Source organism: Mesobacterium hydrothermale, from assembly GCF_035818635.1.
GTDB classification, from domain to species: Bacteria; Pseudomonadota; Alphaproteobacteria; order Rhodobacterales; family Rhodobacteraceae; genus Mesobacterium_A; species Mesobacterium_A hydrothermale.
Window position 1 is genome coordinate 57672 of record NZ_JAYLLH010000006.1, and the last position, 56129, is coordinate 113800.

Genomic DNA, 56129 nt, shown 5'->3' on the forward strand with positions numbered 1-56129 from the left:
AGGCCCAGACATGGCCCGATTGCTTGCGGCACTGGGTGCAGTGGCAGGCAGCGGGTTGGCCGATCTCTCCGTCGGCGGTGTAGGTGACGGCGCCGCACAGGCAGCTTCCTTTCAGCATCAGGTCCCCCGTGGCAGGATGGTGGCGCCCAGCAAGACACCATAGAGGATGAAACAGGCGGCCATGATCCGGCGCACAATGATGTTGCCGATGGCCCCCAGCGCTGCACGACCCAGCGCGGCGCCCATCGCGGTATAGGTTATGTAGCTGAGGCTGGTGATGGTGAGCGCGGTGGGCACGATCACCCACATCTGCTGACCGATGGGCACGTCAGGCTGCACGAATTGCGAAAACGCGGCAAGGTAGCCCGCGACGGATTTCGGGTTGATCGTGGCGATCAGGAAGGCCCGGCGGTAGATGTGGCCGCGCTTCGGGGCTTCGGCCTTGATGGGGCGGGTGGCGCGGATCCAGTTGCGCGCCCCGGTCCAGATCAGTAACCCGGCCCCCGCGACCTTGGCGATCAGAAACCCGGTGGGGCTGGCCACGATCAGGGCGGTGATGCCGATGGCCGACAGGGTCAGAAACAGCAACGCCTGGGTCAAGATACCCAGGACGCCCCACAAAGACCGGGCGAAACCAAAGGTCATGCCGTTCAGGATACAGTTGACCGCGTTGGGCCCGGGCGAGGTGACGAACACCACCCAGAACAGCGCGAAAACGGTCCAGGCCTGAAAGGTCATCAATACACCGGCGGGGCAATGACCCAGATTGCAACGGCAGGGTCGTCATGGGGATTTTCCCAGCGGAACGGCACGCCGCGGATGCGGAAGCTGTCACCGGGGGTGAGATGAAAGGTTTGCCCGTTGATCCAGATGTCGAGCTTGCCGGACACGATATAGCCCACCTCTTGCGTGGGCCGGGTGCAGGTTTCGCCGATTTGCGCGCGAGGTTCGAATACACAATGCACCACTTCGAAATCGTCGGTCAGGTCGGGGGACAGCAGTTCTTCGACCAACCCCGACACCCGGCTGCCGATGGGGCGGCGGTTTCTGGCACGGACGATAAAGCCCGCTTCCTCTGCCGGGCCTTCCGACCGGAACAGGCTGGAAACCGACACGTCGAGCAATGCCGCGATGTGGCGCAGGTCGGTGATCGAGGGTTCCGAGATGTTGCGTTCGACCTGGCTGAGCCAGCCGACCGAACGACCCAGCCGGTCCGACAGGTCGTTCAGCGTCAGCCCGCGCGCCTTGCGCAGCGCCCGAAGATCGGCGCCCAGAGAGCTGGCATTGTCGGGCTGTTCGTGCCGCATCGGCGCGTTCCGGTCTGAGTCTGTCTCGGGCCAGCGTCGAACTGTTTTGTGAAAAAGTAAATGAAAATTTCACGAACGTGGAATTTTACGCGATAGCCTCAGCGAAAACCTGATCGAGGATCGTGCCCAATTCCTGCGCGTCGGATTCGGTGAAGGCATCGGGCCGGTCGCTGTCGATGTCGAACACGCCCAGCAATACGCCCGCTGCATTGCGCACCGGCAGCACCAGTTCAGAGCGGGTCGAAGAGGCACAGGCGATATGGCCGGGGAAGGCATCGACATCGGGCACAAGCTGTACCTGTCCGGTCCGGGCACAGGCGCCGCAAACGCCACGGTCGAACGGGATGACAAGACAGCCATGCCCGCCCTGGTAGGGCCCGATCTTGAGCAGGTTCGGCGCGACCACGCGGTAAAACCCAGTCCAGTCGAAGCGGTCGTCGGCGTGATGCACCTCGCAGGCGACGGTGGCCATCAGCGCAACCGTATCGGTTTCGCCGGTGGTAAGCGCGGTAAGGGTCTTGGCCAGGGTCAGGTAGTCGAGGGTCATCGAAGCGCCTTTGCAACGTGCGGGAGCGAGGGGTCAACCCCTCGCGCTCCCCGGGATATTTTCGGCAAGATGATGATCAGAGCCGTTCGATGGCAATGGCCGTGCCTTCGCCGCCGCCGATGCAGATCGCCGCGATGCCGCGTTTCAGCCCGCGCTTTTCCAGTGCGTTCAGCAGGGTGACAATGATCCGCGTTCCGGATGCCCCGATCGGGTGGCCCAGGGCACAGGCGCCGCCGTTGACGTTCATCACGTCGCGTGACAGGCCCATTTCATGCATGAAGGCCATGGGCACGACCGCGAAGGCTTCGTTCACCTCCCACAGATCGACATCGGATTTGGACCAGCCGATCCGGTCGAGCAGTTTTTGCGCGGCAGGGATCGGCGCGGTCGGAAACAGGGCCGGGGCCTGGGCGTGGCTGGCGTGGCCGAGGATACGGGCGCGCGGCGTGGCGCCAGCGGTATCGGCGGCGGCCATGGTCGACAGGATCAGCGCGGCAGCCCCGTCGGAGATCGACGAGGAATTGGCGGCGGTCACGGTACCGTCCTTGCGGAAGGCGGGCTTCAGCATCGGGATCTTTTCCGGCCGAGCCTTGCCGGGCTGTTCGTCGCGGGTGATGATTTCCTCGCCGGTGCGGGCATGCACCGTGACGGCAGTGATTTCGCCGTCGAAAGCGCCGGTGCGTTCGGCGTCCAGCGCGTTGGACAGCGACGCCAGCGCGTAGTGGTCCTGGGCTTCGCGGGTGAACTGGAACGCTTCGGCGCAGTCTTCGGCGAAGGTGCCCATCAGGCGGCCCTTGTCATAGGCGTCTTCCAGACCGTCGAGGAACATGTGGTCCACGACCTGCTGATGGCCGATGCGGGCGCCGTTGCGCATCTTGGGCAGCAGGTACGGGGCGTTGGTCATCGATTCCATACCGCCGGCTGCGATGGCTTCGGCGTGGCCAAGGGCCAGCCGGTCGAAGGCCATCATCGTGGTTTTCATGCCCGAGCCGCACATCTTGTTCAGCGTGGTGGCGGGCACCTCTTCGCCCAGACCGGCGGCAAAACCCGCCTGGCGTGCTGGAGCCTGACCCTGACCGGCGGGCAGAACGCAGCCCATCAGGAGCTCGTCCACGGTCTTCAGCCGGGCTTCTGCCAGTGCGGCGCGGATCGCCGCCCCGCCAAGGTCGGCTGCGCTCACGTCGCTGAAGACGCCCTGAAATCCCCCCATCGCGGTGCGCGCCGCACCGGTGATGACCACTTCCTGCATATTCGTTTCCTCCGGGTTTTCCCGCCTGACACATACCGAATGATAAGGATTGGCGTCTAGCGTGACGCTGGGTTTGTCAGAAGGAAGGGACCTGCCATGAATCTCTCGGGACGCCGCGTCGGGTCGGCATATGTGATTTCAGTGGACGAGCCGCGGATCGACGCCGCCGTTGCCATCCAGTTCAAGGACCAGATGCGGGCGTTGACCGCGACGGCCACGGGACGCGTGGTGCTGGACCTGTCGGGTGTGACGTTCGTCGACTCCAGCGGGTTGGGGGCGATCGTCGCGTCGATGAAGCAGATGGACAAGGGGCAGACGCTGGAACTGGCGGGGCTGATGCCCAACGTGCACAAGGTGTTTGAACTGACCAGGATGAACACGGTGTTCCGAATCCACGGCGATCTTGATGCGGCCTTGGGGCGGCACGCAGGCTGACACGGGCAAGGGGCAGGCGGCTGCGCACCGTGGAAATCATGCACCAGACAGCCGAAAACCAGGTGCTTTTCGCGCATCGCTTCGACGCGACGGCGGACAGCGTTCGCCAGACCGTGCAACTGGCCTGCGCCGCACTGGTGGCGGTCGGCGTGGGCGATGACGCCCGTGGAACCATCGAACTGGTGTTGGCGGAAGCGTTGAACAATGTAGTTGAGCATGCCTATGCCGGATGTGCGCAGGGACGTATCGATACCGAGCTGCGTCGGGCCCCCGGGCAGGTGCGGATCGAGATCCGGGATCAAGGTGCGCCGCTGCCCGGTGGCGCGTTGCCCTGGTGCCCTAGGGATGGCTTGGCCGATGTGCGGCAGAGCTTGCCGGAGGGCGGCTTTGGCTGGCAGTTGCTGGTGCGGTTGACGCGGCACATCTGCTATGTCCGCATCGACGGGGAAAACCGGTTGACCCTGGTGATCGACCACGACTGGTGGAACGCGCCGAAACCTAGCCCCAGCTGACATCCCCGAGGAAGATATAGCCCGCGCCATAAATCGTCTTGATCAGGCGCGGGTTTTTCGGGTCTTCACCCAGCTTGGTGCGCAGCCGCGAAATCCGCACGTCCATCGCGCGGTCAAAGGTTTCGCCGGCACCACCGCCCAGCGACTCCTGCATCTGTGCGCGCGTGATCAGACGTTTGGGCGCCTGCAGGAACAGGCGCAGGACCTCGCCCTCGGCATGCGAAAACGGGGTTTCGCGGCCTGTCGTGTTTTCCAGTGCGTAGCGGTCGAAATGCACGGTCCAGCCGTTGAAGCGCGCGGTGTCGCTTTGCGGGGCGCTGGTCCGGGTGCTGCGCAGGCGGGCGCGGACCCGGGCCACGACCTCTGCCGGGTCGAACGGCTTGATGATGTAGTCATCGGCGCCCAGTTCCAGCCCGGTCACCCGGTCCTGCACCTGCGCCCGGCCGGAAATGATGATGACCGTCGCGCCCTGTTCCAGCGCCAGCCGGTGCACCAAGGTCAGCCCGTCGCGGTCCGGCAGTCCCAGATCGACAAGACAGACATCCGGGGTGGTTCGGCGCAAGGCGGCTTCGAATTCCGTGGCGCGGGCAAAGGCGAGGGTGCGGAACCCGGCCTCTTCCAGCGCGTCGGTCAGCATCGACCGGATCGCCGGCTCGTCGTCAAGAATGGTTACAAGCGGTTGTGTCATGCGGCCTGCCTTGCCTGCCCCAGAAAGCCAGCAAGCTGGGCGGCGGAAAAGGGTTTCGTCAACAGCGACGTGCGGTCACGCGCGGTGCGATGCAGCGGGTGGTCGGCGGGCAACGATGTCATCAACAGCACCCGCCGTTCGGGCAACCTGTCCAACAGATCGACACCGGTCAGCGTGCCCTCCAGCCGGATGTCGGACAGGATCGTCTTGATTTCGGGCAGGCCGTTGGCCAGCGAAACGGCCTCATCCACGGTGGTTGCCTCGATCACCGAATGGCCCAGTTCCGTCAGCATGTCCCGGATCGAGGCGCGCAGGTCGGGGTTGTCTTCGACCAGCAGGACAAGGCCGGGTTCTGGCAGGCTGGCCACGCGGCGTAACGGCAAGCGCAGCGACACGACGGCGCCGGTGTCGGTATTGTCCAGCCGGACCTCACCCCCCGCGAGCTTGGTCATGTCATACACCATCGCAAGCCCCAGCCCTGATCCGTCGGACCCTTTGGTGGTAAAGAACGGGTCAAGCCCGTGGCGCAGCGCTTCGGGCGAAAAGCCGGGTCCGGTGTCGGTCACACGGAATTCGATCCAGGTGTCCATCACCTCGGACGCGGTCAGGGTTATGGTGCCACCCCCCTTGCACGCGTCGCGGGCGTTCAGGATCAGGTTCAGCAGGCTGTCCTGCAACATCCCCGGGTCCAGCAGAACGTCGGCTTCGGTCTGGTCGATCACCTGCAAGGTCACGTCATCGGGCAGGGACGGGTTGGCCAGCGTTTGCAGGTCTGACAGGAACGGTCCAGGGTGCATCGGTTCGGGGCGGTAGCTTCGCGGGCCGGTCATGTCAGCGATCTTGTGCAGCAGGGTTCCGCCGCGCTGCGCCGCCTGCTGCGTGGCGCGAACAAGGGCCATCGCCTCTGGCTCCAGGCCCATCCGGCTGAGTCGAGACTGCATGCCAAGTATGATCGTCAGCAGGTTGGAAAAGTCATGTGCCAGTCCACTGGTCAACTGCGCCGCGATTTCGCGCCGCTTGGTCTGTTGCAGGGCTGCACGGGCCTGGGTTTCCTCGGTCACGTCCATCGACAGGATATAGACGCCCCGCTCGTCCTGATCGGGTGTGAACACCGCGCGGATCCGGCGGAAACTTTCGCGGTGGGTGAACTCGAAGGTGCTGGCATTGCCGCCATAGGCGGTTTCCAGGTGCGGTCGTACCTTGGCATAGGCATCTGGCCCCAACGCATCGGATATGTGCAGGCCAAGGATGTTCGACGGACGACCCGGCATCACCGAGCTCAGCCGCCGGTTGGAATAGGTATAGCGGCCATCGGCATCGACATGGGCGATATGCGCCGGCATCATTTCGGTGGTCAGGCGGGTTCGTGCCTCCGATTCCGTTAATTGGCGGCGGGTTTCCTGCAATGCCGTGATGGTTGCGGCCAATTCACGGTTGGTTGCGGCCAATTCTTCGGATCTTGCCAGCACTTCTTCTGACAACAGGGCAGACCGGGTGCGCAGCAGTTTCTCTTGCTCTTTCACCTGACTGATATCGGTATAGACGGTGACCCAGCCACCTTCGGGCAGCGGCGCGCCTTCGACGCTGATCGTCTGACCGTTGGCCCGCGTGCGTTCCATGTAGTGGGATTCGAAAGCCAGCGCGGTTTCCACCCGGTCACGCACGAATCGCTCAAGATCGTCGATCGGCCCGTATTCACCGCGGGTCGCGAGGTGGCAGATGGTCTCCTCGAACCCGGCGCCGGGGGTTGTCAGCCTGTCGGGCAGGTCAAACATCTCGGCGAAACGGCGGTTGCAGACCGCCAGCCGCAGATCGTTGTCATAGATCGTCAGGGCTTGCTGGATCAGGTTCAGCCCGGCCTGCGTCAACGCATCCTTACGTGTCATGACACGTTCCTCCCGGTTCTTCGCTACCACCCGTGGGGTCGACAGCAAACCCCGATGCGTGGCCTGTTACAATTCGTAAGATTTGAGAAATGATCAGGAAAAAGTTGACCGCCACCGTGCACCTTGTCCAAATGGACGCTGAGCCGTGGGGAGAAACGGCTGGCCTGTGCAAACGGGCATTTGGGAGGACGACTTTTGGCACACATGACAGAGGGCGCAGCCGGTCTGCGCTCGATCCCTGCGCTGTTGCACCGCAATGCCACGCAATATGCCAACGCACCGGCGTATCGCGAAAAGGAATTCGGCATCTGGCAGACCTGGAGCTGGGCCGAAACCGAGAAAGAGATCGAAGCACTGGCGCTTGGGCTGCTGAACCTGGGCGTCAACAAGGGCGACTATATCGCCATCATCGGACGCAACCGTCCCTATCTGTACTGGTCGATGGTTGCCGCGCAGTCCGTGGGCGCGGTTCCCGTGCCGCTGTATCAGGACGCTGTCGCGGAAGAGATGGAATATGTGCTGGCCCATTGCGGGGCCCGGTTCGTGATCGCCGCCGATCAAGAACAGGTCGACAAGGTGATCGAGATCCAGGACGACCTGCACCAGTTCGAACACATGATCTATCTCGATGCGCGCGGGATGCGGAAATACGACCACCGCCGCCTGCATCAGTATTCGCATGTGCAAGATCAGGGCCGTGCCGCTTATGACGAGTTCATCGAGGAACTGAAGGCGCGGCGCGATTCGCTGGATTACGACGACACCTGCGTGATGCTGTATACCTCGGGCACCACCGGCAAGCCCAAGGGCGTGGTGCTGTCGAACCGGAACATCATCGAAACCGCTCGAGCGTCTTCGGAATTTGATCACCTCAAAGCCAATGACGAGGTGCTGGCCTATCTGCCGATGGCCTGGGTGGGTGATTTCATCTTCTCCATTGGTCAGGCGTACTGGACCGGGTTCTGCGTGAACTGCCCGGAATCTCCTGAAACCATGATGACCGATCTGAAAGAGATCGCGCCGACCTATTTCTTTGCACCGCCGCGGGTGTTCGAGACCCAGCTGACCAACATCATGATCCGGATGGAAGATGCGGGGTCGTTCAAGCGCAAACTGTTCAAGAATTTCATGGACCACGCCCGAAAGGTCGGCCCGAAGATCCTGGATGGTGAGCCGGTCAGCGGCATGGACAAGCTGAAATATGCGCTGGGCAACCTGATGGTCTATGGCCCGCTGAAGAATGCCCTGGGTTTTTCCAAGGTCCGCGTCGGCTATACTGCGGGTGAAGCGATCGGGCCGGAAATCTTCGACTTCTACCGCTCGCTGGGCATCAACCTGAAACAGCTTTACGGCCAGACCGAGGCTACGGTGTTCATCACCCAGCAGCCTGATGGGCAGGTGCGGTCGGACACCGTGGGTGTGCCGTCGCCAGGTGTGGAACTTCGCATCGCCGAAAATGGCGAAGTCTTCTATCGCTCGCCCGGTGTGTTCGTCGAGTACTACAAGAACGCCGAAAGCACCGCCGATACCAAGGATGCCGAAGGCTGGGTGGCCACCGGCGATGCGGGTTTCATCGAGGAAGCGACGGGGCATCTGCGGATCATCGACCGTGCCAAGGACGTGGGCCAAATGGCCGACGGCCGCATGTTCGCGCCCAAGTATGTTGAGAACAAGCTGAAGTTCTTCCCGAACATCCTCGAAGCGGTGGTGTTCGGCGCGGGGCGCGACCGTTGCACCGCCTTCATCAACATCGACCTGACGGCGGTGGGCAACTGGGCGGAACGCAACAACATCGCCTATGCGTCTTACCAGGAACTGGCCGGTCACCCGCAGGTGCTGGACACGATCCAGAACCATATCGAAGAGGTGAACCAGTCGGTTGCGCAAGACGAGATGCTGTCGGGCTGCCAGATCCATCGCTTTCTTGTGCTGCACAAGGAACTGGATGCTGATGATGGCGAACTGACCCGGACCCGCAAAGTGCGCCGCAAGATCATCGCCGAGAAGTTCCAGGACCTCGTTACCGCGCTCTATGACGGATCGACCAGTGTCTATACCGAGACCGAGGTGACCTATGAGGATGGCCGCAAAGGCGCAATCAAGGCGACACTGGAAATCCGCGATGCCAAGGTGATGCCGATCGCAACGAAGATGGCGGCGGAATGATGGGCCGCTCGCGCTGCGCGCATCGCCCCGGCCCTCATCCCGCAGGATCTGTTGCAAACTTTTTCAAAGCGCCGGTCAGCGCCGAGCGGAGAACCTAGATGAAAGACACCGAAGGCTATATTACGGCAGACGGTCGCAAGATTGGCGGCGTGCTGATGGAAATGAAGAACATCACCCTGCGGTTTGGCGGCGTGGTGGCGATCAAGGACATCAGTTTCGACATCCGTGAAGGCGAGATTCGCGCGATTATCGGCCCGAACGGGGCCGGCAAATCGTCGATGCTGAACGTCATTTCAGGCTTCTACATCCCGACCGAAGGCGAGGTCTGGTATCAGGGCAGCAAACGCCCGCAGATGAAGCCCTACAAGGTTGCGCAACAGGGTATCGCCCGGACCTTTCAGAACATCGCGCTGTTCGAGGGGATGACCGTTCTAGACAACATCATGACGGGTCGCCTGACCCACATGAAGGCCAACCTGGTTCAGCAGGCACTGTGGTGGGGCAAGGCGCGCGAGGAAGAGATGGCCAACCGCGAGAAGGTCGAGAAGGTGATCGACTTCCTTGAAATTCAGAACATCCGCAAGACGCCGGTGGGCCGTTTGCCCTATGGTCTGAAGAAGCGGGTGGAACTGGCGCGCGCGCTGGCGGCCGATCCGTCGCTGTTGTTGCTGGATGAACCGATGGCGGGGATGAACGTCGAGGAGAAAGAGGACATGAGCCGCTTTATCTTGGATGTGAACGACGAATTCGGCACCACCATCGCGCTGATCGAACACGACATGGGGGTGGTCATGGACCTGTCCGACCGCGTTGTCGTTATGGACTATGGCAAGAAGATCGGGGACGGCACGCCCGATGAGGTGCGCAACAACCAGGATGTGATCGACGCCTATCTTGGCGTGTCGCACGACTGACGGGGGACGGAAATGCCTGATCAACTGATTTTCGCGATGGAAGTCACCCTGAACGGCCTGATGGCCGGGGTGCTGTATTCGCTTGTGGCGCTGGGCTTTGTACTGATCTTCAAGGCCTCTGGGATTTTCAACTATGCTCAGGGGGTGATGGCGCTGTTCGCGGCGTTGACCCTGGTGGGGATCCAGCAGGGTCAGGTGCCGTTTTCACACCTGATCAATGCGATTTTCGGAACGGACCTGCACCATTTCGGCTGGCACGTTCCGGCGGTGATCGCGATCATTCTCACCGCCTGTGTCATGGTGCTGTTTGCCTGGATCGTCGAACGCTACATCCTGAAACATCTGGTCAACCAGCCCGACATCATCCTGTTCATGGCGACCATTGGCTTGGCCTATTTCATGGAAGGCTTTGGTGACCTGATGTGGGGGGCCGATATCAAGAAACTGGACGTGGGTCTGCCGCAAGGCATCAACGATACCATCGACCAGGTCACCTATGGCTGGTTTGGCTACGGGTTCTTTATCGACAACCTGGATATCGTGGCGACGGTGATCGCGGTGCTGCTGGTGGTGTCGTTGACGCTGTTCAGCCAGTATTCCAAGCAGGGTCGTGCGTTGCGCGCGGTGGCCGATGACCACCAGGCGGCGCTGTCTGTGGGCATTTCGCTGCGGTTCATCTGGGTGCTGGTCTGGTCGATCGCGGGGTTCGTCGCGCTGGTCGCGGGGATCATGTGGGGCGCAAAGTCCGGCGTGCAGTTCAGCCTGTCGCTGATCGCGCTCAAGGCGCTGCCGGTGCTGATGCTGGGTGGATTCACCTCGATCCCGGGGGCGATCGTCGGTGGTTTGATCATCGGCGTGGGCGAAAAACTGTTCGAATTTTCCATCGGTCCAATGATCGGCGGCGCTACGGAAAACTGGTTCGCCTATGTTCTGGCGCTGATTTTCCTGGTGTTCCGTCCGCAGGGCTTGTTCGGCGAAAAGATCATCGAAAGGGTTTGATCGGTGTTCGTTCCGCAGGTTTTCATACGCCGATCAGGCCGATTTGCCGCGGCCACGGGTGCTGACAGCGCTAACGAAATCCTTGCTCGAAACGATGTTCCTTTGTTCTACTGCCATGGTCTGGGCGCGGCTGGAACCGCAGCCTCCAAAGACGAGGGAGAGAGACTATGAACAAACTGATCGCAATCGTGAACGTGATTGCCTGGGCGGGATTCTGGGCATTCGGATACCTGGCGTTGACCGCCGACCCTGAAAACGGCAGCCAGATTCTGACCGCGCTGATCCTTGCCGCCATCGGCGGAGGCGTGGGTATGCTGGCGTACCTGAAACTGGTCTGCCACTGCGAAGATACCGGCTATGCCGAGCGCCCGAAGCGCGCGGTGCCGGAACAATACCGAACCGACGATTGAGGGAGTGAGCCCAAATGATCTACCGCGAGGCCGGTGATTTCAAAACGTCCTATGTCGAGGACAGCCAGACCTTCCCGATCCGGTTCGACCGTATCGCGTTCTACGTCACTATGGCGGTGGCGTTCCTGGTGATCCCGTTTTTCATCAACGACTACTGGGCGAACGCCGTCTTCGTGCCGTTCCTGATCTATGCGATCGCGGCGCTGGGGCTGAACATCCTGACCGGCTTTGGCGGCCAGGTCAGCCTTGGCACCGGCGGGTTCATGGCTGTGGGGGCCTATGCCTGCTACAAGCTGATGACTACTTTCCCCGAGATCAGCATGTTTGTGCATATCCTGATTTCCGGCGGGATCACGGCGTTGGTCGGCGTGCTGTTCGGCCTGCCGTCGCTGCGGATCAAGGGGTTCTACCTGGCAGTTGCAACGCTTGCGGCGCAGTTCTTTCTTGTGTGGCTCTTCAACAAGGTGCCGTGGTTTTATAACTATTCAGCCTCGGGGCAGATTTCCGCGCCCGAACGCTCGGTTTTTGGCATCATCGTCACCGGCCCGCAGACCGAGGCCTGGGCGAAGTACCTGTTCTGTCTGATCTTCGTGGTGCTGCTGGCCTGGATCGCCCGCAACCTGACCCGCGGGTCGGTGGGGCGCAAATGGATGGCGATCCGCGACATGGATATCGCAGCGGAAATCATCGGGGTGAACCCGCTGATGGCCAAGCTGACCGCATTTGCCGTTTCGTCCTTTTTCGTGGGCGTGGCCGGGGCGCTGTTCTTCTCGGTCTATCTTGGCGCGGTCGAGGTCGGCGAGGCGTTCGGCATCCAGAAATCGTTCCTGGTGCTGTTCATGATCATCATCGGCGGGCTGGGGTCGATCTTTGGCTCTTTTGCGGGCGCGGCCTTCATGGTGCTCTTGCCGGTTTTGTTGAAAAACGTGCTGGTGGGGGGGCTTGGCTGGCCCACCGATCTGGCCGCCCATCTGGAATTCATGATCGTTGGAGGATTGATCGTGGTGTTCCTGATCCTTGAACCGCATGGCCTGGCGCAGCTTTGGCGCCTGACCAAGGAGAAACTGCGGCTCTGGCCGTTCCCGCACTAAGGGGCCGGCAGACAAGACGACGACCGGGGGAAACCCCGCGACAGAAACCATCGGATGAAATCAAGGGAGGAATAACCCGATGAAAATGAAACTGGCAACTCTGGCGCTTGGCGCTGCGATGGCCGCCGGACCGGCACTGGCTGACCTGACCTTTACCGCCCTCAGCTACCGTACCGGGCCCTATGCTGCAAACGGGATCCCGTTCGCTGACGGCTATCAGGACTATTTCACCCTGCTGAACGAGCGCGATGGCGGCATCGGTGGTGAAAAGGTCAACCTGATCGAATGTGAAACCGGCTATAACACCGAAAAGGGTGTGGAATGCTATGAATCCACCAAGGGCACTGGCGCGCTGGTGTATCAGCCGCTGTCGACCGGCATCACCTATCAGCTGATCCCCAAGGTCACTGCTGACGGCATCGCGCTGCACTCGATGGGCTATGGCCGGACCTCGGCCAAGAACGGCGAAGTGTTCCGCAACATCTTCAACTACCCGGCCAACTACTGGGACGGTGCCTCGGTCGCGATCAAGTATCTGCTCGGCGAAAACGGCGGTGACCTGTCCGGTAAGAAGGTTGCCCTGGTCTATCACAACTCGGCCTACGGCAAGGAACCGATCCGCACGCTGGAAGAACTGGCCAAGAAGCACGGTTACGAACTGTCGCTGCTGCCGGTCGACCACCCCGGGCAGGAACAGAAGTCGCAGTGGCTGCAGATCCGCCGCGAGCGTCCCGATTATGTCATCATGTGGGGCTGGGGCGTGATGAACCAGGTCGCCATCCAGGAAGCCGTGAACATCCGTTTCCCGATGGAAAACTTCATCGGTGTCTGGTGGTCGGGATCTGAAAACGACGTGCTGCCCGCAGGGGCCGGTGCCGATGGCTACAAGGCGCTGACCTTCCACAACCTGGGCGACGATTATCCGCTGTATGATGACATGCGCAAGTATGTGCTCGATGCGGGCAAGGCCGCAGGTGCAGGCGACAACCTGGGCACTGCTCTGTATAACCGTGGCATGTATGCCGCCATGCTGGCCGCCGAAGCCGCAAAGACCGCTCAGGCCCTGGCAGGCACCAGTGCAATCAACCAGGCGCAGATGCGCGATGGCATGGAAGCACTGGAAATCACCCAAGAGAAGATGGAAGCGATCGGTCTGCCGAACTTCGGTCCGACCTTCTCGGTCAGCTGCCAGAACCACGGTGGTGAAGGCTATGTGGCGGTTTCCCAGTGGGATGCCGGCGCCGGTGAGTGGAAGATGATCACCGACTACATCCAGTCGGATCAAGAGGTTCTGAACGCTCTGATTGCCGAAGATTCGGCAGCCTTCGCGGCAGAAAACAACATCACCCCGGGCTGCAACTAAGCCTGAACGAACTGTCCGGTCCGCCATTCCGGCGGGCCGGGCCCACCGCCCGCCAAAGTCAGGGAGCCGCCATGCTGGACGCCGCACCGACACAACAAGAGACTGTTCTTGAGGTCAACAATATCGAGGTGATCTATAATCACGTGATCCTCGTGCTGAAAGGGGTCAGCCTGAAGGTGCCCAAGGGCGGTATTACCGCGCTTCTGGGCGGCAACGGGGCTGGCAAGACGACGACGCTCAAGGCGATCTCGAACTTGCTGCATTCCGAACGTGGTGAAGTGACCAAAGGCAACATCAAGTACCGCGGCCGCCCGGTGCAGGATCTGGACCCGGCCGAAATGGTCAAGGCAGGCGTTATCCAGGTTATGGAAGGCCGCCACTGTTTCGAACACCTTACGGTCGAGGAAAACCTTATGACCGGCGCCTATACGCGCAAGGCCAGCAAGGCGGAAATCGCGCAGGACCTGGAAATGGTCTATTCCTATTTTCCGCGCCTGAAGGAACGCCGAAAGTCGCAGGCGGGCTATACCTCTGGCGGAGAGCAACAGATGGTTGCCATCGGTCGTGCGCTGATGAGTCGACCGGAGACGATCTTGCTTGATGAGCCTTCGATGGGCCTGGCGCCGCAGTTGGTGGAGCAGATCTTCGAGATCGTGAAAGCGGTCAACGAAGGCGAAGGCGTGACCTTCCTTCTGGCCGAGCAGAATACCAACGTCGCGCTTCGCTATGCGCACTATGGCTATATCCTGGAATCCGGTCGTGTCGTGATGGATGGTCCGGCCAAGGACCTGCGCGAAAACCCGGACGTCAAGGAATTCTACCTGGGCATGTCGGACGACGGTCGCAAGTCCTTCCGCGAGGTGCGCAGCTATCGCCGCCGCAAGCGTTGGCTGGCCTGACGAAAGACCCGCGCCGCCGCGCCATTCTGCGCTGCGGTGCGACCCCCGAACCAAACACGCAACATCGGGCGCCCGGTCTGATCCCCGGCGCCATATGAGGACGATTTGGCATTTGCACGCCGCATATCCAAGGATGAGAGAGGGTCAGGCCCCGACCAGCACCTTCATCTCGGTGATCCGCGCCAGCGCCTCTTCGCGGGTGTTACGGATGTTGGGTCGGAAATCCTGTGTCTCGGCGCGCAAGCGGATGTCCGCCTCGGTCTCCGATCCGGTGGCATAGCGGACAGACCCAAGCGAGGCCGCGATGTTCAGCGACTTTCCGCGATGGGCAAAGCTGACCCAGGCCGCAGGCTCGATACGGCAGCCATTGTAGTTGATCAGGAAGAACCATTTGCGCCCGGTCTCGGTGATCCGCTCTTCGATGTGGTCGTAGAAATCGTTTACGTCTTTCGACGTGTAGAATGTGAAGTACGAGAAATCGACATCCATGATGCTTTCGGCGTCGTCGAAACTGATGCGACGCACGAAGTCGCCCAGGCTGTAGTTCGAGTCATGCTGGATGCGCATGCGGCGCTTGCTTGGCAGGCTTTCCAGCCGCGCAAGCGCCCCGTCGCGGTCAGAAAACAGGTTCGGATCGAAGGCTTCGGTATTGGCATCGCGTTCGATCTGCGCGCGGGTTGCATCAGACGCGTCGAACCGCACCGACCCCATGGAATGCGCAAGGTTCAACGCCTTGCCCCGGCGTGCATAAGCGAACCAGGCAGAGGTGTCGATCCGTGTGGCGTTCAGGTTCACCAAAAAGAACCAAAGCTCTTCACCGGTCGCGGCAATGCGTTCCTCGATCTGGTCGTAGAACCGGTTGACGGTCGCCGTGCTGTCAAACGTGAAGTTCGAGAAATCGGCCTCCATGATCTGGCGGTCCTCGTCAAAGGTGATGCGGGGATCGAATTCGGTAACAGACATGGCAGGCCCTTCTCATACACGCAGTTGGGGAAATCTAAGGTCTGGCCGCGCGTCAGACCTTGTCTCAGATCAAGGAATCGTGCCGCACTCTGGCGGCCAGAACGGAGGGGCGCATGAGCACCTATTTCGATACGTTGGAAACCCGCAGCGCCGACGAACGCGCCGCGGCGTTGGCCGTGGCGCTGCCTGAACAAATCGCCCGAGCCAAGGCTTTGCCCGGCTATGCCGCGTCGCTGGGCGATACGGATCCGGGCGTTGTGACGGATATGACGGCGCTTGCGGCCCTGCCGGTCCTGCGCAAGTCCACCTTGGGTGACGCACAGGCCAAGGCGGCCCCCTTTGGCGGATTCACCGTGAAACCGGCGCATGGCTTCGCCCATGTGTTCCAGTCACCCGGCCCGATCTACGAGCCGGGCGGGGTGGACCGTGACTGGTGGCGGGTGGGCCGGTTCCTGCATGCCTGTGGTATCGGGCAGGGTGACATCGTTCAGAATTGCTTTGGCTATCACCTGACCCCGGCCGGAATGATCTTTGAATCAGGGGCACGCGCCGTTGGGGCCGCGGTTCTGCCCGCGGGCACCGGTCAGACCGAGTTGCAGGTTAGAGCCGCCGCGGATGTCGGGACCACGGCCTATGCCGGAACGCCGGATTACCTGAAGGTGATCCTCGACAAGGCGGCAGAGATGGGGGTCGACCTGAAGATCACCAAGGCCGCCGTCGGGGGCGGCGCGCTGTTCCCGTCGCTGCGTCAGGAATACGCCGATCGTGGCATCACGTGCCTGCAATGCTATGCCACAGCCGACCTTGGGAACATTGCCTACGAAAGTCCGGCGATGGAGGGCATGATCATCGACGAAAACGTTATCGTCGAGATTGTCACCCCCGGCACCGGAAACCCCGTTGCGCCGGGGGAGGTGGGGGAAGTCGTGGTGACGACACTGAATCCTGACTATCCGCTGATCCGTTTCGCCACCGGCGACCTTTCGGCGGTTCTGCCGGGTGAAAGCCCTTGTGGCCGAACCAACACCCGGATCAAGGGCTGGATGGGCCGCGCCGACCAGACCACCAAGATCAAGGGCATGTTCGTTCGTCCCGAACAGGTGGCCGCGCTGGTCTCACGTCATGAAGAGGTGAGTCGCGCCCGCGTGATTGCAACCCGCGAGGGTGAGATGGACGTGATGACCATTCAGATCGAAACAGATGGAAACAATCCCGACACTTATTCGGGGACTGTTTCGGAAGTGTTGAAAATGAAGGGTCGAATTGAGCTTGTGGGCAAAGGCACCCTTCCCAACGACGGCAAAGTGATCGACGATCAACGGGTCTACGAGTGATTTTTCTCGGAGGGGGCCATGATCCGTATCCTTGTCGCCAGTGTGCTGGCGGCGATGGTCGCGTTGCCCGTCAGCGCGCGCGACCTCGCATTCTTGATTGGAAATGCCGATTATTCACGGCTTGAACCGGTGCCAGAGGCCCGGCAGATGGCCGGGCTTGCGGGGCAGTTCCGACAAGCAGGGTACGAGGTCGAGATTCTCGACAACCTTGATGCCGCGCGCAACGCAGCGTTCACCGACTTGTTGCGCACCCGTGCAAGGGATGCGGATCGTCTGGTTGTCGTTCTGTGTGGGCAGATCGTGTCGCATGGCTTCGACGGCTGGCTTCTTGGGACCGATGCCAAGGCCGAGGCCGTCGCTGATCTGGACAGCGAGGGTCTGTCGATCCGCACTTTGGCCGAGATTTCGAAATCCCATCCTGACAAAGCGTTGATCCTGGTGGCCGCAACAAATGCCGCGGCCCCGGTTCTGCCGGGGGCAGGTACGGATCTGGGGGGCATGTGGATGCCCAAGGGCGTGACCTTGCTGCAAACGCCGACGGATCGCTTGATGACCCTTGTGCAGGGGGGCTTGTTGCAGCCGGGCCAGTCGCTGCGCGACCTGGTCGTGGCCTCTGACGGGGTGCTGCGGCCTGCGGGCTATGTCACCGATGCGCCGCTGGTCGACGACCCGGCAGAAAAGGCGTGGATGGCGGCGATGGCGCGGGGCGGGCTCGTGGATTACCAATCCTTCCTGACCCGTTTCCCCGACAGTGCACAAGCCGCGCAGGCGCAACAGCGAATCGCGACCCTTCACGAACAGCGTCGTCAGCGCGCCGAAGGCGTCGAACGCCGGGTTGCAGCCAGCGAAACTGCCAGAAAATACATCCAGCGCGACCTGGACCGTTTGGGCTATGACACCCGCGGAATCGACGGAATATTCGGGCAGGGTACACGCGGCGCGATCGCCGCGTGGCAGACATCGCGCGGTCTGGGCGGGGTGCGTGGATATCTGACCGCCGACCAGGTTGCATTGCTGCACACCCAGGCGCGCCGCTTTGCCGAACGCACTCCGGCGCCGGCCCGCACAGTGCGGGTGTCCGCGCCAGAGGCGTCGTCCTTGTCCAGCCTGACCACCCGCCGCCGGGTCGAAGAACGGCTGGCCCAGATGGGCTATGGAACGGGTGCCGTGGACGGCCGGTTTGACATGGCCACCCGCAATGCAGTGCGGCGTTATCAGAGAGATCGCGGACTGGACGTGACCGGGTTTGTCACGCCGCATACGCTCGCGGTGCTGATGGCCGGGCGGCTGTAAGCCCCATCAATGGCTTGAAACGAAAGAAGCCACCCGATTGGGTGGCTTCTTTACCAGTGTTCATCCGAACGCTCAGCCCTGACGGGCTTTGAACCGGCGCTGCGTCTTGTTGATCACATAAACGCGGCCCTTGCGGCGCACAACGCGGCAGTCGCGGTGGCGGCTCTTGAGCGAGCGGAGCGAGTTTGCAACTTTCATGTCCAATCTCTCCTCTTGTCGCGGCGCGCGAGCGCCTCAGTTTCGGATACCTCGAGCCTTCCGGCCCAAGGCGGTGAATTCCATGGTGGGCGGTACTGGGATCGAACCAGTGGCCACTACGATGTCAACGTAGTGCTCTACCGCTGAGCTAACCGCCCGTATGGTCAGTCGCGTGTTCCCGGCCCCGTCAGAAAAACGGGGCGCGGTAATCCGCGCCTTGGACCGCTCCTATAAAAGGAGTCGGGACCGGGATCAAGGGCTTTTGGCAAGAGAAAAATTTGGTCTATTGTACCCCTGACGGAGGACCAATGCCCAAGGTAGCTTTTCACCTGCAAGAACCCGATGCGCTGACATCCTGCGTGGTGTTCGCGTCGCCCCACAGCGGGCGCGATTATCCCTGGTCCTTCCTGCGCCATACGGTGCTGGATGAACACAGCATCCGCACCTCTGAAGATGCGTATGTCGATCGCCTGTTCGATTGCGCCCCGCGATTTGGTGCGCCGTTGCTGCGGGCCGGGGCGCCGCGCGCCTTTGTCGATCTGAACCGCAGCGCGGACGAACTGGATCCCGCGCTGGTCGACGGGGTGCGCCGGATCGGGCACAACCCGCGAGTCGCGTCCGGCCTGGGCGTCGTGCCGCGTGTGGTGGCCAATGGCCGCGCGATCTATAGCGGCAAACTGCCGTTATCCGAAGCGTACCGCAGGCTGGATCGCTATTGGCACCCCTATCACCGTGAATTGCTGAACCTGCTGACCCGCGCGCGCCAGCAGTTCGGTCAGACCGTTTTGATCGACTGCCATTCCATGCCGCACGAAGCGTTGGACAATGCCGCGCATGTTGGTGGGCGGCGGCCAGACATCGTGATTGGTGACCGGTTCGGATCCTCGGCGCGCAGCGATATCGTCGAACAGGTCGAAGCGGCGTTTGCCAACGCAGGCTTTGCCGTTGCGCGCAACGCTCCTTTCGCAGGGGCCTACATCACCCAGAACTACGGTCGTCCTTCGCGCCATCAGCACGCCATCCAGATCGAGATCGACCGGGCGTTGTACATGGACGAAGCGGCGATTCGCCCGAACGCCAATTTCCATGCGATCCGTCGTATTCTGCGGGGTGTCGTGGCCGAACTGGCGGCCATCGGCAGCACCGACACTGCGCTGGCCGCGGAATAGCAGTCAGGCCAGCAGCCGTTGCAATGCCGCCTTCAGCGGGGCGGCGTCTTCGAACTGCAGGCGCACGGGCAGGGTCAGCACACGGGATCGAAATGCCTCGGGCAGGCGCACGGCGTCCTTTTCCGTGGTCACCAGTTGCGCGCCTGTCAGGTGCGCCTCATTCTCCAAACGGGCCATCAGCGCGGGTGTCAGTGGCTGGTGATCGTCCAGCGCTTCGGCCCGGCGCAAATCCGCGCCAAGCGCGCGGAGGGTGGCAAAAAACTTTTCTGGATGACCAATGCCCGCGAAGGCAAGAACCGGCTGATCGTGCCAGTCCATACCCATCTGCAACGGTTCCACCCGCGCGCGCAGGCGCGGCGGGTGCGGGCGGTTCTGCCAGTAGTCGGCGCTGAAGTGGTCCTGCGCGGTTTGTGGCCCGATTGACAGCACGAAATCCGCCCGTGCCAACCCCACCTCGACCGGCTCGCGCAGCGGACCTGCCGGAAGGCACAGCCTGTTGCCAAACCCCTTTTGCGCATCAACTACGACCAGCGTCAGATCCTTGCCGAGCGACGGGTTCTGCAACCCGTCGTCCATCACGATCGCCTGCGCCCCGTGTGCTACCGCCGTTCGCGCACCGGCCGCGCGGTCGCGTGCGACCCAGGCCGGGCAGAAGGCTGCGATCAACAGCGGTTCATCCCCCACTGCCGCAGCGGTGTGGCGGGTGGGATCAACTCGCAAGGGGCCGGTCTCCGTTCCGCCATATCCGCGAGAGACCACATGCACCGCCACATCCATGGCTTGCAGCATTTGCACCAATGCGATCACGGTCGGTGTCTTGCCGGTGCCACCGGCGTTGATGTTGCCGACGCAGATCACAGGCACACCCGGATCGAAAGGCTGGCCCTTGCGCAGCCGCCGCGCAGTTGCCGCGGCCGTCAGCGCGCCCAGCGGTCGCAGAAGGTGCGCCCAAAATGCCAGCCGGTCGGGTGACGTGAACCAGAACCCCGGCGCGCGCATCACACCACCCCCGCAAGGTCGATGGCATCAAGCGCCTGTTCCACAAGTGTGTCGGCCAGGGGAGCGCCCGATGTCGCCACGTCCCAAGCGGCGTGCGCCATCGCGGCGGATTTGTCCGGTGCCTGGATCGTCTGCACGGCCGATGCCAGCGTATCGGCATCGCGCACGATCCTGGCGCCCCCTGCTTCGGCCAGCAACGAGTACGCCCCAAGATGCCGGCCGACGTTCGGGCCATAGATGATCGCCGATCCCAGGGCGGCCGCTTCCATCGGGTCGGTTCCGCCCCGGCCATTGGACAACGATCCTCCAAGAAAGCAAACCGGGGACAGACGGTACCACAGGCCCAGCAGTTCCGGGTCTGGGGAAAGGATCACCTGCGTCGCTTCTTCGGGCATCTGGTGGCCGTTCCAGCGCATCCAGCGCAGACCGTGGTCGCGCAGCATATGCTCTACATCGCCAACCCGCACATCCGGCGCCGGGCTGAGCACCAGCAGCAACCGATGGGCCAGACGACCGGCACGTTGATGCGATTGCAGGACGATCTCGATTTCGTCGGCATCGACGCGCGCGGCCAGCCAGACAGGGCGGGCCGACAGGTGCGTTGCCATGTCCTCAAGCAAGTCTTCGTCGACCGGCAGCGGCATCGGGGTTTCGCGGAAGCTGCCGGACAGGTGCAACTTCTCGCCCGGAAGGCCCAGTTTCTGCAACCGCGCCAGGGCCGCTGCATCGGTGGCATGCAGCGTTTCGAACACATCAAGAATCGCGTGCGACGCATCCGGTCGCCAACCACGGGCAGAGGCACTAATCGCGCTGTCCCGAAGGTTGACCGCCACCAGGCGGCACCCCCGTTCCGCCGCGCGGTACAACAGCGCCGGGCGCATGTCGGTACCATTCCATACGCCGAAGACAGGGCGCCAGTGGGACAGGAAATGCATGATCTCGGCCTGGCTTTCGCCCGGGGCCTCGACGCAAGTCATCATGTTGTCGCTCAGGTTTGGCGCCACTCCGGTGACCACGGCTTGAATGTCGTCGCCCTGCGGCAGCAAACGACACAGGAATGACCGGATCGCGGCCACGTCCTGCGGCGCGGCGGCGTGCAGCCAGACCACCGGCCCTTGCCGCGCGGGATAGTCGGGCAGCGGGCGTTGTGCGGCGGACCGCGTCATCGCCAGATAGGCGGCAAGGCTGAGCGATTGCCGTTTCAACAGAGCACCTTTCGGTTCACGGGGCTCCCCTGGGGATAGGCAGATTGCCGCGCATCGGCAAGGCTTAGCGCAGCCTTTGCAGAAGCGCGGCGTGCAGCGCAGGGGCAGCAGCCAGCACACCGTTGCACTGCGGATGCGGGTTGTTGAAAATCAGGGGTCCGCCGGTCTTGTCGGTGGCCACGGCGCCCGCCTCTTGCAGGATCAGTGTCCCGGCGGCGATGTCCCATTCCCAGCTCGGCCGAAAGGTAAACATCGCGTCATAGCGTCCCTCGGCCACAAGGCTCAGGCGATAGGCCAGCGATGGACGATGGCTGCGGCGCAAGTCGGGCACCCCGCCGGGCCAATGCTGCGGATCCAGCGCGGGCCGCGCTGCCAAGACACGAGCGGTATCGGGGTTGGAGGCGTCAGACGCCTGGATCGGGGTGCCGTTAAGATGCGCACCACTGCCTTCGGCGGCGGTGTAAAGCCTGTTCAGCATCGGCAAGTAGATCGCCGCGGCGACGATCCGGCCGTTTTCCGCAAGCGCGATGGAATGCGCCCAGGTGTTTTCGCCGCTGATAAAGCTGCGGGTGCCATCCAGCGGATCAACGATAAAGACATGCTCCGTGTTCAGCCGGGCGGGATCGTCGGGCGATTCTTCGGACAGCCAGCCATAGCCGGGCCGCGCCCCGCGCAGCGTTTGTTCAAGCACGGCGTTCGCGGCCAGATCGGCGGCGGTCACTGGTCCTGCGCCATCGTCCTTGTGGCGCACGTCCAGTTCGCCGCCGACAAAGGACGTGGCGACTTGGCCCGCGGCGTGGGCGGCCGCGATCAGAAGGTCCAGATCATTCGCCGGCAAGAGTCAGCCCTTCGACCAGAAGCGATGGTACGACGCGCGACAGCCACGGGCGCGCGTCATTGGCCGGAACAAGGCTCCGGAGCATACTCTTGAGATTCCCGGCAATCGTCACCCCGGACACCGGATAGGCGATTTCGCCGTTTTCCACCCACATGCCCGCGGCCCCACGGGAATAGTCGCCGGTATTGGGGTTGATGGTTGAACCAATCATCGAGGTCACGATCAGCCCGGTTCCCATCTGCGCGATCAGGTCCGAACGGCTGGCATCGCCTTGGGTCAGTTCAAGGTTCCAGTTGGTCGGCGACGGCCCGCCGCTGGTCGATCGCGCGGCGTTGGCGGTGCTCTGCAACTCCAGTTTGCGCGCATTGGCAAGGTCCAGGGTCCAGCCTGTCAGGATACCGTTTTCAACCACGGCCCGGCGGCGCGTCGCCAGCCCTTCGGCGTCGAACGGGCGCGAGGACGGGATGCGCGGGCGGCGCGGATCCTCGATCAGCGACAGCGATGCGGGCAACACGGGCTGGCCAAGCAGGTCGCGCGCCCAGCTAGCGCCGCGCGCGATGGCCGCCCCGTTGATCGCCGCAAGCAGATGCCCGATCAGGGTCGAGGAAATCCGTTCGTCGAACAGAACCGGATAGGCACCGGTTTTCGGTTTCCGCGGGTTCAGCCGTTCAAGCGTGCGGTGGGCCGCCAGCGTCCCGATTTCCTCGGGGCTGCGCAGGTCGGTCTGGAAAATGCGCATGTCACCGTCATAGTCGCGTTCCATCCCTGTGCCGGTGCCCGCGATGGCGACAACCGAATTCGATCGCGAGGTCCGGGCGTAGCCACCGGAAAACCCGTTGCTTGCGGCCAGGTGCACCCGGTGCGCGCCATAGGCGGCGGACGCGCCAGACACCTGCGTAATGCCGGTGATGGCCAGCGCTGCGGCCTCTGCCCGACGGGCGTCGTCCTCCAGCGTGGCGGGGGCGGGTTCGGCGCTGGGATCGCACAGTTCCAGCGCGCTGGCGTCGGTCTGGTCCGTGATCTGCGACGGATCGGCCAGGCCGACGTAGGGGTCTTCAGGGGCTTCACGCGCCATGGCGACGGCGCGTTCGGCCATCATCGCCATGGTTTCGGCCCGTGTGTCCGAGGCAGACACGTTGGCCACCCGCTGCCCGACGAAGACGCGCAGGCCGATGTCGACAGACTCAGACCGTTCTGCCTGTTCCAGCGTGCCATTCCGCACGTCGATGGAAACAGAGGTCCCATCAATCGCGATGGCATCAGCGGCATCAGCACCGGCCTTGCGGGCGGCGTCCAGCAGCGCGTGGGTCAGGTTTTCAAGCGGTCGCGTCATGTCTTCCAAGCCTTTTTGGGTCCCGTTTGAGGTAGAGCCCCGCGCGCCCGGGCGCAAGGGCATGGGTTGACAGCGCGTGCCGCCACGGGAACCTATGCCGCCAAAGGAGACACCCAGATGACCGATTTTACCGCCACCCGCGCCCTGTTCCATCTGCCCGACGGGATTTGCTATCTCGACGGCAATTCCCTGGGCCCGCTGCCAAAGGCGGCCGAGGCACGAATGCGCGAGGCGATCACCTCTGAGTGGGGCGAGATGCTGATCACCGCCTGGAACCGGGCCGGCTGGATGGACCTGCCGCGCAAGGTGGGGGATCGGGTTGGCAGGCTGATCGGCGCGGCGCCGGGCACCGTCGTGATGGGGGATACGCTGTCCATCAAGGTGTTCCAGGCGCTTTCGGCGGCGCTGCAACTGGTTCCGGACCGCAAGGTGGTCCTGTCGGACAGCGGAAACTTCCCGACCGATCTTTACATGGCGCAGGGCCTGATCGGGGCGCTGGGGCAGGGCTATGAACTGCGCGTCGTCGCCCCCGACGAGGTCGAGGCAGCGCTGACCGACGAGGTTGCCGTGATGATGCTGACGCAGGTCGACTACCGCACCGGGCGGATGCACGACATGGCGCATCTGACGCGCGCGGCGCAGGCCAAGGGCATCGCTGTTGTCTGGGACCTGGCGCATTCGGCGGGCGCGGTGCCTGTGGACATGGCCGGATCGAACGCCGAATTCGCGGTGGGCTGCACCTACAAATACCTCAACGGTGGGCCCGGCGCGCCGGCTTTCATCTATGCCCGGCCCGACATATCCGAACGTGTTGCACCGATCCTGTCCGGTTGGCTGGGGCACGAGGCACCGTTTGCCTTCGATCCAGATTATCGCCCCGGCATGGGGATTGATCGGATGCGCGTCGGCACACCGCCGGTGCTGCAACTGGCGGCGCTGGATGCGGCGCTGGATGCCTGGGACGGGGTGGACATGGCCGACCTGCGAACGCGGTCGGTTGCCTTGTGTGAACGGTTCATCGCGGGGGTCGAGGCTTCCTGCCCGGATCTGACGCTGGTCAGCCCGCGTGACGCGGCACAGCGCGGCAGCCAGGTCAGCTTTGCCTTTGAAAACGGCTATGCTGCGATGCAGGCGCTGATCGCCGATGGGGTGATCGGCGATTTCCGTGCGCCGGATGTCATGCGCTTCGGGTTCACGCCGCTATACACTTCGGATGCCGATGTCGATCACGCGGTTGAGGTGCTGGCCCGCATCCTGCGTGATCGGCTTTGGGACAAGCCCGAGTACCATCAGCGCGCGGCGGTCACGTGATCCTGCGCCGATACCGGGCCGAGGATCGGGTCGGCTGCCAACAAGTTTTCTACGATGCCGTCCGGCAGGGTGCCGCGACGTTCTACACGGCTGAACAGCGCGCAGCCTGGGCGCCCACGCCGGATCCTGATCCAAACCTGCCCGACAAGCTGTTGCAGCAGGCTTGTTTCGTCGCTGTTCAGGATGACCGGATCGTCGGGCTGATGTCGCTGGCTGAAGGGGGCTATCTTGACATGGCCTTTGTCCGGCCAGAGGTCATGGGCAAAGGCGTGGCCACCGCCTTGCACGGCGCGGTCCTCGACGAAGCGCGGGCACAGGGCAAAACGCGCCTGACCACGCATGCCAGCCATCTGGCGCGACGTTTTTTCGGGCGCAATGGCTGGCAGGTCGATTTCGAAGAGGATGTAGCGCTGCGCGGCCAGGTGCTGCACCGCTTCGGGATGTCCTTGTCGCTGGACTGTCCCGGCGCTTGAGTGTGGAACTTGGCCGCGATCTCTGGCATCTGGGCCAGAGTTTCGAGGGAGGAGTTCCGAAATGACCCAGAAGGTGGCCATTGTCACCGGAGCGGCCCGCGGCATCGGGCTGGCAACGGCGGATGTGATGCGGGAAATGGGCTGGCGCGTGGCGCTGGTCGATCGCGATACCGAAGAATTGCAAAAGGTGGCGGGTGAACGTGACAACGTTTTGGCGGTGGATGCCGACGTGTCGAACCCGCAGGACGTGGGCCGGATGATCCGCGAAACCCTGGCCTGGGGCGGGCGGCTGGACGCGCTGGTGAACAATGCCGGCGTCGCCCGGTTCGGGCCGGTCGAAGATACGACGTTCGACACCTGGCGCGAGGTGATGGCAACCAACCTTGACGGCGTGTTCCTGTGTACCCAGGCAGCGATCCCGGCGCTGAAGGAAACCCGTGGCGCGGTGCTGAACATCGCCTCGATCAGTGGGCTTCGTGCCTCGACCCTGCGCGTCGCCTATGGCACGTCGAAGGCGGCGGTGATCCAGTTGACCAAGCAATATGCGGCGGAACTTGGAGAACACGGAATTCGGGTGAACTGTGTGGCACCCGGGCCGGTACGCACCAAGCTTGCAATGGCGGTGCACACGCAAGAGATCATCGATGCCTATCACGACGCGATCCCGCTGAATCGGTATGGCAGCGAACGCGAACTGGCCGAGGTGATTGCGTTTTTGTGTTCCGAAAAGGCGTCGTATGTCACCGGGCAGGTGGTTGCGGTGGACGGCGGGTTCGAGTCGACCGGTGTGGGGCTGCCGGCGCTGCGCCGCTGACGCGCGCCTTGGGTGCGGGCGCAAAGCGAGGGGGCTGTCTGCCCCCTCGCGCTCCCCCGAGGATATTTTTCGCAAGATGATGGGGCCCGGTCGGGGCTTGTCCGGAGCGCGGTGCCAGGTCTATGGTCGGCGCGTTCTCAGGGCGGGGCGCAATTCCCCACCGGCGGTATGGGACACCTGTCCCGAGCCCGCGAGCGCCCCGGCATGGCCGGGGGTCAGCAGACCAGGTGAGAGGCCTGGGCCGACGGTTACAGTCCGGATGGAAGAGAACGTGCAGCCTGTTCCCGGTGGTCGGGGGCGGGTCTGTTCGTGATCGCCTTGGGTGACGTGTCTGTTGCTGAAAGGAGATCATGTGATGACACACACCCGCTATGCCTTCATCAAGGCAAACTGGCACGCTGACATCGTTGACCAGGCGCTGGTCGGATTTTGCGAGGTCATTCCCCGTGCACAGTTCGATGTCTTTGACGTGCCCGGGGCGTTCGAGATGCCGTTGCTGGCGCGCGACTAGGCGGCCTCTGGCCGATATGGGGCGGTCGCGGCGGCGGCGCTGGTGGTGGATGGCGGTATCTATCGCCACGACTTCGTGGCGCAGGCCGTGGTCGATGGGCTGATGCGCGCCGCGATGGACAGCGGCGTACCTGTGCTGTCGGTCAGCCTGACGCCGCATCACTACCACGACACCGCCCATCACAACGCGATCTATCGCGCGCATTTCGTCGAGAAGGGGCGCGAGGCGGCCCGGGCGGCGTTGATAATCGGCAATACCCGCGCGACGCTTGCTGCCTGAGTCTGTTCCCGGGGGCGCCGCCGCGCGCCCCGTTTGTTGGCGCATGGACAGTCCTGTTGCCGCCGGTCAAGATCAGGACCAGAGGAAAGGGAGGATTGCATGAACCTTGCGAGACTGGCGGCAGAGGCCGCAGCCCGTGGCACGCCCGTGCGGGCGGGGCTGATCGGGGCGGGCAAGTTCGGCTCGATGTTTCTGAGCCAAGTGCCCACGATCGAGGGGCTGGAGGTAACGGCGATTGCCGATCTGGATCCGGATCGTGCGCGCACCGCCTGCGCGACCGTTGGCTGGGACGCGGACCGGATCGCGGCAACGGATTTCGTCAGCGACGGCAAGGCGCTGGCCACGCGCGACGATATCGACGTGATGATCGAGGCGACGGGCAACCCGCGTGCAGGCATTGCCCACGCGCTGGCCGCCATCGCGGGGGGAAAGCACATCGTCATGGTCAATGTCGAAGCCGACGTTCTGGTGGGGCCGGTTCTGGCGGCAAAGGCGGCCGAGGCGGGGGTGGTCTATTCCATGGCCTATGGCGACCAGCCCGCGCTGGTGTCGGAAATGGTCGACTGGGCGCGCGCCGCGGGTTTCCGGGTGGCGGCTGCTGGCAAAGGCACAAAGTATCTGCCGGACTATCACAACGTGACACCGGATGGGGTCTGGGCGCATTACGGGTTGACCTCGGAGGCGGCGAAGAAGGCGGGGATGAACCCGCAGATGTTCAATTCGTTCCTCGACGGGACCAAAAGCGCGATCGAGATGGTGGCAATTGCCAATGCGTGCGGGCTGAACGTGCCGGCGGACGGGTTGAAGTTTCCGCCCTGCGGTGTTGACGACCTGGCCCATATCCTGCGCCCGCAAGAGATCGGAGGGCAGTTGGACGGGCCTGGCATGGTCGAGGTGGTGTCGTCTGTCGAACGGGACGGGCGCCCCGTGTTCCGCGATCTGCGTTGGGGCGTATACGTCGTGCTTGAGGCCCCGAACGACTATGCCGCCGCGTGTTTCAAGCAATACGGGCTTCCCACCGACCGTACGGGCCGGTTCGCCGCGATGTACAAACCATTCCACATGATCGGGCTGGAACTGTCGGTCTCTGTCCTGTCCGCCGCCCTGCGGGGCGAGGCGACGGGCAGCGCACGGCAGATGCGCGGCACGGTGGCCTCCGTTGCCAAGAAAGACCTGAGAGCCGGCGAAATGCTGGATGGCGAGGGCGGGTATACCGTCTGGGGCAAGGCGCAGCCGGTTGTCGCCGGAGCGCAGCCGCTGCCGATCGGACTGGCGCACGGGGTGTCGGTCAAACGCGACATTCCCGCCGGTCAGGTGCTGATGCTGGACGATCTCGACCTGCCCGAAGACGACGTGCTGGCGATGTATCGGCAGTCGTTGCAAAGCGTGGCCTGAGAGTCAGCTTTCAAAGCGTCAAGACAAGAACCGTCCGGTCGATCCGACCGGACGGTTCCGTTTCAAAGCAGCGTACAGAGTTACTGGATGCGCATTCCATTGGCCAGGATGTGGCCCTGTTCGTTGATTTCCAGCTTGGACTTGAATGTATCCTCGCCGTCGCCGGGCACGGCGAACATGCTGATCATCATCCGTGCGCCCATCGCGTCGTCTTGCGACATCAGTCCCATCTGGATCAGCTTGTCCATCAGCCCGTTCGCACCGGACAGGTTCAGGTCAACCCCGCCAATCGGGCGCGGCATCCCGTCAAAAGTTTGCAGATCGGTGTTGTCAAAGGTGAAATCGCCGGTCCCGGTGAGCTTGGCGCCAACCGCGTCGACCACCAGGGTGGTGATGGTCAAAGCGTTCAGTTCGCCCGGCATTTCGTCGCTCATGCCGGCGTCCATCATCGCCTTTTCGTCCATCAGGTCGAGGAACAGCTTGGCTTTGCCGGTCAGGTCAAAGGACACGGTCGCCGGATCGCGCGGCAGTGCGTTTGCCGGGTCGACGATGTTCCAGAGCAGGTCGGCCATGGTGAATCCCCCCAGCGTCATGCCAAGCGCAAAGTCCTGTTCGTCAGGCGACGCGGAAACCGGCATCGTCAGGTTGAACCCAAGGCTTTGCAGGTCGAACGAGACCGGAAAGGGAATATCCGCGCCCATGATCTGGAAGCTGGAGCCACCGCCGGCGACAGCATAGGTCAGTTCATCCTCGCTCATGCGGATGTCGAAGCTGTTGGTCGCGGTCGCTGCCGTGCCGCTGACCGCGTCGCCACTTTCGGTGAACGAGAAATTCATCGAGCTGTCGGCATAGCCCATCTTGAAGGCAAAGGCGAAACCAGCCTTCATCGCCGCAGCCATGTCCTGCATGTCGATATTCATCGGGATCGTTGTCGTGCCCGAGCCGGTCAGTGCGCCGGTGCTGCCGGTGATCGTGGCGCCATCGCCGCTGTCCTTGTCGTTGATCATCACGTCATAAGTGACACCGGTCAACGCCATGTCCTGAACGATTTCGCGGATGTTGCCGACCTTCATGTCGGTCGTGCCGCTGTAGCCGTTCATCACGATCTCGGCGCGGGCCTGGTCAGGGCCGATCACTTCACCCTCGACGATCAGCTTGGCCAGCGCGATGCGCATCTGGTTGGCGACATAGGCATAGGTCATCTCCTCCGGCGTTCCGGACACGATCATCGAAAAGCCCTGCTGCGCAAGGTCGAGGCCGACCTCGACCGTTTCGCCCTCGGCCGCGACGACCATTATCATGGTCTGGGTTTCCGGCAGCAGCATTTCGACCCTGCCATCACCCATGTTCAGGAAGGTGATCTTGGGGATTGTCACGCTGACCGAACCGTCGGCTTCGTCCGGGATATCCATCTGCATGGTCAGGTTTTCAAGCGTGACGCCCTCGCCCGACGAGGTCTCCTGGGCGGACATCGCATAGCCAAAGCTCTGCATGTAGGACTGCATGTCCCCCCAGACTTGCGCAGCCGTGACATCGGCAAAGGATGGTGTGCTCAGCAGCAGTGACGACAGCGCCGTGGCGCCGAATAGGTGAATAGATTTCTTCATGACGAACCCTTCCTGAAGCAATTCTTTGATCAAAGCATCCGCCCGAACCCTCTGGCGGTCAAGGGGCTGGACCGGTTGCGCCACAGTGTTTACCAGTTAGCCAAGCTGGAAAAGTGGTGAATACATGGACTTGACAGGAAAAACCGTAATGATCACTGGCGCAAGCCGCGGCATCGGCGCGGCGGCGGCCCGGGAATTCGCCGCTGCGGGGGCGAATGTCGCGATGGTTGCGCGCGGGGCCGACGCGATAGCCGAACTGGCCGGAGAAATCGGGACGCAGGCCATCGCGATTCCCTGTGACATCAGCCGGTATTGGGAAATGCAAAAGGCGGTCGAAACCTGCGTGACGCATTTCGGCGGGCTGGATGTGCTGGTCAACAACGCCGGTGTGATCGAACCCATCGCGCATCTGTCGGATGCCGATCCGGATGCCTGGGGGCAGGTGATCGATATCAACCTCAAGGGCGTTTTCCACGGCATGCGCGCGGCGCTGCCGGTGATGCTGAAGGCCGGCGGCGGGACGATCCTGACCATCGGGTCGGGCGCGGCGCACAATCCGATCGAAGCGTGGTCGCATTATTGTGCGTCCAAGGCGGGTGCGTTGATGCTGACCCGCATGGTGCACAAGGAAAACGGCGATCAGGGCATCCGTGCGATTTCGCTGTCGCCCGGGACTGTCGCCACCCAGATGCAGCGCGAGATCAAGGCAAGTGGCGTCAACCCGGTGAGCCAGTTGGACTGGTCCGACCATGTGCCGCCGGAATGGCCCGCAAGAACGCTGGTCTGGATGTGCGGCCCAGGCGGCGACGACTTCCTGGGCGACGAAGTCTCGTTGCGGGACGAGGCGATCCGCAAGGCGATAGGTGTGGCATGATCGGGGTCACGGAAGACGGTGCGCTGAGCGTCATCACGCTGAACCGGCCCGACAAGGCCAACGCGCTGACCGAAGAGATGCTGGAGGCGCTGTGCGTCGCGGTCGAGGACTCGCGCGACCAGAAGGTGCTGGTGCTGACCGGAACCGGCAAGGTGTTCTGTGCCGGGGCCGACCTTGACGCCGCGCGGGCGGGGCTTGCGACCTCGCCGCTGTGGGAGCGGCTGTCGGGGGCGATCGCGCGCTTTGGCGGGCTGTCGATCGCCGCGCTGAACGGGACCTGCGCCGGGGGCGCGATGGGGATGGCGCTGGCCTGCGATCTGCGGGTCTGCGTGCCGGGCACGAAGTTCTTCTACCCGGTGATGAAACTGGGCTTTCTGCCGCAACCGTCCGACCCGAAACGGTTGGCGGCGCTGGTCGGGCCAAGCCGGGCGAAGATGATCCTGATGGCCGGACAGAAGATTGCCGCCGACGAGGCGCTGACCTGGGGCTTGGTCAACCGCATCGTCGAGGGGGACGTGGTCGAAGAGGCCCGCGCGCTGGCCGCCGACACGCTGGCCGCCGACTCGGCCCATGTGCGCGGGATCAACGGGCTGTTCTGATCGGCAGGTATCAAGCGGAGCGGGCCTTGCGGCCCGCACGGCATGAGCCTGCCTGCGGCAGGCGGTTCAGGGGGCGCTGCCCCCTCTTTTCCCGTGCCGGGAAAATTCACCTCCGAGGTATTTGGGAAACCAAAGAAGTGGAAGGTTTGGCGCTTTGGGGACGGGGTTTGCCCGATCCGACCCTTTACGGCGGGCGGGCTTGGCCCTATCACCACCGGCGACCTTGACCTTCCCGCGCCGCAAAGGAACGACCCCATGTCGCGCTATGACCCGTCCGTGATTGAACCGAAATGGCAAGAGGCCTGGGCCGAGGCCCAGACCTTCCGCGCGGTGCGCAGCCATGACAAGCCCAAGTATTACGTGCTGGAGATGTTCCCCTACCCGTCGGGGCGGATCCACATCGGCCACGTGCGCAACTATACCATGGGCGACGTGATCGCGCGCTACAAGCTGGCCAACGGGTTCAACGTGCTGCACCCGATGGGGTTCGACGCCTTCGGGATGCCGGCGGAAAACGCCGCGATGGCGATTGGCGGCCACCCCAAGGACTGGACCTATTCCAACATCGACACCATGGTGGCGCAGATGAAGCCGCTGGGCTTCGGACTGGACTGGAGCCGGATGTTCGCCACCTGCGACCCGGAGTATTACGGCCAACAGCAGGCGCTGTTCCTGGATTTCCTGAAGGCCGGCCTGGTCTATCGCAAGAACGCCGTGGTGAACTGGGACCCGGTTGACATGACCGTTCTGGCCAATGAGCAGGTGATCGATGGCAAGGGCTGGCGGTCGGGGGCCGAGGTCGAGCGGCGCGAACTGACCCAGTGGTTCTTCAAGATCTCCGACATGTCGGGTGAGCTGCTGGAGGCGCTTGACGGGCTGGACGACTGGCCCGCCAAGGTCAAGCTGATGCAGGCCAACTGGATCGGCAAGTCGCGGGGTCTGCAATTCGCCTGGTCGCTGATCGACGGGCCGGACGGGTTTGACCGGATCGAGGTCTATACCACCCGGCCCGATACGTTGCTGGGCGCGTCGTTCCTGGGGATTTCACCGGATCACCCGCTGGCCAGGCAGTTGGAGAAGGACAACCCCGAGGTTGCGGCCTTCTGTGCCGAGTGCCGCAAGGTCGGCACCAGCGAAGAGGCGCTGGAAAAGGCCGAGAAGCTGGGTTTCGACACCGGGCTGAAGGTGCGCCATCCGTTTGACACGGCCTGGGAACTGCCGGTCTATATCGCGAATTTCATCCTGATGGATTACGGCACCGGTGCCATCTTTGGCTGCCCGGGACACGATCAGCGCGACCACGATTTCTGTGTGAAATACGGCCTGCCGATCGTTGAGACCTTTTTGCCGTTGGACGGCGAGATCGATATCCAGGCGGCGCCGTTCGTGCCGCCCAAGGGCGACAAGGTACGTTTTACCCGTCTGCTCGCCGGACAAGAGGTGCAGACCGGGGACGAAGCCGTGGATGCCGCGATTGCGATCTGCGAAGAAAACGGCGTCGGCCATGGCGTGACCAAGTTCCGCCTGCGCGACTGGGGCCTGTCGCGTCAGCGCTATTGGGGGTGTCCGATCCCGGTGGTGCATTGCGATGCCTGCGGCGTGGTGCCGGAGAAAAAGGAAAACCTGCCCGTAGAACTGCCCTACGACGTATCGTTCGACACGCCGGGCAACCCGCTGGACCGGCACCCGACCTGGCGCGACTGTGCCTGCCCGTCCTGTGGCAAGCCGGCCAAGCGCGAAACCGACACGATGGACACGTTCGTGGACTCGTCATGGTATTTCGCGCGCTTTACCGCGCCGCGGGCCGAAACGCCGACCAATATGGCCGAGGCAGACTACTGGATGAACGTCGACCAGTATATCGGCGGCATCGAACACGCGATCCTGCACCTGCTGTATTCGCGGTTCTTCGCGCGCGCGATGCACATCTGCGGCCACCTGCCCGAGAAGTCGAAAGAGCCGTTCAACGCGCTGTTCACGCAGGGCATGGTCACGCACGCGATCTATCAGACCCGCAACGCCGAGGGGCGGCCGGTTTACCATTACCCGGAAACCGTGGACCTGCGTGACGGGAAGGGCTTCCTCAAGGACGGGACCGAGGTCGAGATCATCCCGTCGGCCAAGATGTCGAAGTCGAAGAACAACGTGGTCGATCCGGTGGCGATCATCGAACAGTACGGCGCCGATACCGCGCGCTGGTTCGTGCTGTCCGACAGCCCGCCGGAGCGCGACGTGGAATGGACCGCGTCGGGTGCTGAGGCGGCATCGAAACACCTGGGCCGGGTCTGGCGAATCGCGGCAGAAGTGGCGGCATCGGACGCCGGGGCATCTGACAACGATCAGGCCCTGCTGCGCGAGATGCACAAGACCATCGACGAGGTGACCAAGGGGGTTGAAAGCTTTGGCTTCAACGCCGCGATCGCCAAGCTCTATGCCTTTACCAACACGCTGTCGAAATCCAAGGCCGGCGCCGCGGCCAAGCGGCAGGCGACGCGCACACTGGCCCAGCTGATGTCGCCGATGACCCCGCACCTGGCCGAGGATATCTGGGCGATGCTGGGGGGCGAGGGCCTGATCGCCACGGCGCCCTGGCCGGTGGCCGATCCGGCGATGCTGGTCGAGGATACGGTCACCCTGCCGATCCAGGTCAATGGCAAGCGGCGCGGTGAAATCACCGTGCCCAAGGACATGGACAAGGCCGAGGTCGAAAAGCTGGCACTGGCCGAGGCATCCGTGCAAAGATCGCTGGACGGGGCAATCCCCAAGAAGGTGATCGTCGTACCGGGCCGGATCGTGAATGTCGTTATTTGACCGTCGCAAGCTGCTGACCTGCGGCCTCGCCTTTGCGGGGCTGTCAGGCTGTGGCTTTGCCCCGGCTTACGGGCCGCAGGGCGGCGCGCAGCGGTTGCAACGGCAGGTGGCGCTGAACGTGCCGACTGACCGGAACGGCTATTTGCTGAACCGGCGGCTGGAGGAACGGCTGGGCCGGGCAGAGGCTGCGGCCTATGACCTGACCGTGACGGTGACCACCGACCGGCAAGGCTTGGGCAGCACGCAGGATGGGCGCACCACGCGGTTTCACCTGCTGGGCAACGCCCGTATGGTGCTGCGCGCGGCGGGCGGTGACCAGGTTCTGTTCGAAGGCGCGACCAGCGCCTTTACCGCCTATTCCACCACCGGGTCCACCGTGGCGACGCTGGCCGCCGAACGCGATGCCAGCGAACGGCTGATGGTCATTCTGGCCGATCAGATCACCGACTGGCTGATCGGCATCGCCGCAAGCCTGCCGCAAGCATGAAGCTTTCCGCGCGCGACGCCCACGGCTATTTCGCCAAGCCCGATCCGCAGGCGGCCGGCCTGCTGATCTATGGCGAAGACGCGATGCGGGTCGCGCTGAAACGCCAGCAGGTGATTGCCGCGCTGGTTGGTCCCCAGGGCGAGGAAGAGATGCGCCTGACCCGGATGTCAGGCGGCGATCTGCGCAAGGACCCCGCGATGCTGATCGACGCGATCAAGGCCCAGGGATTTTTCCCCGGCCCGCGTGTCGCCTTTGTCGAGGAAGCGGGCGATGCGGCGGCCAAGGCGATTGGCGCGGCATTGGAAGACTGGCGTCCGGGGGATGCGCAGATCATCGTGTCGGCGGGTCAGCTCGCCGCCAAATCCGCCTTGCGCAAGCTGTTCGAAGGCCACCCCACCGCCTATGCGGCTGGCATCTACAACGATCCGCCCAGCCGGGCAGAGATCGAGTCCGATCTGGCCAAGGCGGGCCTGACCAATATCGACCGCTCTGGTATGGAGGCGCTGCTGGCGCTGGCCAAGGAACTGGACCCCGGCGATTTCCGCCAGACCATCGGCAAGGTTGCGCTTTACAAGCTGGACGACGACAGCGCGCTGACCGCCGCAGAGGTGGCGCTGTCGGCCCCGACCTCGACCGAGGCGGACGTGGACGAGGTGCTGCACATCGTGGCCGAAGGCCGGATGGACCTGATCGGCCCGGTGATGGCCCGGCTGCAGGCACAAGGGGCCGCGCCGGTGACGCTGGTGATCATGGCGACCCGTCATTTCCGCGCGCTGCACGCGGCGGCCAGCGATCCCGGCGGCGCCGCGCAGGGCATTGCCCGGATGCGCCCACCGATTTTTGGCCCGCGTCGTGACCGGATGCAGCGACAAGCGCAGCACTGGGGCATGTTCAAGCTGGAAACAGCGCTGGAGGCGATCCTGGATACGGATCTGGAACTGCGCTCTGCCGGGCAGCACGCCCCGGCGCTGGCGCTGGTGGAACGGCTGTTCATCCGGCTGGCGATGCTGGCCCGGGCGTGACCGGGCTACTCCCTAACGACCACAAACCCCCCGGTTTCCACCACACGCGTGCCGGACAGCCGCGGATCATCGCCGCTCAGGACAACGACTCCGACCGCCTCAAAGCCCGGCTCTTCATTGGTCATGACGCCGTGCATCGTCCCCTGCGATAGCGCGGTCCATCGTCCCTCAGGGGTCAGCACCCAGACATTTGCCGGGCCGTTGAATTCACCGTTCCTGTCAAACGTCTCTGGCCCCACGGCCGCCAAGACCTCGGGCAGGGTGGCAGTGCCGTTGGCATCGCGCAGACCGGGCAGGGCACCGTACTGCCCTTCCAACGCCTGGACGATGCTTGCGGTTACTTCGGTGCCATTGACGTCATAGGCGCGCCTGTTCGTTACCTGAAGGATCGGCCCGAAGCCGCCTTCATACGCATCCTCGAAGTCCACCAGTAACACGGCCCGACCTACGACATATTCCAATCCGTCGTGGCCCTCGAACACGCGTATCCCGGCATAGTCGCCCGCGAAATAGGCGTCGCCCTCCATGGGCATGACAAAGTAGGTTTCATCGCCGTTGTCGTCGAACGCGTTCCGCTGGAAAATGAACCCGCCAAATCCCTGATCGACAGTGCTGCCGGAGCGCACGATCGCCACCTCGGTCGCCCCATTGGCACCACGCGCGGCGACAAGGCGGTAATCGAACGTTTGCAGCGTATCGCCGGTGACAGGATCAACCAGGCGTTCCGTGCCTTCGTAGACGCCAAACCGGCCCAACTGCGCCACGCCTGTCACAGGGTCGCCGCGCGTGTAGGTCGTTGTGCCACCAAAGGCGATGTTCTCGACCCGGAATTCGTCCTGCCCGAAATCGTTCTGGTAGGCGATGTTGGTCACATGGCCCGCGCCGGTTTCGTCATTCTGCGCCTCACGCCGGACAATCGCGCCGTAGGGAGAGGGGTTTCCCGTGCCCGGCAGGGACGCCGCCGGAAGCTCCACCGCCTCGACGGGCGGGCTGGCTGGCGGGGTCACAGGCGTCGAGCAGGCGCCCAGGGCACACAGCATCAGGCCAATCAGGGCGTGTCTCATCCGGGTCCTCCACGTGCCGGGCGAGGGTGGTTCAGATACGCCATGCCTGTCAACGAAAAGCGCCTAGGGTTTTGATCCAGATGGGAAACCGGGCGTGTCGGCATCTTCTGGGTTGCGGGCCAGGTGCTTGGCCTTGATGCCCTCGGATGTGTCGCGACTGCCGTCGTGGCTCCACCCCGGCGGGGCGATCGCATACATCAGCCTGTCGCGCAGTCGGATGCCCGGCTGGGTCACGTCGCGCCAGATACCCACCCATTCGTGGAACGCCACCCGGATCGGGTTGAACGTGCCAAGATTGTGCACAAGACCATAGTCGACTTTTTCATCCTCTTGCTCGGGTACAAACGTGCCGAACATCTTGTCCCAGACGATGAACACCCCGGCATAATTCGCATCCAGATAGCGCGGGTTCCGCCCGTGGTGCAAGCGGTGGTGCGAGGGCGTGTTCATCATCGCCTCGAACCAGCGGGGCATCTTGCCGATCGCCTCGGTGTGGATCCAGAACTGGTAGATCAGGTTCAGCCCGCCGACGAACAGCACCATCGCGGGGTGAAACCCCAGCAGGATCAGCGGCGCGCGGACGATCATCATGAAGGTGAAGGTGCCCGTCCATGTCTGCCGCAGGGCGGTGGTCAGGTTGTAATGCTGGCTGGAATGGTGGTTGACGTGGCTGGCCCAGACCCAGCGGATGCGATGTCCGAACCGGTGCACCCAGTAATAGCGCAGGTCGTCCAGAACGAAGCACAGCGCAACGACCCACCAACCGGTTCCAAGGTCCAGGGGGGTCAGCGCCCAGAGGAACAGGAAGAACCCCCAGGCAATGAACCCCAGCACGATACCGGAGACGACATTGCCCGCCCCCATGATCAGGCTGGTTACCGCGTCGCGGGTTTCATACCGGCCGCCCCGACCCTTGATGGCGATCCACGCAAGTTCGATCAGGATGGCGGCGATGAAGAACGGCACCGCCAGTTGCACCACGTCGGGATAGGTCAGTTGGTCGGTCATGTCGTGCCTCTGATCCTGTCGCGCCAGGCGGCGCAGTCATCCGGGCCCAGCCGCAGCGTGATGCGCGGGGCGGTATAATCTTGCAATCGTACGATCAGGCGGTCTTTTCGTACGGTCACCTGCGCACCGGTCAGGAACCGGGCAGAGGTGTCGGCCCCCATCGGCCAGACAAGGCCGGGGCCCGCGTCGCTGGCGATCAGCGCGGCGGCGCCATTGGCGCAGAGCGTGACAGAGGTCACCGTCGTATCGGGAAATTCGCGCAGCCAGCCGCGCGATGCGTCCTCTTCGGTCAGCAGTTGGCGGGGCTGCGACCAGCCCAGCACATGGGTCAGCAACGCGATGCCCGCGATGCCCCCGACAACCAGCACGACAAGACTACCCAGCGGCATTGCCCATCCTCCCACCTGCATTTCATGCCGGGACGGGGGCGTTTGTCAAAAGGCGCGTGGCGTCAGCCGTTCAGATCGGGCGGGAGCGCAGGAACAGGTAAAGCGGCAAGCCACAGCTGACGCCGATGCAGAAGGTGGCGGGAATCGCCAGAAGCGCGATCCAGTTGCGGCGCACCGCGACCTCTGCCAACACCCAGACCGTCAGCGTGACGGCGGCAATCGTCAGGTCCCAGACCAGGCCGGAACTGGCTGCGTTTGCGTGCCAGGCGTCCACCATGCCCATGATCGACAGGCCGTTTTCCGAAAACCACTGAATGAAATAGGCCATCGGATGCACCGCGCCCCAGACCGCCAGCGCAAGGTAAAGCCAGCGTAGCGGGGTCACAGCGCGACCCCCACGGTGACCGGGCCGGATTGCACAGATACCCCGGTCGCGGTGCTGACCCCGTTCGGTGTGACCCGGACAGAGGTATTGACCGAGGGCCGGATCGGCGGCCCGTCAGCCCCGCAACCGGCCAGAAGCGTCAGGATCAGGGCAGCGGCGATCTGTTTCATCCAAGGATGTCCTTCCAGCGGGCGATCTGCTCGCGCACACGCACCGGCGACGTGCCACCATAGCTTTGACGCGAGGCGACGGAATTGTGCACGCCCAGAACATCATAAACCGCTTCGGTGATTCCGTCATGCACGGCGGTCATGTCGTCCAGCGACAGGTCGGGCAGGTCGCACCCCTTTTTCTCGGCCAGGGCGACAAGCGACCCGGTGACATGGTGCGCGGTGCGGAACGGCAGGTTCAGTTCGCGCACCAGCCAGTCCGCCAGATCGGTCGCGGTAGAGAACCCGCTTGCTGCGGCGGCTTCCAGCACCGGGCGATTGGCGGTCATGTCACGCACCATGCCTTCCATCGCGGCCAGCGCCAGCATCCAGTTGTCGGCCGCGTCGAAGACCTGCTCCTTGTCTTCCTGCATGTCCTTGGAATAGGCCAAGGGCAGCCCCTTCATCACCGTCATCAGGGCGACGTTGGCACCCATGATCCGGCCGATCTTGGCGCGGATCAGTTCGGCGGCGTCGGGGTTTTTCTTTTGCGGCATGATAGACGAGCCGGTGCTGAACCGGTCGGACAAGGTGACGAACCGGAACTGGGCCGAAGACCAGATCACCAGTTCTTCGGCCATGCGCGACAGGTGGATCGCACTGATCGACGCGAGCCCAAGGAACTCCAGCGCGAAATCGCGGTCGCTGACCGCATCGAGCGAATTCGCAGACGGACGGTCGAACCCCAGCGCTTCGGCCGTCATGTGGCGGTCGATCGGGAACCCGGTTCCGGCCAGCGCGGCCGCCCCCAGCGGGCATTCGTTCATCCGTTTGCGCGCGTCGCGGACGCGGGACAGGTCACGGGCGAACATTTCCACATAGGCCATCATGTGATGGCCCCAGGTCACCGGTTGCGCGGTTTGCAGGTGGGTAAAGCCGGGCATGACCCAGTCCGCCCCGGCCTCTGCCTGGCCCAGCAGGGCGCGCATCAATGCCAGCAGCCCGCCTTCGACGGCGTCCAGTTGATCGCGTACCCAAAGCTTGAAGTCGGTCGCCACCTGGTCATTCCGGGACCGGGCGGTGTGCAGACGGCCCGCCGGTTCACCGATCACTTCGGACAGGCGTGCCTCGACGTTCATGTGGATGTCTTCCAGCGCGGTCGAAAACTGGAACGTTCCGGCCTCGATCTCTGACAAAACGGTGAGAAGCCCTTCCCGGATGGCGTCCGCGTCGCTAGGTGTGATGATGCCTTGTGCCGCAAGCATCGCGGCATGGGCCCTTGAACCGGCGATGTCCTGCGTAGCCATGCGCTTGTCGAACCCGATCGAGGCGTTGATCGCCTCCATGATCGCATCGGGACCGGCGGCGAAACGGCCACCCCACATCTGGTTCGAGGACTTTTCGGACATAAGGCACCTATTGGGAGGCAGATTTGAAACGTTTGGTCTTCGGCATCGTCTATACCGCGCTGGCCGCGCTTGCAATTCCGGCGGCGGCCGATCCGTCCTCGGCAGAGGCCCTGCGCGAGGGCGACATGAAAAAACTGGCGTTTCACAGCGATCCCCAGCCTGTCAGTGGCGCCGAGTTCGTAACCTTCGACGGCGCCCCGCTGAAACTGTCGGACTGGCAGGGCAAATGGGTGCTGGTCAATTTCTGGGCGACGTGGTGCGCGCCCTGTCGCCACGAAATGCCGATGCTGTCGGAATTGCAAACCGAACTGGGCGGCGACAGTTTCGAGGTCGTGACCATTGCCACGGGGCGCAACGCGCCGCCCGCGTTGCAGAAATTCTTTGACGAAATCGGCGTCGACAACCTGCCGATGCATCGCGACCCGAAACAGGCGCTGGCGCGGCAGATGGGCATTCTTGGCCTGCCGATCACCATCGTGCTGAACCCGGAGGGGCAGGAAATCGCCCGGATGCGCGGCGATGCGGACTGGTCCAGTGACAATGCCAAAGCGGTGCTGCGCGCGTTGATCAGCCCCGCCGGATAAAAAATGGGCCGCACAAGGCGGCCCCAGATGACGAAGAACCTTCGTCCCCAATGAGTTTTATTTGACCTCGCCGGTCGGGCGTGGCGTGGTGGCTGTTTCTGCCGGCAGGACCGGGTATTCGACCACGGGCACCGTGCCGGTCAGCGAACCAAGAAAGGCGGTAATCTGGCCGATTTCCTGATCGTTCAGGTCGGCGCCAAGCTGCGAGGTCGCCATGATCGCGACGGCGGTTTCCAGATCCCAGACCTTGCCCGAGTGGAAATAGGGCGCCGTCACCGCGATGTTGCGCAGGGGCGCGGCACGGAAGACATATTCGTCGTCGGCGGTGTCGGTCACGGCGAACCGGCCCCGGTCGCCTTCGGGCAGGATGTCGGCGCCCGGCTTTTCGATCAGGCCGAACGGGTAGTAGCCGTTGCCGCCAAGGTTGATCCCGTTATGGCAGGACGCACAGCCCGCATCCATGAACAGTGCCAGCCCCGCTTTTTCATCGTCGGTCAGCGCGTTTTCGTCACCGTTCAGATAGGCGTCGAAGGGCGACGGGGTCAGCAGCGTCGCCTCGTAGGCTTCGATTGCCTTGGCGAAGTTGTCGAAGGTCACCGGGTCGGCTTCGTCGGGGAAGGACGCCTTGAACCAGTCCTGGTACTGCGGCATCGAATTCAGCGTGGCGACAACGTTGTCAGGCGTGTTGGCCATTTCGACGCCAGCCTGCACCGGCCCCTTGGCTTGTGCCGCAAGGTCAGGCGCGCGCCCGTCCCAGAACTGCGCTTCGTTGAAGACGGCGTTCAGCACGGTCGGAGAGTTCCGCGGGCCCTTTTGCCAGCCGTGGCCGATCGAGGTTGGCATGTTGTCGTCCCCGCCGGTTGCCAGGTTGTGGCACGAGTTGCACGAAAACACGCCAGAGGCCGACATGCGCGGATCGAAGAACAGCGCCTTGCCCAAGTCGATCTTGGCCGGGGTGATCAGGTTGTCATTCACGGCCGGCGTGGTCGAGGGCAGTGGCGAGAACATTTCCAGCGCCATTTCGCGTAGGTCGTCGGCCATTGCGCCCTGCGCCGCAAGGATTATCGCAAGGGACGTTGCACAAAGCCGTTTCGTGGTGAACATCGAAAACTCCATAATGTCCAAAAGGTTAACGTTACGCGTTTCTTTTAGAATGATTATAGATCTCTTGTTTTGAATGCGTTGATGTGGATCAAAAGTTCGTGATCTTTGCGTGAAGAGCCGGCTGTCATTGTCGGGGCCTGCACAAGAAATTCCGGGTTCCGCTGTGACAGTGCATGGGATAATGAGCAGCCGATCGTTAAGGAGGCTGGTTTGGATCATTTTCTGTATCGCGACGGCGAGCTGTTTGCAGAGGACGTGGCTGTCGCTGACATCGCTGCGCAGGTGGGCACGCCGTTTTACTGCTATTCCACCGCGACGCTGACCCGCCATTTCCAGCTGTTCAACGAGGCGCTGGAAGGCACCGACCACCTTGTCTGCTATGCCATGAAGGCCGCCAGCAACCAGGCGATCCTGAAAACCCTGGCCGCGCTGGGCGCGGGCATGGATGTGGTTTCGGGCGGGGAATATGCCCGTGCCAAGGCCGCAGGTGTGCCCGGAGACCGGATCGTATTTTCCGGTGTTGGCAAGACCGCGGCGGAAATCCGCGCCGCGCTGGACGGTGGAATCCGCCAATTCAACGTTGAAAGCGAACCGGAACTCAGGGTGATTTCACAGATTGCCAGTGCAATGGGCGCAACCGCACCGGTCACCATTCGCGTCAACCCGGATGTCGACGCCAAGACCCATGCCAAGATCGCGACCGGCAAGTCGGAAAACAAGTTCGGCATCCCCATTGCCAAGGCCCGCGCCGTCTATGCCGAAGCCGCCAGCCTGCCGGGGATCGAAGTCATTGGCATCGACGTTCATATTGGCAGCCAGCTGACGCAGCTGGAACCCTATGAACAGGCGTACCAGAAGGTCGCCGAACTGACCGAACAGCTGCGCGCCGATGGCCACAATATCCGGCGGCTGGATCTGGGCGGTGGCTTGGGCATTCCTTACACCCGATCGAACGAAGCGCCGCCCTTGCCGATGGATTACGGCGCGCTGGTCAAGCGGACGCTGGGCCACCTTGGATGCGAGCTTGAAATCGAGCCCGGCCGCCTGATCGCGGGCAACGCCGGGATCCTTGTTTCCGAAGTGATCTATGTGAAGGACGGCGTAGGCCGGACCTTCCTGATTCTGGACGCGGCGATGAACGATCTGATCCGGCCCGCGATGTACGATGCGCACCACGAAATCGTGCCTGTAAAAGAGGCAGAGCCAGGGGTCGAGATGGCGCCCTATGATATCGTCGGCCCGGTCTGCGAAAGCGGTGATACCTTTGCCAAGGGGCGCGTGATGCCGCCGTTGCAGGCTGGAGATCTGGTCGCTTTCCGTTCTGCCGGGGCCTATGGCGCGGTGATGTCGAGCGAATACAACACCCGTCCGCTGGTGCCCGAAGTGCTGGTGAACGGGGATCAATTCGCTGTCATCCGGGCACGGCCAAGCTTTGACGAAATCATAAATCGCGATACCATCCCCGCGTGGCTGTAAGGCATTCCTCTTGCGGTCAAGGACCGGGGAGAGGTGCATGCCGCAGGACCGCCTGCCGAACGAGATCGACAAGGCCCTGAAATGGCCGCTGGCGCTGACCCGCGCCGGGATGGTGGCGGAACGGATCACGCGCGCGTTCTGGCCGCTGTGGTCTGTGCTGTTCGTCGCTATCGGTGCGCTGTTCCTGGGGCTGCACGACATGGTCGCGGTCGAAACCGTCTGGATCGTCGGTGCCGTTCTGGCGCTGCTGGCCATTGCCGCGCTGGTGCGGGGCGTGATGGTGTTTCGCTGGCCGTCGCGCGCGGGCGCGCTGGACCGGCTGGACGCCACGATGGCGGGTCGCCCGATCCGCGCCGCGCTGGATACGCAGGCGATTGGCTCGGACGATCCGGCGTCGAACGCGGTTTGGCAGGCGTATCAGGCGCGGATGCGCGACCGGCTGGCGCAGGCCAAACCGGTCGAACCCGATCTGCGCGTTGCCCGCGCAGACCCGTTTGCCCTGCGATATGTCGCGCTGCTGGTTCTGGCCTCGGGGCTTCTGTTCGGGTCTGTCATTCGGGTGGGGTCTGTCACCACCTTGACCCCGAATGGCAAGTCGCTGGCCACCGGCCCGGTCTGGGAAGGCTGGCTCGAGCCTCCGGGGTATACACGCCTGCCCGCGATCTATCTCAATGACATCACCGCGGCGTCACTGGACGCACCCGAGGGCAGCCGCATCACCCTGCGGCTTTACGGTGCCGTCGGTGCGTTGTCGGTGGCCGAAACCGTGACCGGTCAGCCGCAGCCCGAAGGCGAGGTGGACCAGCCCACGGCGCAGGAATTCGTCGTCAGGCAATCCGGCGAAATCGCGATCACCGGCGACGGCGGGCGCAGTTGGCAGATCGCGATGATCCCCGATACCGCCCCGACTGTCATCCTCGATGGCGAGATCGAGGTGAGCTATGAGGGTGAAGCGAACATTCCCTTCACGGCCAAGGACGATTATGGCGTGGTTGAAGGCACCGCGCGGATCGACCTTGCGCTGGACCAGGTCGACCGCCGCTATGGGTTGAAGATCGACCCGGAGATGCGTGATGCGATCACCCTGCCTCTGCCGATGCCGATTTCCGGCAGCCGGGCGGACTTCACCGAATCGCTGATCGACAATTTTTCGGAACATGCCTGGGCGAACCTGCCGGTGACTCTGACGCTGATCGCGCAGGATGCGGCAGGCAACACCGGCAACACCCCCCCAGACGTGATAACCCTGCCGGGACGGCGGTTCTTCGATCCGCTGGCGGCGGCGATCATCGAACAACGCCGCGCGCTGTTGTGGTCGCGCGCGAATGCCAAACCGGTTGTTCAGGTGATGCGGGCGATTTCGAACCGTCCGGACGATGTTTTCCGGTCTGCCGTCACCTACCTGCGGTTCAAGACGATCCTGACCCGTCTGGAACGGTATGCAGAACATGACATGACGCTGGAACAGCAGGATGAGCTCTCCATGGCGCTGTGGGACCTGGCGCTGTTGTTGGAAGAGGGCGACTTGCAGGACGCGCTTGAACGGCTGCAACGGGCGCAGGATCGCCTGACAGAGGCGATGAAGAACGGTGCGTCCGATCAGGAAATCGCCGAACTGATGCAGGAACTGCGGGAAGCGACCGACGACTATCTGCGAAAGCTGGCCCAGCAAAACCAGCGTGATGCCGAGCAGAACCCGGAGTTCGCCGAAGGCATGGATCAGGACATGATGCAGATGACCCAGAATGATCTGCAGGAAATGATGGATCGGATCCAGGAGCTGATGGAACAGGGCCGCATGGCTGAAGCCATGGAAGCGATGGAACAGCTGCGCCAACTGATGGAAAACATGCAGGTCACCCAAGGTCAGGGGCAGGGCCAGCCTTCGCCTGGACAACAGGCGATGGAAGGCCTGGCCGAAACCCTGCGGGATCAGCAGGGGCTGAGCGACGAGGCCTTCCGTGACCTGCAACAGCAGTTCAACCAGCCCAACCCGGGGCAACAAGGCCAGCAGGGCCAGCAGGGTGAACAGCAGGGTCAGGGACAGCAAGGCCAGCAACAAGGACAGGGCCAGCAGCCGGGCACTGATCAGCAAGGCGGGCAGGGGACCCAGCAAAGCCTGGCAGACCGCCAGCGCGGGTTGCGGCAGGAACTGAACCGCCAGCGCAACAACCTGCCCGGTCTCGGTGGTGAGGCAGGCGAGCGTGCCCGCGACTCGCTTGGCCGGGCCGAGGATGCGATGGACGGCGCCGAAGAGGCTCTGCGCCAGGGCGATCTGGCCGAGGCGATTGACCGCCAGTCCGAAGCGATGGAAGCCCTGCGCGAAGGCATGCGCGACCTGGGCGAGGCCTTGGCGCAGGAACAGCAGAACCAGGGTCAGCAGGGCACCGCCGATGGGACCGACCCTGGGGAACAGCGCGACCCGCTGGGCCGCAGCGCGGGCAGCAATGGCCAGATCGGCACCGATGAGAACCTGTTGCAGGGCGAAGACGTTTATCGCCGGGCGCGGGAACTGCTGGACGAGATCCGTCGCCGCACCGGCGATGGAGAACGCCCCGAAGCCGAGCTGGAATACCTTGAACGGTTGCTTGACCGGTTCTGAAAGCCGGACGCCGTTCGGTACGAAAAAAGAGCGCGTCCTTACGGACCCGCCCTTTTTTCCGTGACCGTCGTTCTGACTTACAGGAAGTAGACGTCGCGAAAGACGTTACGTGCGATGTCTTCGCGCTTCAGGCCGCGTGCGGCCAGTTCGGCGTCGGTCATGTTTTGATAAAGCGTGATCGCACGCATGCGGGTATTGTTTTCGCCGATGGCAACGATGCCGCGGCCGATGGCGGCAAGGACGTCGCGCAGGCCCGAACGGGCCGATGTTTCTACATGGGTTGCGATATGTGCCATTGGGAGTGCCTCTGACTGTTTTTCGTTTCTTCCCGGAATAGGTAGGGGGTGTGCTGCGATGCAGCAATGCCCGCAAGCGTATAGCCGGGTTTCGTTTGCCGCATGGCTGATCACGCGCGGTCATGAAAAAAGGAGAGCCAGAAGGCTCTCCTTGCGTTTCATGCTGAAATTACTGAAATATTTCGTCGATTCAGACCTACGAACCACCGTTTTGTCCGTCCGACACGCGGGGTTATGCACGGGTTTTGTATCAAGAGCATGACGACAAAAATGCCAGTGTGCGGGGTAAAATTTCTGCGACTGCAAAGGTGCCTGAATGATAAGCGTCAAGGCGTCGTTTGCGCGCTGATGATGCGTTTTGCAAATTATCCCAGATAGGCGCGCAGCGCCGGAGGCGGATCGGTGAAAAGCGATTCGGTGTCCTGCGGCGTGTGCGCAACCCCGTCGGCCACAAGAACTGTCTGGTCCGCGAATTTGCGGGCACCGTGCGGATCGTGGGTGACCATGATCGTCAGGCCGCCGATCTTCCCGCTCACGTCCTGCACAACACCCAGCATCTCTGCCCGGAGGGCGGGGCCCAGGGCCGAAAACGGTTCATCCAGCAACAGCACTGGCCGGGCCTGAATCAAAACGCGGGCCAGCGCTGCACGGCTTTGCTGGCCGCCGGAAAGGGTGGCGGGGCGGCGGTTGCCCATCTGATCCAGACCGACCGCATGCAGGGCGTTTTCGATACGGCTGTGGTCCTCAGGTCTTGTCCGCCCCCCGCGCGGGCGCAGCGCCAACATCAGGTTGCTTCCAACGCTCAGGTGTGGAAACAGGTTGTTGTCCTGGAAAAGGATCGACACCGGCCGCCGGGCCGGCGGCAAAGACGTGATGTCTTGTCCGTTCAACCTGATCCGGCCCGCACTGGGCGCGCGAAACCCGGCGATCAGGTCCAGCAAGGTGGATTTGCCAGCGCCAGACGGACCGATCACGGCAATCCTACCTGTGTCGGGCAGCGTCAGGTCGGCGGACAGACGGAACCCGTCACTGTCGCTTTGCACGTGGTCAAGTTGCAGCATCGGCGCGGCCTCCCCTGTCGAACAGCCAGAAAAGGCCAAGGCTGAGCCCCAGCAGCAACACCGCTGCGCCTGCGGCCTGGTCCATCCGGTAGGCTCCCATCAGGCGATAGATCTGCAAGGGCAACGTTGCATGATCTGGATCGGCGAACAACGCGATCACCCCAAGGTCCCCCATGGACAGCGCGGCGGTCAGCCCGGCTGCAAAGCCAAGAGGGCGACGCAGGCGGGGCAGAAAAACACGGGTCACCCAGACCCCGGGCGACAATCCCAGGGCTTGGGCAAGACGGATGTGGTCGGTGCGGATCGCCTCCGACTCGGGCCGCAGGATGCGGACGGCGAAGGGCAGGCTGACCAGCGCGTTGATCAGCGCGGTCACCACCAGTGCCAAGTCAAATGGGTTTGCAAAAGGGCGCACCAGCAGGAACAGCCCGATTCCCAGCACCAGCGGCGACAGCGCGATCCCCGCCAGCGCCAGCCATTCCCCCATGCGGTTGGCCAAGGCAGTGGCCCAGATCATGCAAAGCAGGGTTGATGCCAACGCGACGCCCAGCGAATGCAGGGCCGCTTGCCAGACTTGGGCTGGCAGCGTCAGAACCGCGCCGATCCCGTTCCACACGACCATCGCCAGCGGGGTCAGCAGAAACAGCGTCGCCGCGACGATCCAGAGCGTATCCAGCAGGACACGGGTCAAGGCCCCGTCCTCCCAGCGCGGAAGATCTCGGTCCAGCCCGACGCCGAATCCGGGCGCACGGCCCAGCCAAAGCGCGACAGAACCGGCGGTCAACGCGATGGCCAGTTGCACCAGCGCCAGCATCGCCGCGCGGGCAATGTCGAAATCGAACCTCAGTGACTGGTAGATCGCCAGTTCCAGCGTTGTCGACCTGGGGCCGCCGCCCAGCGTGAGCGCTACGGCAAACGAGCTTAGGCATATGACAAAGATCACCACGAACGCCTGCGGTGTGATCCGCTGCAGCATCGGCAGTTCAAGCGCGCGAAACACTTGCACGGGCGACAGGCCAAGGCTCGCAGCCAGGCGAAGCCGTTCCGACGGGATTGCCAGCCAGCCTTGCAGGATCATCCGGGTTGCCAGCGGCAGGTTGAAGAACACATGGGCCAGCACCACGCCGTGAAGCCCGTAGATCGACATCGGCGGAACACCCAACCCGCCAAGCGCAAGATTCAGCAGCCCCTTGTTTCCAAACACCGCCAGCAACCCCAGAACAGCGACAATCGTCGGCAGGATAAACGGCGCCCCCAGCAGCGTGATCAACAGTCCCCGGCCCGGAAAGCGCCGCCGGGCAAGGGCGCGCGCGGTGGGGACGGCCAGCGCCACGCTGGCGCCCGCGGACAGGATCGCCTGCGTCAACGTAAAGCGCAGGGCTTGCCAGTCGGCAGGCCCCGGCACGGGCATGTCGCCCGCGCGCGCCAGCACCGCGGCCACTGGGCCAAGGATCAGCCCGGCAACCGCGAGTGCGGCGATTATTGCGACAGCGCGCGCCGCCATTCCTCGATCGCCTCGTCGCGCAGGGCCGCGGACTGGTCTTCATCCAGGAAGATCGCCTTGGCCGGGGCGGGCAGGTCCTGGAACACTTGTGGCCAGTCCGCCTTGGGCAGGGCCGAAGGGTAGGACCAGTTGGTTTCCGGGATGATCTTCTGGAACGTATCGCTGAGGACAAACGCCATGAAGGCATCGGCCAGCTCTGGCTGATCGGTACCCGCGACCTTGGCCACCAGTTCGAAGAAGGCATAGTGCCCTTCGTCGAAGATTGCCGCCTTCTTGGTATCGTCGCCTTCGGCCGCGATGTGATAGGCGGGCGAGGTGGTGAAGGACAGCACCATCGGCGCTTCGCCATCGGTGAACAGGCCATAGGCCTCGGACCAGCCCTTGGTCACGGTCAGGATATGCGGGGCGACGCCTGCCCAGATCTCTTCGGACCGGTCGCCGTAGACGGCCTTGACCCACAGCACCAGCGCAAGACCGGAAATCGAACTGCGCGGGTCCTGGATAATCACCTTCAGGTCGTCGGGGGCGGCCGCCAGTGCCTCGAAGCTGGTGGGTGGGGTGTCCAGGCGGGTGGTGTCATAGACAAACGACACATAGGACCAGTCGAACGGCAGGAACACGTCATCGGTCCAGTCGATGGGCAGGGTCAGTGCGCCGGTGTCCTGACCGTGCGGCGCGAACAGGCCGCTGTCGCGGGCCTTTTTCGTGACATCGGTGTTCAGGCCGATGACCACGTCGGCCTCGGTCCGGTTGCCTTCCAGCAGCAGGCGCGGCAGCAGGTCACCGGGCTTGAACTGCAGGTCACATCCGCACTGGGCCTCGAACGCCGCCTCGATCGCAGGGCCGGGGCCCCAGTCCGAGGTGAAGTAATCGGGGGCATAGACAGTCAGAACGGGCGTCTGTGCCAGCGCCGTGCTGGCAGTGAACAATCCCGCTGCAAAGGTAAGGGCCTTCATGGCATCCTCCAATTTGCGGCGAGAGGGCAAGATCAGAGCGTGATGCCAAACCTTCCCTCCGCCGGTGTTAACCGGTTCAGGTTCAACGGGTTCGCGTTTCCGCATCTCAGCCGTGGGTTTCCCCTTTGGCACCCCGAGGTGACATGAGAGCTAGCGCCGCAATGGGCGGGTTTCAAGGGATTTCTGGCGGGGCCGTCCTTGGCCCCACCTGTACGGGTCAGCGTTCCTTTACGTACGGTTCGCCCCCGGCGCGCGGCGGGATCGCCTTGCCGACAAAGCCCGCAAGGATGACCACGGTCAGGATGTAGGGGAGCGCCTGCACGAATTGCACCGGCAGGGTAAAGCCCAGCATCTGGATGTTCTGGAACCGTGTTTCGATGGCAAACAGGAACCCGAACAAAAGGCAGGCCATCAGTGCATGCCACGGCCGCCACTTGGCAAAGATCAGCGCGGCCAGCGCGATGAAGCCCCGGTTGGCGGTCATGTCCTTGGTAAAGTTCGCCTGCAGGCCGGTTGCCAGATAGGCCCCAGCAATCCCGCATAGGATCCCGCAGATGATGACGGCCGAATAGCGCAGCCGGATGACCGAGATACCGGCGGTATCCACCGCTTCGGGCGCTTCGCCCACGGCGCGCAGGCGCAGGCCGAACCGGGTGCGGAACAGCACCCACCAGGTCAGCGGCACCGCGAACAGCGCGATATAGACAAGGATCGCGTGGCCCGAGATCAGTTCGTAATAGATGGGGCCGATGAAGGGCACGTCGCGCAGCGCTTCGGCAAAGGGCAGGGTGATCGGTTCGAACCGCGCGGCGCCTTCCAGCGACGGGGTGCGGCCCCCTTGTGAAAACCAGTCCTGTGCAATCAGGATCGTTGTCCCGGCGGCAAAAAAGTTGATCGCGACGCCCGAGATCAGCTGATTGCCACGGAAGTTGATCGACGCCAGCCCGTGCACCAACGACAGGAAGATCGACGACAGGATCCCCGCACCCAGACCAAGCCAGGCGTTGCCGGTGCTGTAGGCGACGGCGGCCGAGAAGAACGCCGCGATCAGCATCTTGCCTTCCAACCCGATGTCGAAAATCCCCGAGCGTTCGGAATACAGCCCGGCAAGGCAAGCCAGCAGCAGCGGCGTGGCGCTGCGCACGGTGGAATCGAGCACCTGAATGACGGTGAGAAAATCCATGGCTCAGGCCCCTTTCTTGCGCATGGCGAGGAACATCTTTTCCAGCGGCATCCGCACCATGTTGTCCAGTGCACCGGTAAACAGGATGACCAGCGCCTGAATGACGGTGATCAATTCGCGCGGGATCGACGTCCACAACGCCAGTTCGGCCCCGCCCTGGTAGAGGAACCCGAACAGGATCGCCGCCAGGAACACGCCCAGGGGGTGCGACCGGCCCATCAGAGCCACGGCGATACCGATGAACCCGGCACCCTCGGTCGAATTCAGGATCAGGCGCTCTGCCTCGCCCTGCGTGGTGTTGACCGACATCAGCCCGGCCAGCGCCCCGGAAATCAGCATGGCGATCACCGTAATCTTGACGCCATTGATCCCGGCATAGTTGGCGGCGGTTTCCGAATGCCCCAGCGCACGGATTTCATACCCCAGCCGGGTGCGCCAGATCAGCAGCCAGACAAGGATGCAGGCGATCACCGCAAGAAAGAAGGTCACATTCGCGGGCGCACCTCGGAACAGGATCGTGTCCGCGGTCGAAAACATGTCGCGGAACGTGGGCAGCTGCGTCGCCTCGGGGAAGACGGCGGTGGACGGCTCCATCGCGCCCTTGGGGCGCAACACGTTCACCAGGATGTAGTTCAGCAATGAGGCGGCGATGAAGTTGAACATGATCGTGGTGATCACGATGTGACTGCCGCGCTTGGCTTGCAGATAGGCCGGGATCAAGGCCCAGGCCGCGCCGAATACGGCGGCCGCAACGGCAGAGCCAAGGATTGCCAGCGACCAATGCGGCCAGGGGACGAACAGGCACACCAGCGCCACGCCCAACCCGCCCAGCATTGCCTGGCCTTCGCCGCCGATGTTGAACAACCGCGCGTGAAAGGCCACGGCCACAGCAAGGCCTGTGAACATGAAGTTCGTGGCGTAGTACAGCGTATAGCCCCAGCCGGACGACCGCATCAGCGCGCCGTCGACCATCAGCTTGAACGCGGCCACCGGGCTTTCCCCGATGGCAAGGATCACCCCCGCCGACAGGATCGCGGCAAGAATGATCGAGATCAGCGGAACAAGGACCGCATCGGCCCAGGCGGGCATCTTATCCATTTTGTTCGGCCTCCCGCGCTTCTTTGGCGTGCAACTGTTCTTCCACCGCTACGATGATCGGCTTGTCCGGCATTTCGGTGATCCCGGCCATCAGCAGGCCCAGTTCGGTTTCGTCGGTCTGGGACGGGTCGCGTTCACCCATGATCTTGCCGTCGAACATCACCGCGATGCTGTCCGACAGGCTGAAAATCTCGTCCAGCTCGACACTGACCAGCAGCACCGCCTTGCCAGCGTCGCGCAAGGCGATGATCTGCTTGTGAATGAATTCGATGGCCCCGATATCGACACCCCGCGTGGGCTGGCCCACCAGCAGGATGTCCGGGTTGCGTTCGATTTCCCGGGCGACGACGATCTTTTGCTGGTTCCCGCCGGAAAAATTTCGCGCCTTCAGCTTGGGGTTTGGCGGGCGCACGTCGAACCGCTCCATCTTGGCGGCGGTGTCTTCGCGGATGGCGGCGTTGTTCATCAGCAGGCCGGATTGGTATTTCGGGTCGTGGTGATAGCCGAAGGCCACGTTTTCCCAGGCCATGTAGTCCATGATCAGCCCTTCGTGCTGGCGATCCTCGGGGACGTGAGCGATGCCTCGGGCGCGGCGCGACTGGCCATCGGAATGCTTGCCGGTCAGGTCGATTTCCGCGCCATTCACGCGGATCGTGCCGGTGCCGCTGGTCATCCCGCCCAGGACCGCCAGCAGTTCCGACTGGCCGTTGCCGGCAACCCCGGCGATCCCAAGGATTTCGCCTTTGCGCACGCTCAGCGACACGCCTTTCAGCCGTTCGACCCCCTTGTCGTCGATGACATGCAGGTTCTCGACTTCCAGCACGGTGTCGCCCGGCGTCGCCGGCTGTTTGTCCACGCGCAGCAGGACCTTGCGGCCGACCATCAGTTCGGCCAGCTGTTCGGGGCTGGTCTCGGATGTCTTGACGGTTGCCGTCATCTGGCCACGGCGCATCACGCTGACCGTATCGGTGATTTCCATGATCTCGCGCAGCTTGTGGGTGATCAGGATGATGGTCTTGCCCTCTTCCCGAAGGCGGTCGAGGATCCGGAACAGCTGGTCCGCCTCTGCCGGGGTCAACACCCCCGTGGGCTCGTCCAGGATCAGGATATCGGCCTGACGATACAGCGCCTTCAGGATCTCGACCCGCTGCTGGTGGCCAACCGACAGGTTTTCGATCAAGGCATCAGGATCGACATGCAATTCGTATTCTTCAGCCAGCGATTTCAGCACGCCGCGGGCCTTGCCCAGTGACTGCGACAACTTCCAGCCTTCCTCGGCGCCAAGGATGACGTTTTCCAGAACGGTGAAGTTCTGCACCAGCTTGAAATGCTGGAACACCATGCCGATGCCCGCGGCGATGGCGGCCTGGCTGTCGGGGATCTCGGTCTTGTTGCCCGAGATGAAAATCTCGCCCGCGTCGGCCTTGTAAAAGCCGTAGAGGATGGACATCAGCGTGGACTTGCCCGCGCCGTTCTCGCCGATGATGCCGTGGATCGTGCCTGGCATGACCCGGATCGAAATATCCTTGTTGGCCTGAACCGGGCCGAAGGCCTTGGAGATGCCTTTCAGTTCGATGGCAGGGGCTGTCATGTGCATCCTTTCTCGCGACGCCAGGGCCGTTCCTTCCCCGAAAAGCGCGTGCACGGGTTCCGTCAGAGTCGGAACGCTCCGGCAGGAAAGGGCCGCGCCAGTTTCCCTGCGCGGCCCTGACTTGTCTTCAACGCTCGGGCGTGGATCAGAAGGTCAGCGCCGGGCAGCTGTCGTCGCTGGTGTAGTCATGCACGGCAATCTCGCCTGCGATGATCTTTTCGCGGGCGGCATCGACGGCGGCCTTCATGTCATCGCTGACGAGGGATGCGTTGTTCTCGTCCAGGGCGTAACCGACGCCTTCCTGGGCCAGGCCCAGAACCATCACACCGGTTTCCAGGTCAGCCCCAGCCGACATGGCGTTATAGACGGCGTTGTCCACGCGCTTCAGCATCGAGGTCAGAACCTGGCCCGGGTGCAGGTAGTTCTGGTTGCTGTCCACGCCGATCGACAGGATGCCCTTGTCGGCGGCGGTCTGCAACACGCCCAGCCCGGTGCCACCGGCCGCGGCATAGACCACGTCAGCGCCCTGGCTGATCTGTGCCTGAGTCAGTTCAGACCCTTTCACCGGGTCGTTCCACGCGCTGGGGGTGGTGCCGGTCATGTTGGCGATGACGGTCGCATCAGGGTTCACGGCCTTGACGCCCTGGGCATAGCCGCAGGCAAACTTGCGGATCAGCGGAATGTCCATGCCACCGATGAAGCCGACGGTGCCGGACTTCGACGCCATCGCGGCCATCATGCCGACAAGGTACGAGCCTTCATGCTCAGAGAACAGGATCGACAGAACGTTCGGGTGCGCGGCCGGATCGACGAAGCCGTCGATGGTCACGAACTTGGTGTCGGGGTAGTCCGCGGCGATGTTCGCGATCGGTGTCGAGAACGAGAAGCCGGTGGTCACGACCGGGTTGAAGCCCGCCTCGGCGAAGCGGCGCAGAGCCTGCTCGCGCTGGGCTTCGGACTGCATCTCGATGTCCTTGTAGCTGCCGCCGGTGTCCTTGGCGAAACGCTCTGCGCCGTTGAACGCCGCTTCGTTGAAGGATTTGTCGAACTTGCCGCCCAGGTCGTAGACCAGCGCCGGATCGGCCATGGCAACGCCAGCGGTCAGCGCCAGCGTCGCGGCGGCGCCGAGGAATTTCTGCATGAGGGTCATTGTCAGCTCCCAGATGTTGGTACGCAGCGGAACGGTCCCGCCGTCTGTTATATGATCGGAACAGATCAGCCTTGATTTAGGCCGCAGCGCCACGGGATGGTCAACAGCTTTTTACCAAACGGTCTCAGATTGACGAACCATCGACCAATGACCTTAGGTCAGTGCGCGGCTCATGAGCAGGGCATCGGTGCGGGTGCCGTCCGGTTGGCGGAAATACCCTTTCCGGAGGCCGGTCAGTGCATATCCATGATGTGCGTAAAACGCCTGAGCGGGGGTATTTGGCGCGGCCACCTCAAGAAAAATCTGGGCGATTCCCGCCCTCGCCGCCTGATCGTGAAGCTGTCGTATCAGGTTTGATGCCTGGCCCCGGCGTTGGTGGCCGGGGTCGGTGGCCAGCGCAAGGATTTCTGCCTCGTCCAGGACGAACCGGACCAGAAGAAAGGCTGCGTCGCTTTCGAAAAGGTGCACATGCGGGTCCCGCAACAGTCCTTCGAACGCGGCAGCGGACCACGGTGCCATGTCGTTGTAGGCACGGGCCTGGAGGGCGGCCAGTGCCTCAGGCGTCATCGAGGATAACCGGTGGTGCATCGCGCGACGGCGCGGCATCGGCGGGCTTGATGTAAAGCGGGGCCGGGGGCGTATGGGCCACGGCAGGCCGCGATGCAGCGACCCGGGCGATCCCCAGCGCGATCAGGTCCGGCTGCGGCGTCAGCAGGGGCACGTCCTGCGCTCTGCCGGCAAGGGTTTCGGCGTTTGCAAGATAGGGCTCGCCGCTTTCCGGTGCGCGCAGATAGGCCTGTCCGCGCGGCCCGGGAACGCAGGCGGTGCCCGTTGTTGTGGCTGTCGCCTCGATCGCATCGAAGCTGTTGACGCCGATTGCAGGAATGCCAAGCGCCAGTGCCAGCCCGCGCGCCGCGCTGACGGAAATGCGGATGCCGGTAAAGTTGCCGGGTCCTATGCCCACTCCGATCCGGTCAAGATCGCTCCAGCCCTTGCCCGCCGCACGAAGCAGGTCTTCCAGCAGCGGAAACAGGCGTTCGGCCTGTCCCCGTCCCATGTTTTCGTGCATCTCGGCCAGAACCGTTTCGCCACACAGCAAAGCGGCGGCGCAATGCGCCGCCGATGTGTCAAAGGCCAGG

55 protein-coding genes, 1 tRNA gene, 1 pseudogene and 2 riboswitches (2 of these 59 cut by a window edge) are annotated in these 56129 nt (G+C 63.3%); of the genes and pseudogenes, 25 read left to right on the forward strand and 32 right to left on the reverse strand.

Annotated features, from left to right (window positions below; genetic code table 11):
* From VK792_RS06090 to VK792_RS06110, 5 genes are all read right to left on the reverse strand, one after another.
* A protein-coding gene (locus VK792_RS06090; protein WP_326296478.1) for a GFA family protein crosses the window boundary here: on the reverse strand, positions 1 to 118 show its start. It extends 257 nt beyond the left edge of the window; only the first 118 of its 375 coding nucleotides appear in the window; the start codon lies at positions 116 to 118; the stop codon falls past the left edge of the window.
* Positions 118 to 738, reverse strand: coding sequence for a LysE family translocator (locus VK792_RS06095; RefSeq protein ID WP_326296479.1), 621 nt, complete (start codon positions 736 to 738; stop codon positions 118 to 120). The genes VK792_RS06090 and VK792_RS06095 overlap by 1 nt, the downstream gene beginning before the upstream one ends.
* Entirely contained in the window at positions 738 to 1307 is a 570-nt protein-coding gene (locus VK792_RS06100; protein WP_326296480.1) for a helix-turn-helix domain-containing protein, read from the reverse strand. Before VK792_RS06100 ends, VK792_RS06095 begins: the two co-directional genes overlap by 1 nt.
* 85 nt (positions 1308 to 1392) lie before the next feature.
* Entirely contained in the window at positions 1393 to 1854 is a 462-nt protein-coding gene (locus tag VK792_RS06105; protein ID WP_326296481.1) for a GAF domain-containing protein, read from the reverse strand.
* Positions 1855 to 1930: 76 nt separating this feature from the next.
* Entirely contained in the window at positions 1931 to 3103 is a 1173-nt protein-coding gene (locus VK792_RS06110; protein ID WP_326296482.1) for a thiolase family protein, read from the reverse strand.
* Between the two features lie 96 nt (positions 3104 to 3199).
* Here VK792_RS06110 and VK792_RS06115 point away from each other — a divergent pair, with 96 nt between their 5' ends.
* The gene (locus VK792_RS06115; protein ID WP_326296484.1) at positions 3200 to 3538 is read left to right on the forward strand and encodes an STAS domain-containing protein; all 339 of its coding nucleotides are present in this window, start codon (positions 3200 to 3202) and stop codon (positions 3536 to 3538) included.
* 38 nt (positions 3539 to 3576) lie between these two features.
* Positions 3577 to 4050: an ATP-binding protein gene (locus VK792_RS06120; RefSeq protein WP_326296486.1), complete on the forward strand. Its 474-nt coding sequence runs from the start codon at positions 3577 to 3579 to the stop codon at positions 4048 to 4050.
* On the opposite strand, the gene VK792_RS06125 is transcribed toward VK792_RS06120, so the two are convergent.
* Positions 4037 to 4738 carry a response regulator transcription factor gene (locus tag VK792_RS06125; RefSeq protein ID WP_326296488.1) on the reverse strand — a complete coding sequence of 234 codons (702 nt, stop codon included), beginning with the start codon at positions 4736 to 4738 and terminating at the stop codon, positions 4037 to 4039. The two genes, VK792_RS06120 and VK792_RS06125, sit on opposite strands and share 14 nt — an antisense overlap.
* Positions 4735 to 6624: a hybrid sensor histidine kinase/response regulator gene (locus tag VK792_RS06130; RefSeq protein WP_326296489.1), complete on the reverse strand. Its 1890-nt coding sequence runs from the start codon at positions 6622 to 6624 to the stop codon at positions 4735 to 4737. The genes VK792_RS06125 and VK792_RS06130 overlap by 4 nt, the downstream gene beginning before the upstream one ends.
* Positions 6625 to 6828: 204 nt before the next feature.
* Between VK792_RS06130 and VK792_RS06135 the strand changes: the two genes are divergently transcribed.
* From VK792_RS06135 to VK792_RS06165, 7 genes are all read left to right on the forward strand, one after another.
* A complete protein-coding gene (locus tag VK792_RS06135; RefSeq protein WP_326296491.1) occupies positions 6829 to 8790 on the forward strand; it encodes an AMP-binding protein in 1962 nt (653 codons plus the stop codon).
* Between the two features lie 98 nt (positions 8791 to 8888).
* The gene (locus VK792_RS06140) at positions 8889 to 9704 is read left to right on the forward strand and encodes an ABC transporter ATP-binding protein (protein WP_326296492.1); all 816 of its coding nucleotides are present in this window, start codon (positions 8889 to 8891) and stop codon (positions 9702 to 9704) included.
* 12 nt (positions 9705 to 9716) lie between these two features.
* Positions 9717 to 10703, forward strand: a complete 987-nt coding sequence (locus tag VK792_RS06145) for a branched-chain amino acid ABC transporter permease (protein WP_326296494.1) — start codon at positions 9717 to 9719, stop codon at positions 10701 to 10703.
* Positions 10704 to 10870: 167 nt separating this feature from the next.
* Positions 10871 to 11113, forward strand: coding sequence for a hypothetical protein (locus VK792_RS06150; RefSeq protein ID WP_326296495.1), 243 nt, complete (start codon positions 10871 to 10873; stop codon positions 11111 to 11113).
* A 14-nt stretch (positions 11114 to 11127) separates the two neighbouring features.
* On the forward strand, positions 11128 to 12204 hold the full coding sequence (locus VK792_RS06155) for a branched-chain amino acid ABC transporter permease (RefSeq protein ID WP_326296496.1): 1077 nt from the start codon (positions 11128 to 11130) through the stop codon (positions 12202 to 12204).
* A gap of 79 nt (positions 12205 to 12283) precedes the next feature.
* Complete coding sequence (locus VK792_RS06160; RefSeq protein ID WP_326296497.1) at positions 12284 to 13567, forward strand: ABC transporter substrate-binding protein; 1284 nt, start codon at positions 12284 to 12286, stop codon at positions 13565 to 13567.
* Between the two features lie 71 nt (positions 13568 to 13638).
* On the forward strand, positions 13639 to 14466 hold the full coding sequence (locus VK792_RS06165; protein WP_326296498.1) for an ABC transporter ATP-binding protein: 828 nt from the start codon (positions 13639 to 13641) through the stop codon (positions 14464 to 14466).
* A gap of 144 nt (positions 14467 to 14610) precedes the next feature.
* Here the strand turns inward: VK792_RS06165 and VK792_RS06170 are convergent, their stop codons facing one another.
* Positions 14611 to 15429, reverse strand: coding sequence for a hypothetical protein (locus tag VK792_RS06170; protein WP_326296499.1), 819 nt, complete (start codon positions 15427 to 15429; stop codon positions 14611 to 14613).
* Between the two features lie 113 nt (positions 15430 to 15542).
* Between VK792_RS06170 and VK792_RS06175 the strand changes: the two genes are divergently transcribed.
* Positions 15543 to 16763: a phenylacetate--CoA ligase family protein gene (locus VK792_RS06175; protein ID WP_326296500.1), complete on the forward strand. Its 1221-nt coding sequence runs from the start codon at positions 15543 to 15545 to the stop codon at positions 16761 to 16763.
* 18 nt (positions 16764 to 16781) lie between these two features.
* Positions 16782 to 18056, forward strand: a complete 1275-nt coding sequence (locus VK792_RS06180; protein ID WP_326296501.1) for a peptidoglycan-binding protein — start codon at positions 16782 to 16784, stop codon at positions 18054 to 18056.
* 72 nt (positions 18057 to 18128) lie between these two features.
* Here the strand turns inward: VK792_RS06180 and ykgO are convergent, their stop codons facing one another.
* Positions 18129 to 18254 (reverse strand): type B 50S ribosomal protein L36, encoded by a 126-nt coding sequence (gene ykgO / locus VK792_RS06185; RefSeq protein WP_163895964.1) that lies wholly within the window; start codon positions 18252 to 18254, stop codon positions 18129 to 18131.
* Between the two features lie 83 nt (positions 18255 to 18337).
* Positions 18338 to 18412, reverse strand: a tRNA-Val gene (locus VK792_RS06190).
* 150 nt (positions 18413 to 18562) lie between these two features.
* On the opposite strand from VK792_RS06190, the gene VK792_RS06195 reads away from it, so the two are divergent.
* Positions 18563 to 19423 carry an N-formylglutamate amidohydrolase gene (locus tag VK792_RS06195; protein ID WP_326296502.1) on the forward strand — a complete coding sequence of 287 codons (861 nt, stop codon included), beginning with the start codon at positions 18563 to 18565 and terminating at the stop codon, positions 19421 to 19423.
* A 3-nt stretch (positions 19424 to 19426) separates the two neighbouring features.
* On the opposite strand, the gene lpxK is transcribed toward VK792_RS06195, so the two are convergent.
* The 4 genes from lpxK to VK792_RS06215 form a co-directional block, all read right to left on the reverse strand.
* Positions 19427 to 20422, reverse strand: a complete 996-nt coding sequence (gene lpxK / locus VK792_RS06200) for a tetraacyldisaccharide 4'-kinase (protein WP_326296503.1) — start codon at positions 20420 to 20422, stop codon at positions 19427 to 19429.
* Positions 20422 to 21627, reverse strand: coding sequence for a 3-deoxy-D-manno-octulosonic acid transferase (locus tag VK792_RS06205; protein ID WP_326296504.1), 1206 nt, complete (start codon positions 21625 to 21627; stop codon positions 20422 to 20424). Before VK792_RS06205 ends, lpxK begins: the two co-directional genes overlap by 1 nt.
* Positions 21628 to 21691: 64 nt before the next feature.
* Positions 21692 to 22465: a 3'(2'),5'-bisphosphate nucleotidase CysQ gene (locus VK792_RS06210; RefSeq protein ID WP_326296505.1), complete on the reverse strand. Its 774-nt coding sequence runs from the start codon at positions 22463 to 22465 to the stop codon at positions 21692 to 21694.
* On the reverse strand, positions 22452 to 23798 hold the full coding sequence (locus tag VK792_RS06215) for a TldD/PmbA family protein (RefSeq protein WP_326296506.1): 1347 nt from the start codon (positions 23796 to 23798) through the stop codon (positions 22452 to 22454). Before VK792_RS06215 ends, VK792_RS06210 begins: the two co-directional genes overlap by 14 nt.
* Positions 23799 to 23915: 117 nt before the next feature.
* Here VK792_RS06215 and kynU point away from each other — a divergent pair, with 117 nt between their 5' ends.
* The 5 genes and pseudogenes from kynU to VK792_RS06240 all read left to right on the forward strand — a co-directional run bounded on the left by kynU (position 23916) and on the right by VK792_RS06240 (position 28581).
* A complete protein-coding gene (gene kynU, locus VK792_RS06220; RefSeq protein ID WP_326296507.1) occupies positions 23916 to 25109 on the forward strand; it encodes a kynureninase in 1194 nt (397 codons plus the stop codon).
* Positions 25106 to 25582, forward strand: a complete 477-nt coding sequence (locus VK792_RS06225) for a GNAT family N-acetyltransferase (RefSeq protein WP_326296508.1) — start codon at positions 25106 to 25108, stop codon at positions 25580 to 25582. Before kynU ends, VK792_RS06225 begins: the two co-directional genes overlap by 4 nt.
* Before the next feature lie 61 nt (positions 25583 to 25643).
* Positions 25644 to 26396 carry an SDR family NAD(P)-dependent oxidoreductase gene (locus VK792_RS06230; RefSeq protein ID WP_326296509.1) on the forward strand — a complete coding sequence of 251 codons (753 nt, stop codon included), beginning with the start codon at positions 25644 to 25646 and terminating at the stop codon, positions 26394 to 26396.
* Between the two features lie 129 nt (positions 26397 to 26525).
* Positions 26526 to 26671, forward strand: a riboswitch (FMN riboswitch).
* 80 nt (positions 26672 to 26751) lie between these two features.
* Positions 26752 to 27186, forward strand: a pseudogene (locus VK792_RS06235) (6,7-dimethyl-8-ribityllumazine synthase).
* Between the two features lie 99 nt (positions 27187 to 27285).
* Positions 27286 to 28581: an NAD(P)H-dependent oxidoreductase gene (locus VK792_RS06240; protein ID WP_326296510.1), complete on the forward strand. Its 1296-nt coding sequence runs from the start codon at positions 27286 to 27288 to the stop codon at positions 28579 to 28581.
* An 80-nt stretch (positions 28582 to 28661) separates the two neighbouring features.
* Here VK792_RS06240 and VK792_RS06245 read toward each other — a convergent pair whose 3' ends face one another.
* Positions 28662 to 30188 carry a DUF2125 domain-containing protein gene (locus tag VK792_RS06245; protein WP_326296511.1) on the reverse strand — a complete coding sequence of 509 codons (1527 nt, stop codon included), beginning with the start codon at positions 30186 to 30188 and terminating at the stop codon, positions 28662 to 28664.
* Between the two features lie 124 nt (positions 30189 to 30312).
* Between VK792_RS06245 and VK792_RS06250 the strand changes: the two genes are divergently transcribed.
* From VK792_RS06250 to holA, 5 genes are all read left to right on the forward strand, one after another.
* The gene (locus tag VK792_RS06250; RefSeq protein WP_326296512.1) at positions 30313 to 31062 is read left to right on the forward strand and encodes an SDR family oxidoreductase; all 750 of its coding nucleotides are present in this window, start codon (positions 30313 to 30315) and stop codon (positions 31060 to 31062) included.
* Positions 31059 to 31661 carry an enoyl-CoA hydratase/isomerase family protein gene (locus VK792_RS06255; RefSeq protein WP_326296513.1) on the forward strand — a complete coding sequence of 201 codons (603 nt, stop codon included), beginning with the start codon at positions 31059 to 31061 and terminating at the stop codon, positions 31659 to 31661. Before VK792_RS06250 ends, VK792_RS06255 begins: the two co-directional genes overlap by 4 nt.
* A gap of 255 nt (positions 31662 to 31916) precedes the next feature.
* A complete protein-coding gene (gene leuS / locus VK792_RS06260) occupies positions 31917 to 34472 on the forward strand; it encodes a leucine--tRNA ligase (RefSeq protein WP_326296514.1) in 2556 nt (851 codons plus the stop codon).
* Positions 34459 to 34959 (forward strand): LPS assembly lipoprotein LptE, encoded by a 501-nt coding sequence (lptE, locus tag VK792_RS06265; protein WP_326296515.1) that lies wholly within the window; start codon positions 34459 to 34461, stop codon positions 34957 to 34959. Before leuS ends, lptE begins: the two co-directional genes overlap by 14 nt.
* A complete protein-coding gene (gene holA, locus VK792_RS06270) occupies positions 34956 to 35981 on the forward strand; it encodes a DNA polymerase III subunit delta (protein ID WP_326296516.1) in 1026 nt (341 codons plus the stop codon). Before lptE ends, holA begins: the two co-directional genes overlap by 4 nt.
* A 5-nt stretch (positions 35982 to 35986) precedes the next feature.
* Here the strand turns inward: holA and VK792_RS06275 are convergent, their stop codons facing one another.
* From VK792_RS06275 to argH, 6 genes are all read right to left on the reverse strand, one after another.
* Positions 35987 to 37045 (reverse strand): hypothetical protein, encoded by a 1059-nt coding sequence (locus VK792_RS06275; RefSeq protein WP_326296517.1) that lies wholly within the window; start codon positions 37043 to 37045, stop codon positions 35987 to 35989.
* A 63-nt stretch (positions 37046 to 37108) separates the two neighbouring features.
* Positions 37109 to 38053, reverse strand: a complete 945-nt coding sequence (locus VK792_RS06280; protein ID WP_326296518.1) for a sterol desaturase family protein — start codon at positions 38051 to 38053, stop codon at positions 37109 to 37111.
* Positions 38050 to 38442 (reverse strand): hypothetical protein, encoded by a 393-nt coding sequence (locus VK792_RS06285; protein ID WP_326296519.1) that lies wholly within the window; start codon positions 38440 to 38442, stop codon positions 38050 to 38052. Before VK792_RS06285 ends, VK792_RS06280 begins: the two co-directional genes overlap by 4 nt.
* Before the next feature lie 70 nt (positions 38443 to 38512).
* On the reverse strand, positions 38513 to 38827 hold the full coding sequence (locus VK792_RS06290; RefSeq protein ID WP_326296520.1) for a DUF2834 domain-containing protein: 315 nt from the start codon (positions 38825 to 38827) through the stop codon (positions 38513 to 38515).
* Positions 38824 to 38997 (reverse strand): hypothetical protein, encoded by a 174-nt coding sequence (locus VK792_RS06295; protein WP_326296521.1) that lies wholly within the window; start codon positions 38995 to 38997, stop codon positions 38824 to 38826. Before VK792_RS06295 ends, VK792_RS06290 begins: the two co-directional genes overlap by 4 nt.
* The gene (gene argH, locus VK792_RS06300; RefSeq protein WP_326296522.1) at positions 38994 to 40385 is read right to left on the reverse strand and encodes an argininosuccinate lyase; all 1392 of its coding nucleotides are present in this window, start codon (positions 40383 to 40385) and stop codon (positions 38994 to 38996) included. Before argH ends, VK792_RS06295 begins: the two co-directional genes overlap by 4 nt.
* A 23-nt stretch (positions 40386 to 40408) precedes the next feature.
* On the opposite strand from argH, the gene VK792_RS06305 reads away from it, so the two are divergent.
* Positions 40409 to 40969: a TlpA family protein disulfide reductase gene (locus VK792_RS06305; protein WP_326296524.1), complete on the forward strand. Its 561-nt coding sequence runs from the start codon at positions 40409 to 40411 to the stop codon at positions 40967 to 40969.
* A 57-nt stretch (positions 40970 to 41026) separates the two neighbouring features.
* Here VK792_RS06305 and VK792_RS06310 read toward each other — a convergent pair whose 3' ends face one another.
* On the reverse strand, positions 41027 to 42010 hold the full coding sequence (locus tag VK792_RS06310) for a cytochrome-c peroxidase (RefSeq protein ID WP_326296525.1): 984 nt from the start codon (positions 42008 to 42010) through the stop codon (positions 41027 to 41029).
* A 273-nt stretch (positions 42011 to 42283) separates the two neighbouring features.
* Here VK792_RS06310 and lysA point away from each other — a divergent pair, with 273 nt between their 5' ends.
* Both lysA and VK792_RS06320 read left to right on the forward strand, forming a co-directional pair.
* Complete coding sequence (gene lysA, locus VK792_RS06315; RefSeq protein WP_326296526.1) at positions 42284 to 43549, forward strand: diaminopimelate decarboxylase; 1266 nt, start codon at positions 42284 to 42286, stop codon at positions 43547 to 43549.
* 37 nt (positions 43550 to 43586) lie between these two features.
* Positions 43587 to 46151 (forward strand): TIGR02302 family protein, encoded by a 2565-nt coding sequence (locus VK792_RS06320; protein ID WP_326296527.1) that lies wholly within the window; start codon positions 43587 to 43589, stop codon positions 46149 to 46151.
* 77 nt (positions 46152 to 46228) lie between these two features.
* On the opposite strand, the gene VK792_RS06325 is transcribed toward VK792_RS06320, so the two are convergent.
* The 10 genes from VK792_RS06325 to tsaB form a co-directional block, all read right to left on the reverse strand.
* The gene (locus VK792_RS06325) at positions 46229 to 46447 is read right to left on the reverse strand and encodes a DUF1127 domain-containing protein (protein WP_326296528.1); all 219 of its coding nucleotides are present in this window, start codon (positions 46445 to 46447) and stop codon (positions 46229 to 46231) included.
* A 365-nt stretch (positions 46448 to 46812) separates the two neighbouring features.
* Positions 46813 to 47508, reverse strand: a complete 696-nt coding sequence (locus tag VK792_RS06330) for a thiamine ABC transporter ATP-binding protein (RefSeq protein WP_326296529.1) — start codon at positions 47506 to 47508, stop codon at positions 46813 to 46815.
* On the reverse strand, positions 47495 to 49012 hold the full coding sequence (locus VK792_RS06335; RefSeq protein ID WP_326296530.1) for a thiamine/thiamine pyrophosphate ABC transporter permease ThiP: 1518 nt from the start codon (positions 49010 to 49012) through the stop codon (positions 47495 to 47497). The genes VK792_RS06330 and VK792_RS06335 overlap by 14 nt, the downstream gene beginning before the upstream one ends.
* Positions 48988 to 49968 (reverse strand): thiamine ABC transporter substrate-binding protein, encoded by a 981-nt coding sequence (locus tag VK792_RS06340; protein ID WP_326296531.1) that lies wholly within the window; start codon positions 49966 to 49968, stop codon positions 48988 to 48990. The genes VK792_RS06335 and VK792_RS06340 overlap by 25 nt, the downstream gene beginning before the upstream one ends.
* Before the next feature lie 36 nt (positions 49969 to 50004).
* Positions 50005 to 50114: riboswitch (TPP riboswitch) on the reverse strand.
* 71 nt (positions 50115 to 50185) lie between these two features.
* The gene (locus VK792_RS06345) at positions 50186 to 51151 is read right to left on the reverse strand and encodes an ABC transporter permease (protein ID WP_326296532.1); all 966 of its coding nucleotides are present in this window, start codon (positions 51149 to 51151) and stop codon (positions 50186 to 50188) included.
* Between the two features lie 3 nt (positions 51152 to 51154).
* Complete coding sequence (locus tag VK792_RS06350) at positions 51155 to 52249, reverse strand: ABC transporter permease (protein WP_326296533.1); 1095 nt, start codon at positions 52247 to 52249, stop codon at positions 51155 to 51157.
* On the reverse strand, positions 52242 to 53840 hold the full coding sequence (locus VK792_RS06355; protein WP_326296535.1) for an ABC transporter ATP-binding protein: 1599 nt from the start codon (positions 53838 to 53840) through the stop codon (positions 52242 to 52244). The genes VK792_RS06350 and VK792_RS06355 overlap by 8 nt, the downstream gene beginning before the upstream one ends.
* Positions 53841 to 53985: 145 nt before the next feature.
* A complete protein-coding gene (locus tag VK792_RS06360) occupies positions 53986 to 54990 on the reverse strand; it encodes a BMP family lipoprotein (protein WP_326296536.1) in 1005 nt (334 codons plus the stop codon).
* Positions 54991 to 55143: 153 nt separating this feature from the next.
* Positions 55144 to 55557 carry a GNAT family N-acetyltransferase gene (locus VK792_RS06365; RefSeq protein WP_326296537.1) on the reverse strand — a complete coding sequence of 138 codons (414 nt, stop codon included), beginning with the start codon at positions 55555 to 55557 and terminating at the stop codon, positions 55144 to 55146.
* Positions 55547 to 56129, reverse strand: partial view of a tRNA (adenosine(37)-N6)-threonylcarbamoyltransferase complex dimerization subunit type 1 TsaB gene (tsaB, locus tag VK792_RS06370; RefSeq protein ID WP_326296538.1) — the 3' portion only. The gene runs 20 nt beyond the window's last position; the window shows 583 of its 603 coding nt (coding positions 21–603); the start codon falls outside the window, past its right edge; it ends in the stop codon at positions 55547 to 55549. The genes VK792_RS06365 and tsaB overlap by 11 nt, the downstream gene beginning before the upstream one ends.

Bases quoted from the DNA above. Each gene is read 5' to 3' on its own strand.
- lpxK (WP_326296503.1), bottom strand. From the start codon at position 20,422: ATGCGCGCGCCGGGGTTCTGGTTCACGTCACCCGACCGGCTGGCATTT.
- VK792_RS06125 (WP_326296488.1), bottom strand. From the start codon at position 4,738: ATGACACAACCGCTTGTAACCATTCTTGACGACGAGCCGGCGATCCGG.
- argH (WP_326296522.1), bottom strand. From the start codon at position 40,385: ATGTCCGAAAAGTCCTCGAACCAGATGTGGGGTGGCCGTTTCGCCGCC.
- VK792_RS06150 (WP_326296495.1), top strand. From the start codon at position 10,871: ATGAACAAACTGATCGCAATCGTGAACGTGATTGCCTGGGCGGGATTC.
- holA (WP_326296516.1), top strand. From the start codon at position 34,956: ATGAAGCTTTCCGCGCGCGACGCCCACGGCTATTTCGCCAAGCCCGAT.
- VK792_RS06175 (WP_326296500.1), top strand. From the start codon at position 15,543: ATGAGCACCTATTTCGATACGTTGGAAACCCGCAGCGCCGACGAACGC.
- VK792_RS06230 (WP_326296509.1), top strand. From the start codon at position 25,644: ATGACCCAGAAGGTGGCCATTGTCACCGGAGCGGCCCGCGGCATCGGG.
- VK792_RS06170 (WP_326296499.1), bottom strand. From the start codon at position 15,429: ATGTCTGTTACCGAATTCGATCCCCGCATCACCTTTGACGAGGACCGC.
- VK792_RS06330 (WP_326296529.1), bottom strand. From the start codon at position 47,508: ATGCTGCAACTTGACCACGTGCAAAGCGACAGTGACGGGTTCCGTCTG.
- leuS (WP_326296514.1), top strand. From the start codon at position 31,917: ATGTCGCGCTATGACCCGTCCGTGATTGAACCGAAATGGCAAGAGGCC.
- VK792_RS06115 (WP_326296484.1), top strand. From the start codon at position 3,200: ATGAATCTCTCGGGACGCCGCGTCGGGTCGGCATATGTGATTTCAGTG.
- VK792_RS06355 (WP_326296535.1), bottom strand. From the start codon at position 53,840: ATGACAGCCCCTGCCATCGAACTGAAAGGCATCTCCAAGGCCTTCGGC.
- VK792_RS06155 (WP_326296496.1), top strand. From the start codon at position 11,128: ATGATCTACCGCGAGGCCGGTGATTTCAAAACGTCCTATGTCGAGGAC.
- VK792_RS06295 (WP_326296521.1), bottom strand. From the start codon at position 38,997: ATGAAACAGATCGCCGCTGCCCTGATCCTGACGCTTCTGGCCGGTTGC.
- VK792_RS06165 (WP_326296498.1), top strand. From the start codon at position 13,639: ATGCTGGACGCCGCACCGACACAACAAGAGACTGTTCTTGAGGTCAAC.
- VK792_RS06310 (WP_326296525.1), bottom strand. From the start codon at position 42,010: ATGGCCGACGACCTACGCGAAATGGCGCTGGAAATGTTCTCGCCACTG.
- VK792_RS06280 (WP_326296518.1), bottom strand. From the start codon at position 38,053: ATGACCGACCAACTGACCTATCCCGACGTGGTGCAACTGGCGGTGCCG.
- VK792_RS06135 (WP_326296491.1), top strand. From the start codon at position 6,829: ATGACAGAGGGCGCAGCCGGTCTGCGCTCGATCCCTGCGCTGTTGCAC.
- VK792_RS06100 (WP_326296480.1), bottom strand. From the start codon at position 1,307: ATGCGGCACGAACAGCCCGACAATGCCAGCTCTCTGGGCGCCGATCTT.
- kynU (WP_326296507.1), top strand. From the start codon at position 23,916: ATGACCGATTTTACCGCCACCCGCGCCCTGTTCCATCTGCCCGACGGG.
- VK792_RS06140 (WP_326296492.1), top strand. From the start codon at position 8,889: ATGAAAGACACCGAAGGCTATATTACGGCAGACGGTCGCAAGATTGGC.
- VK792_RS06145 (WP_326296494.1), top strand. From the start codon at position 9,717: ATGCCTGATCAACTGATTTTCGCGATGGAAGTCACCCTGAACGGCCTG.
- VK792_RS06160 (WP_326296497.1), top strand. From the start codon at position 12,284: ATGAAAATGAAACTGGCAACTCTGGCGCTTGGCGCTGCGATGGCCGCC.
- lptE (WP_326296515.1), top strand. From the start codon at position 34,459: ATGTCGTTATTTGACCGTCGCAAGCTGCTGACCTGCGGCCTCGCCTTT.
- VK792_RS06285 (WP_326296519.1), bottom strand. From the start codon at position 38,442: ATGCCGCTGGGTAGTCTTGTCGTGCTGGTTGTCGGGGGCATCGCGGGC.
- VK792_RS06110 (WP_326296482.1), bottom strand. From the start codon at position 3,103: ATGCAGGAAGTGGTCATCACCGGTGCGGCGCGCACCGCGATGGGGGGA.
- VK792_RS06275 (WP_326296517.1), bottom strand. From the start codon at position 37,045: ATGAGACACGCCCTGATTGGCCTGATGCTGTGTGCCCTGGGCGCCTGC.
- VK792_RS06105 (WP_326296481.1), bottom strand. From the start codon at position 1,854: ATGACCCTCGACTACCTGACCCTGGCCAAGACCCTTACCGCGCTTACC.
- VK792_RS06240 (WP_326296510.1), top strand. From the start codon at position 27,286: ATGAACCTTGCGAGACTGGCGGCAGAGGCCGCAGCCCGTGGCACGCCC.
- VK792_RS06360 (WP_326296536.1), bottom strand. From the start codon at position 54,990: ATGACCCTCATGCAGAAATTCCTCGGCGCCGCCGCGACGCTGGCGCTG.
- VK792_RS06335 (WP_326296530.1), bottom strand. From the start codon at position 49,012: ATGGCGGCGCGCGCTGTCGCAATAATCGCCGCACTCGCGGTTGCCGGG.
- VK792_RS06365 (WP_326296537.1), bottom strand. From the start codon at position 55,557: ATGACGCCTGAGGCACTGGCCGCCCTCCAGGCCCGTGCCTACAACGAC.
- VK792_RS06245 (WP_326296511.1), bottom strand. From the start codon at position 30,188: ATGAAGAAATCTATTCACCTATTCGGCGCCACGGCGCTGTCGTCACTG.
- VK792_RS06130 (WP_326296489.1), bottom strand. From the start codon at position 6,624: ATGACACGTAAGGATGCGTTGACGCAGGCCGGGCTGAACCTGATCCAG.
- VK792_RS06215 (WP_326296506.1), bottom strand. From the start codon at position 23,798: ATGACGCGACCGCTTGAAAACCTGACCCACGCGCTGCTGGACGCCGCC.
- VK792_RS06180 (WP_326296501.1), top strand. From the start codon at position 16,782: ATGATCCGTATCCTTGTCGCCAGTGTGCTGGCGGCGATGGTCGCGTTG.
- VK792_RS06195 (WP_326296502.1), top strand. From the start codon at position 18,563: ATGCCCAAGGTAGCTTTTCACCTGCAAGAACCCGATGCGCTGACATCC.
- VK792_RS06340 (WP_326296531.1), bottom strand. From the start codon at position 49,968: ATGAAGGCCCTTACCTTTGCAGCGGGATTGTTCACTGCCAGCACGGCG.
- VK792_RS06350 (WP_326296533.1), bottom strand. From the start codon at position 52,249: ATGGATAAGATGCCCGCCTGGGCCGATGCGGTCCTTGTTCCGCTGATC.
- VK792_RS06095 (WP_326296479.1), bottom strand. From the start codon at position 738: ATGACCTTTCAGGCCTGGACCGTTTTCGCGCTGTTCTGGGTGGTGTTC.
- ykgO (WP_163895964.1), bottom strand. From the start codon at position 18,254: ATGAAAGTTGCAAACTCGCTCCGCTCGCTCAAGAGCCGCCACCGCGAC.
- VK792_RS06255 (WP_326296513.1), top strand. From the start codon at position 31,059: ATGATCGGGGTCACGGAAGACGGTGCGCTGAGCGTCATCACGCTGAAC.
- VK792_RS06250 (WP_326296512.1), top strand. From the start codon at position 30,313: ATGGACTTGACAGGAAAAACCGTAATGATCACTGGCGCAAGCCGCGGC.
- VK792_RS06345 (WP_326296532.1), bottom strand. From the start codon at position 51,151: ATGGATTTTCTCACCGTCATTCAGGTGCTCGATTCCACCGTGCGCAGC.
- VK792_RS06320 (WP_326296527.1), top strand. From the start codon at position 43,587: ATGCCGCAGGACCGCCTGCCGAACGAGATCGACAAGGCCCTGAAATGG.
- VK792_RS06325 (WP_326296528.1), bottom strand. From the start codon at position 46,447: ATGGCACATATCGCAACCCATGTAGAAACATCGGCCCGTTCGGGCCTG.
- VK792_RS06120 (WP_326296486.1), top strand. From the start codon at position 3,577: ATGCACCAGACAGCCGAAAACCAGGTGCTTTTCGCGCATCGCTTCGAC.